Consider the following 55,544-nt stretch of genomic DNA (forward strand, 5'->3'; position numbering starts at 1 on the left):
TCTGCAACGGCGAACCGGGGTCGGTGACCACCACGATGCGCGACGCGGCGTCGATGCCCGCGTCCGCGAAAGCCTTCTCGAAGATGCGCCGGTGGCTGTCGGTCTCGACGGTGCCACCGGACTTGGACGACACCACGATCACCGTGCGCTCGAGATCGCCCGCCAGCGCGTCGGCGACCTGGGCGGGATCGGTGGTGTCCAGCACGATCAGCGGGACGTTCTGCGTCCGCGTGATCACCTCGGGGGCCAGCGACGAACCGCCCATGCCGGCGAGTACGACGCGGTCCACGCCCTCGGCGTGCAGTTCCTCGCGCAGAGCCTTGAGCTCGGGGAGCAGCGAGCGGGACGTCTCGTGCAACGTCGTCCACGAGAGGCGGATGCTCGCCTCGGACTCGGCTTCCGGCCCCCACAGGGTCGGGTCCTGCGCGGTCAGCTTGCTCGGCACCGAATCCGCGACCAGGTCAGCAGCGATGGTGCTGACCTGGTCGGCGTTCGGTGACCTCACGATGTCGACGGAGGTCACTTGGTAATCAGCCCTTCAGTTGAGCCAGTTGGTTCGTCACCGTCTCGAGCAACTCTTCCCAGGACTTCTCGAACTTCTCGACACCCTCGGTCTCGAGGACCTTGAACACGTCCTCGATGTCGATTCCCGCGGCGGCGAGCTGGTCGAACACCTCCTGGCCCTCAGCGGCGCGTCCGGTGACCGTGTCACCGGCGATCTTGCCGCCATCGGCGACGGCCTGCAGCGTCTTCTCCGGCATCGTGTTCACGACGTCGTGCACGACGAGCTGGTCGACGTAGAGGGTCGGGGAGTAGCTCGGGTCCTTCACGCCGGTCGACGCCCACAGCGGCCGCTGCGCGTTCGCGCCGTCCGCCTTGAGAGCCTCCCAGCGCTCACCCTGGAACGTCTTCTCGAACGCGCCGTAGGCGATCCACGCGTTGGCGAGAGCAGCCTTGCCGCGCAACGCCTTCGCCTCGTCCGTGCCGATCTTGTCGAGGCGCTTGTCGATCTCGGTGTCCACCCTGGACACGAAGAACGACGCCACCGAGTGGATCGAGCGCAGGTCGTGGCCGTTCGCCTTGGCCTGCTCGAGGCCCGCGATGTAGGCCTCCATGACCTTCTCGTAGCGCTCGACGGAGAAGATCAGCGTGACGTTGACGCTGATGCCCTCGGCGATCGTCCTGGTGATCGCGGGCAGGCCGGCCTCGGTGGCCGGGATCTTCACCAGCAGGTTCGGCCGGTCCACGGTCTTCCACAGGTCCTGCGCCTCGGCCACGGTCTTGTCCGTGTCGAAGGCCAGGCGCGGGTCGACCTCGATGGAGACGCGGCCGTCCACACCGTTCGTCGAGTTGTAGATGTCGCGGAACTTGTCGCAGGCGTTGCGCACGTCGGTCGTGGTGACCTCGCGGATGGTCGCCTCGGTGTCGGCACCCCGGTTGGCGAGCTCGCGGACCTGCTCGTCGTAGGACTCGCCCTTGGACAGCGCGCCCGCGAAGATCGTCGGGTTCGTCGTGACGCCGACGACGTTCCACTCGCGGATCAGCTCGTCCAGGTTGCCGCTGGTGAGCCGCTCACGCGACAGGTCGTCGAGCCAGATCGAGACCCCGGCGCCGGACAGTGCTTCCAGTTGCGGCTTGCTCACTTGTTACCCCTCACTCGGTCAAGGGAACGGCGGGCGGCGGCGACGACGTTCTCCGTCGTGAAGCCGAACTCCTTGAACAACGTCTGGTAGTCGGCCGAGGCGCCGAAGTGCTCGATCGACACGATCTCGCCGGCGTCGCCGACGTAGCGGTACCACGGCTGTGCGATACCGGCTTCCACGGCGACGCGTGCCTTAACCGAGGACGGGATGACCGACTCGCGGTAGTCGGCGTCCTGCTTCTCGAACCAGTCGATGGAAGGCATGGACACCACACGCACTGCAACGCCCTCGCCCTGCAGAACCTTCCCGGCCTCGGCCGCCATCTGCAGCTCAGAGCCGGTGCCGATGATCACGATCTCCGGGTTGTCGTCACCGAAGAGCACGTAACCACCGCGCTTCACGCCCTCGGCGGAGGTGCCCTCCAGCGTGGGGACGTTCTGGCGGGTCAGCGCGAGGCCGACCGGGCCGATCTGCTCGATCGTGGCCTTCCACGCGTACGCGGTCTCGTTCGCGTCACCGGGGCGGACGACCGCGAAGTCCGGGATCGCGCGCAGGGCCGCGAGGTGCTCGATCGGCTGGTGCGTCGGACCGTCCTCGCCCAGGCCGATGGAGTCGTGCGTCCACACGTAGGTGACCGCCGCCTGCATGATCGCCGCGAGCCGCACGGACGGGCGCATGTAGTCGGAGAACACCAGGAAGGTGCCACCGAACGGGCGGGTCGGGCCGTGCAGCGCGATGCCGTTGAGGATCGCGCCCATCGCGTGCTCGCGGACACCGAAGTGCAGCGTGCGGCCGTACGGGCTGGTCTTCCACATGCCCGTGGAGATCGACTCCGGACCGAACGAGGGCTCGCCCTTGATCGTCGTCAGGTTCGACTCGGCCAGGTCGGCCGAACCGCCCCACAACTCGGGCAGCTTCTTCGCGAGCGCGTTGATGACCTCACCGGAGGCCTTGCGGGTCGCGACACCCTTGGCGTCCACCGGGTAGGTGGGCAGCTCGTCCGCCCAGCCCTCCGGCAGCTCACGGGCGACCAGGCGGTCCAGCAGCGCCTTGCGCTCCGGGTTCGCCGCCGCCCACGCGTCGAACGCGGGCTGCCACTGCGCCTTGGCGTGCTCACCGCGCTTGACGACCTCGCGGGCGTGCGCCAGCACCTCGTCGGCGACCTCGAAGGTCTGCTCGGGGTCGAAACCGAGGATCCGCTTGACCTCGGCGACCTCGTCGGCGCCCAGTGCGGCACCGTGCGCGGCACCGGTGTTCTGCTTGTTCGGCGCGGGGTAGCCGATGATCGTGCGCAGCAGGATGAACGACGGCTTGTCGGTCACCGCCTTGGCGTTCTCGATCGCCTCGAGGATGCCCTTCACGTTCTCGCCGGACTCCACGACCTGGACGTGCCAGCCGTAGGCCTCGTAGCGCTTCGCGGTGTCCTCGGACAGCGCGATCGTGGTGTCGTCCTCGATCGAGATCTTGTTGTCGTCGTAGAAGACGACCAGGTTGCCGAGCTGCTGCGTGCCGGCCAGCGACGACGCCTCGGAGGTCACGCCCTCCTCGATGTCACCGTCGGAGGCGATCACGAAGATGTGGTGGTCGAACGGGCTCTGCCCCGGCGCGGCGTCCGGGTCGAACAGTCCGCGCTCGCGACGGGCGGCCATGGCCATGCCGACCGCGGAGGCGAGACCGGAGCCCAGCGGGCCCGTGGTGATCTCGACACCGTTGGTGTGGCGGTACTCCGGGTGGCCGGGCGTCTTCGAGCCCCAGGTGCGCAGCGCCTTGAGGTCGTCGAGCTCCAGGCCGTAGCCGGAGAGGAACAGCTGGATGTACAGCGTCAGGCTGGAGTGGCCCGCCGAGAGCACGAACCGGTCGCGGCCGATCCAGTCCGCGTCGGCGGGGTCGTGCCGCATGGCGCGCTGGAACAGCGTGTACGCGAGCGGCGCGAGGCTCATCGCCGTGCCGGGGTGCCCGTTGCCGACCTTCTGCACGGCGTCCGCCGCCAGCACGCGGGCGGTGTCGACGGCGCGCTTGTCCAGCTCCGTCCAGTCGTCGGGCAGATCGGCCTTCGTGAGCCGGGTGATGTCGTCGGTGACGGTCACGGACTTACAGCTCCACTCTTGTCGCTAGGGCGGGCAGGCTTGATCGATCCCGAACGGCCTGACCCGCGTCTCTCCCTCGTCCTGCGGCCAGCCTAGTCCTGAGATATCCGGATGTTGCTCTGAAAGGTCTCAGGCGGGTGTGTGCCGGGGCACACCAGCACCCGAACGGGCTGTGAATTCTTTGCGCGGTTACCATCAGTCGCTGGATTTCACACCTGTCTCGACACGAGGAGCGTCCCCGCGATGAGTGCCGTCCTCGAGGCGCCCCGGTCGCCTCGCCAGGTCGTGGGCGCCTACGTGGCGCTGACCAAGCCGCGGGTCATCGAGCTCCTGCTGATCACCACGATCCCCGCGATGCTGCTCGCCCAGCACGGCCTCCCGCCGCTGTGGCTGATCGCCTGCACGCTCACCGGCGGCACCCTCGCCGCGGGGTCGGCAAATGCCCTCAACTGCTTCGTCGACGCCGACATCGACTCGGTCATGAAGCGGACGACGGCCCGCCCGCTCGCGCAGAACACCATCCCGCCGCGCAACGCCCTGATCTTCGGCATCGTGCTCGGCGTCGTCTCGTTCGCGTTCCTCTGGATCTTCGTCAACCTGATGTCGGCCGCGTTCGCCGTGGCGACGATCCTCTTCTACATCTTCGTCTACACCCTGGTGCTCAAGCGCCGCACCTCCCAGAACATCATCTGGGGCGGCATGGCGGGGTGCATGCCGGTGATCATCGGCTGGAGCGCGGTGACGGGCACCGTCGAGTGGCCGGCACTGGTCATGTTCGGCGTCATCTTCTTCTGGACTCCGCCGCACACCTGGGCCCTCGCGATGAAGTTCAAGGAGGACTACGCCCGAGCAGGTGTGCCGATGCTGCCGGTGGTGGCCACAGCTCAGCAGGTGACGCGGCAGATCGTGATCTACAGCTGGATCACCGTCGTCTGCACGCTCGCTCTCGCTCCCGTCACCTCGTGGATCTACGTGGCCGTGGCGGCGCTGTCCGGCGTGTGGTTCGCCGTCTTCGCGCACAAGCTGCACAACGTCGTGCGCCGTGGCGGGTCCACGAACACCATGAAGTTCTTCCACATGTCGAACCTCTACCTGATGCTCGTGTTCTGCGGTCTCGCCGTGGACGCCGTGGTCGGGTTGCCGGTGCTGGGCTGGCCGTTCTAGCTGCACCTCCAGGCGTACGGCTGTGGCGCCCGTTGAGTTCACCGTCTCCGGCGGCGAAGGCACGCCGCTGGAGTTCGTCGCCGCGCTCGTCGCCGCGAAGTCGCTGCTGGTCGTGACAGATCCCGGCGGGTGGGCGCAGGTCAGCCGGGGTCTCGCCGTCGGGCGCACGGCGTCCACCGCGGTCACCACGCGGGTGCGGGTGCTGCGGCTCGCCGTGGTCGATCTCCGGCACTTCCCGTCCGCGGAGTCGCTGCCGCCGATCACGGACGTCCCCGGCGACGTGGTGGCGCTGCACGACACGCGCTCGTGGGACACGGCTCCGGTCGTGCGGGCGTTGCGCGGCCTGGGGCGGCCCGTCGTGCTGTTCACCGCGGTGCACACGTCGGTGCCCGGTGTGGACCCCGCTTCGGTGCTGATCGGGTGGAGCGCGCCGCACGTCGTGATCGCCGAGCCGCTCGGTACCGGTGAGGGCAGCGTCGAGGACGCCCTGTGGCAGTTCCGCGAACTGGAGCGCCGCCGTCAGGTCCGCTTCACCGCTCTGCCGCAGCCGCCCCCGCCCGATGACCGCCCGGTCACCGTGATGGTCGCTCTGCCCGGTGCCACCGAGGGCATCGCCGGGGCGTTGCGGCCCGGCGCGGACTACGAGGTGTGGGTGCACGTCGGGGAGCACGCGGCGCCGTTGCCCGGCGATCTGGAGCTGCGGGCCGTGCTCGGCATGAACGGGCGCGAGGTGTTGTCCGAGTGGTTCGTGCTGCCCGCGGAGGGGCCCGGTCCGTGGGTGAGCTTTCCGGTCACCACGCCTTACGCGTCGGTGCCGTGGACCGGTGAGCTGGTCATCTACTCCGGTGTGGTGCCGGTGCACGTGCAGCAGGTCGTGCTGCCGGTCGGGGCGGGCGAGTCCCGTGCGCGGCTGAGGTTCCGGCTGTCGCGGACGTTCGCGGATCTCGAGCCGCTGTCGTCGCGGGTGGCGTCCGTGCTGGTGCTCGGCGAGCGGGCGCTGGTGGCGTCCGGCGGCCTGCCGTCGTGGACCAGCCTGGACCTCGGCGACCTGCCTCGTTCGCTGCCCGCGCTGTCGGGGCTGGATCCCTGGTACGGCAAGGACTTCCCGTCGTTCTGCGCCGATCTCGCCGTGCTCGCCCGGCAGGGGTCGGCGATGTACTCGCGGCTGTTCGGCTCCAGCGCGCTGGCGGATCGGATCCGGCGGCTGGCACGGGCGGGCGGCCGTCCGGCCGGGCTGATGATCGCCGAGGTGGTCCCGGGTCCGGTGCCGTGGCCGTTGATCTACGACCTGCCGTTCACCGATGGCCCGTATCGGCTGTGCGCGTCCGTGGGGCAGTTCGGGCCGTTCGGGGCCGGGGGAGAGGTGCCCGCGCACTGCCCGGTGTCGGATCACAGCGGGAACGTGTTGTGCCCCTTCGGTTTCTGGGGCCTGTCGAGCGTGCTGGAGCAGCCGGCCGGGCCGCTGGTCGCGGGCATCTCGGCGCGGCCGCGGCCGTTCGAGGTGTCGATGGCGGTCGACGCCGGCATGGACCGGTCGCTGACCGAGCGGCACGTGACCGAGCTGATGTCGATGCTTGCGCCCGAGGCCGTGTCATCGGCCTATGTCAGCCCGTCGGAGCTGGGCCTGGCGTTGGCCGACGAGTCGATGGACGTCGTGCACCTGCACTTCCGCGAAGGGTTCCTCGACGCGGAGGAGATCGAACGCTGGGACCGCGAAGGCGTGTGGCCGCGCCCGCACTGGCCGTCGCGCAAGCCGCTGGTGGTGGGGACGTCGCCGATGGCAGGCCTGGTGCGAGCGTTCGCGGAGGGCGGCGCGTCCGGCGTGATCAGCCCGGAAGCCGCCGTGCCGCACGACATGGCCGGGTGGGTGACCGGCATGGTGCTGGCGCGGCTCGCGGCGGGGTTCAGCGCGGGCGCCGCGCTGCGGCTGACGCGCTGGGAGATGATCAGCCGCGGCAACGTGACGGGGCTCGCCTACACCCTGCACGGCGGTGCGGACCTGCGACTGCGTCTCGGGTAGAAGAATTTCGGCGGGACGTGTCGGATCGGGGCCGCCGCGTTCGTAGCAGGGGTGAGACACACACCCGACCAGCTGGAGATGATCCCGATGGCGCAGTACCTCTTCAACGTCCTGCACGACTCGTCCGAGCTCGCCACGGACGAGGAGATGACGGCGATCCGGGCCTTCAACAAGCAGATCCAGGCCGACGGCCACTGGGTCTTCGCGGGTGGTCTCGCGGGCCCCGACACGTCCACCGTCGTCGACGGCAGGCACTCCGAGCCGGTCTACACCGACGGCCCCTACCTGGAGTCGAAGGAGTTCATCATCGGCTTCTGGATCATCGAGGCCGCCGACCTCGACGTGGCGCTGAAGCTCGCCTCCCAGGCCTCCCTGCACTGCAACCGCAGGGTCGAGGTCCGGCCGGTCCTGTCCGCATGACCGGCGTCGCCGAGGTGATCGCCGGGGTCCACCGCGACGAGTGGGCGCGGGTGGTCGCGACTCTGGCGAGGCGCTGCGGCGACCTCGACATCGCCGAGGAGATGGCCGCGGAGGCGTTCGCGACCGCCGTCGAACGCTGGCCGGTCGACGGCGTCCCGCCGAACCCCGGCGCGTGGCTCACGACCACCGCCCACCGCAAGGCGATCGACCGGCTCCGGCGCGAGGCCAGGCGCGAGGACAAGCACAAGGAGGCCCTGATGCTGTCCGGCCCGCCGGAGCCGGCCGGTGCCGTCGAGGACGACCGGCTCCGCCTGCTCTTCACCTGCTGCCACCCCGCTCTCGCCGTGGAGACGCGGATCGCGCTCACGCTGCGGATGGTCGGCGGGCTGACCGTGCCCGAGATCGCCCGCGCGTTCCTGGTCTCCGAGGCCGCCATGGCACAGCGGATCACCCGCGCGAAGGCGAAGATCAAGGCCGCGGGGATCCCGTACCGCGTGCCGTCGCACGAGGACCTTCCCGTGCGGCTCGCCGGGGTGCTCACCGTGCTGTTCCTGATCTTCAACGAGGGTTACCTGGTCTCGGAGCCCGGCGAGGACGCGGTGCGCGACGACCTGACCACCGAGGCGATCCGGCTGACCAGGCTGGTCCGCGCGCTGCTGCCCTCCGATGGTGAGGTCGCCGGTCTGCTGGCGCTGATGCTGCTGACGCAGGCCCGCCGGCCCGCGCGGGTGTCGGCGAACGGGGAGCTCGTCGCTCTCGCCGAGCAGGACCGCGGTGCCTGGGACCGCTCGTTGGTCGACGAGGGCCACGCGCTGGTCCGCGGGTGTCTCGCCGCCGGGCGAGCGCCGGGGCGCTACCAGGTGCTCGCCGCGATCAACGCGGTCCACACCGACGCCCTCGACGTCCGCGACACCGACTGGTCCCAGGTGGTCGCGCTCTACGACCAGCTGGTCCGGCTCGACCCGTCGCCGATCGTGCGGCTCAACCGGGCGATCGCCCTCGCCGAGCTGGACGGTCCCGAGGTCGCGCTGGCCGAGCTCGCCGGTCTGCCGCTGGAGGACTACCACGCCTACCACGCCGCGCGGGCCGACCTCCTGCGCCGGCTGGGCCGCAGCTCCGAGGCCAGGGCGGCGTACGACAGGGCCGTTGAGCTGACCGGCAACGCCGCCGAGGTCGCGTACCTCGTGCGCCGCCGTGACCAGCTGGCACGGTGACGCGTGCTCAGGAAGCCACTTTGGTGAGCAGTTCCTCGACGCACGGGTCGTCGAGGGACTCCACGATGTGCTGCCACAGCAGGAGGTTCGTCTCGGCCCACTTCGAGTAGGTCGCGGCGGCCTCCGCGTCGTAGAAGTAGTAGCCGTCGTCGGCCTTGGACACCTGCTCGCCCACGATCTTGTACGCGAGCTCCCGCAGCGTGATGCCGTTCTCCTGCAGGTACTTGTGCGCGAGGACCACCGGCGTCACCGGCAGGGCCTTGAACAGCGTGTCCGCGTCCGAGAGCGCCTGGGCCTCCAGCGAGATGTCGCGGTGGCGGGTGCGCATCTCGGCTTCGAGGACGACGCGTTCGATCCACTCGATGTCGCCGACGCAGACACCCGCGACGAACAGCGTTTTCCTGCGCAGCGCCTCGCCGTCCGTCGGCAGCGAGTTGCGGCGGACCATGTAGTTGAGGTCGTGCACGAGTGCGGCGACCTCGACGACGTCCTTCGCGGCGCCGTTGCGCTCGGCGAAGTGCACGGCCTTGTCGCGGACGAAGCTCACGTGGTGCCAGCCGTGGAACTGCAGCTTCGCGGCAAGATCCTCGCACAGCCGCCTCACGCGCTGCTCCACGTCCGCGATGACAGACCTTGGAATCGTTGTGCGCGTACGCATCATCAGCCCTCCCACCGGGTGGGCTGATGGTAGGCGTGTTACGGGTGCCTCCGTAGGGCTTCAGAGCTGGTTCGTCAGATCCTCCAGTCGGTCCTCGACCGGTACGTGCCGGTGGCTGGTCCCGGTGTCCGGGTCGTAGCTGAGGCTCCACGGCGTGACGGCACGCGACTTGACCAGGAACGTCATGGTGCCGTCGGCCGCGCGTGGGATGCGGTGGAACTCGTGCGCGAGCAACGTGCCAGTGGTGCCTTCGGTGCACTGGGTGCGGTTCGTGAGCTCCGTGCCGACGACCGTGCGGCCGCCGACGCCGAGTCGCGCGTCAAAACGTTCGTGCAGGTACGCGCCGCTCAGGATGGTGGTGCAGAAGTGGTACCGGTGGTTGTGGACGGAGTCCGCGTACCCGGTCCGCCAGTCCGACAGCGGCTTGTACTCGTGCAGCCAGAACGTGAACGGTTCGTCCGTCTCGTCGCGGAGGCACCACGCGAAGTGCGTCGTCGTCTCGCGGGAATGCGCAATCACCCAGGTCGCCTGCTGCGGTGTGAGCCCGTCGATGTACGAACGGAGCTCCTTGCGCAGGTTCGGCCGGCTCGCCCACTCGCGGAACCACACGCCGACTTCGGTCCAGTGGTCCACCACGGGGAATTCGGCGCGTTGCACGCGAGCGGCGAGCTCCTCGAGCGCGGACAACCCGGTGAACTCGGCTAGCAAGATCGATCAGCTCCTCAACTGAGCGGATGTGGAGAATTCGCGGCGGAATGCGTGGAACTTCTCTTCGAGTTCGCGGTATCCGTCGTCTGTGAGTGTGTCGCCGGTGATCTTCTCGAACAACGCCAGGAAGTCCGTTCTCGTGGTGCCCGGCGTGATGACGAAGTGGTATCCGGCCTTGGAATTGCTGATGCGCAGGAACTCGGCGCGTTCCATCGCGTACAGGAACGAGCTCTCGGTGAACCTGAGTGTCCTGGGATATGGCCTCAGCACTCCGGCGGTGTTGCTGTACAGCGTCAGCCAGGCGGAGTCGTCGAACAACTCGAGCCGATCGAGCGGCGGATCCGAAACGATCGTGACGTCGATTCTGCTGCACCGGCTGCGCGCCGCGTACAGCCCGACGAGCCCGATGCCGATCTGTTCCTTGAGCTTCGCCTGAATCTCGTCGTAGTCGCCGTCGGCTCCTTCGTTGCGCAGCAGGTACCGCGCCCGCCCGCTGATGGCGTTGTCGTCGCGCGGGTCCGCCAGCACGGCCCTGAGCTCGCATTCCGTCTGGGAGAGCAACACCCGGCCCGCCGCGTACCGCCCGGCGAACCCGCGGAAGCAGTACAGCCGCGTCCGCTCCAGGTCCTGCATCATGAGCTGGTTGAACACCGGATCGGGTCGCGCCGTCGGCTCGAACACGTGACTGGGGAAGAACTCCCGGTCCAGCGCCCGATACTCCTGAGTGAGCTCCCTGAGCGCCTTGCGACTCTCCTCGACCACCGGCGCGAGCAAGGCCTTCTGCGCCGCTTTGGACGTGACCAACGTCTGCGTGAAGCTCACGACAGCCGATATGAGCGTGCCCGTCCCCACCGCGGTCAGCAGGTTTCTCGCCGCCCCGGAATCCATTTGACTGGAAATGGCCAGCGACGCACCCGACGTCACGACGAGTATGAGGAGGAGCAACCCGGTCCGAGTCCAAAACAACTCCTGGATCAGGTTGCTGCGGATGCCTCCGGCCTCCGCGGACACGTGTCCACCTCCCGGGATCACCTCGTCGGCCGCTACCCGAACGGACGAATGCGCTCAGTGTCCGATCAAGTGCGCGGAGTCACTGTACGCGTCGGTCAAAAGATAAGGAAGCTGCTATTCGTGCGACATTTACAACCGGAATAACCGCCCTTGAGCCCAGTCGCCGGCCCGTACTCGTGCACTTCGGTGACGCCCCGTCGCGACCCGCCTTGGGCGAGTCGGATGAGGGTGACCCACACGCCCGAACGCACCCACGCCGCGTGTTCTAGCCCGCTCGTCCGCCACCCTCATTGCTCCAGTGGGCGGAGCCTCGGCCCGACCGCCATGGCAGGCCCGCAGCCCCCCGCGACCGACCTGCTACACCCCGCTCACACGCCCCCGAATACTCTCACCGACCATGCGCAACGTCCTGCTCATCGCGTCCCTGGCGCTCGCAGCGGCCACCGGCCTCGCGGGCTGCGGCAGCTCCGCCCAGCCCTCGTCCGGCACTTCGTCCGCCGCGCCGTCCACCCCGTGCAAGGCCGACGACTTCAAGGTCACCGGCGACTTCGGCGCGGCGCCCAAGGTCGAGATCCCCGCCTGCAAGCCCACCGACGAGCTCATCATCAAGGACCTGGTGCAGGGCACCGGCGCCGAGGTGAAGGCGGGTACGACGGCCTCGGTCAACTACCAGCTCACGACCTTCTCCGACAAGAAGGTGCTGGACAGCTCGTTCGACCGCGGGCAGCCGTTCGACGTCGAGAACGTGGGCCAGGCGCCCGTCATCGACGGCTGGAACGAAGGCATCATCGGGCTCAAGGAGAAGGGGCGGCGGTTGCTGATCGTCCCGCCGGCCAAGGGCTACGGCAAGGGCGGTCAGGGCATCAAGCCCAACGAGACCCTCGTCTTCGTGATCGACGGCGTGAAGGTCACCCCGGCGGCATGACGTGCCGGCCCCCGGCCGGGCAACCCGGTCGGGGGCCGCGCCGGATCACGGCAGCAGCAGCAACTTTCCGGTGGTCCGGCGCGACTGCAGGTCGGTGTGCGCCTGCGCCGCCTCCTCCAGCTCGTACCGGCCACCGATCCGGATGTTGAGCGTTCCGTCCACGATCGCCCCGAACAGGTCGGCGGCCCGCCACTCGAACTCGGCGCGGTCCAGCAGGTACGCCCCGGTCGACGGCCGCGTCAGGTACACCGACCCCGCCGCGTTCAACCGCTGCGGATCCACCGGCGGCACCGGCCCGGACGACGCCCCGAACAACGCCAGCAACCCGCGCGGCTTCAACGAGGCCAGCGACTGGTCGAACGTGTCGCGCCCGACCCCGTCGTACACCACGTCGACCTTCTCGATCTGCGACGCGAAGTCCCCGTACCGCAGCACCTGGTCGGCACCGGCCTCCCTGGCCAGCGCCTCCTTCTCGTCGGTCGACACGGTCGCGACCACGAACGCACCACGAGCCTTCGCCCACTGCGTCAGCAGCAGCCCGACGCCACCGGCCGCCGCGTGCACGAGCACCCGGTCGCCGTCCTTCACGACATGCGTCGAGTGCGTCAGGTAGTGCGCGGTGATGCCCTGCAGCAGAGCGGCCGCGGCCAGCTCGACGTCCAGCCCGTCGGGAACCCGGACCGCGGCCGAAGCCGGCACCACGACCTCGGACGCGTAGCTGCCCAGTACGGACATCCACGCCACCCGGTCACCGACGGCGAAGTCAGCGGAGTTCGACGCGACGACCTCGCCCGCGCCCTCGAGCCCCAAAGCGGTGGGCAACGGCACCGAGTACTGGCCGCTGCGCTGGTAGGTGTCGATGTAGTTGACCCCGGCCGCGCCGACCCGCACCAGCAGCTCGCCGTCACCGGGCACCGGCGCCGGCACGTCCGAGTACTCGAGCACCTCCGGGCCACCCGCCGAACGCACCACCACTGCCTTGGGCATCTGTCCTCCTTGATCGACTCAACCCGCTCAACCCGGGTCACGGCCCCGATGTTCCCGTTCCCGCCAGGTGGGAACCACTACGGTCGTTCAGCATGGGGGCGTTCGGCTTGTTCTGCTCGGCGCGGGTCATCTCACTTCTCGGCGGCGCCATGGCGGTGGTCGCGCTGCCGTTCGCGGTCCTCGACCACGGCACGGTGCTCGACTCCGGCCTGGTGCTGGCCGCGCGGCTCGTTCCCCATCTGGGACTGGTGCTGATCGGTGGCTCCACAGCGGACAGGTTCAGCCGGTCGGCCGTCCTCACCGTCAGCCACGTCGGGTCCGGTGTGGCGCAGGCCGTGGCTGCCACAGCACTTCTGACCGGCAACTACCACCTCGGTCTCCTCGTGGCGCTCCAGGCGACGCAGGGCGCGTTCGGCGCCTTCACCTCACCTGCGGCGCGCGGCGTGCTCCCGGAACTGGTCGAACCCGGCCGCCTGCAGAAGGCGAACTCGCTGCTCAGCGCCGCCCGCTACGGCACGGGTCTGATCGGCCCCGCGGCGGCGGGCCTCGCCGCGGCCACCATCGGCGCGGGCTGGGCGCTGGCGTTCGACGCCGTCACCTTCCTGACCGCGGCCGTGCTGTACGCGAAGCTGAGGCTGCCCGGCAAACCGGCCAAGAGCAGCCTCACCCAGGACCTCAAGGAGGGCTGGGACACGTTCCGCACCACCACGTGGGTGTGGACGATGGTGCTCTCCTTCTGCCTCACCAACGCCATCTACACCGGCGTGTGGACGGTGCTCGGCCTGGCGATCGCGAAGCGGACCATCGGCGAGTTCGAGTGGGGCGTGGTGCTCAGCGCGTCGGGCGCGGGCCTCGCCCTCATCACCCTGATCCTGTACCGGACGCGCACCGTGCCGCTGTGGATCGCCACGCTCGTCACTCTCGTCGCGGCCGCCCCGCTGCTCGCGCTGGGACTTCAGGCGAACACACCGACGCTCGTCGTCATCGCGTTCGTCGAAGGCATGGGCATGGGCACGTGGGTGATCGCCTGGGAGACGTCGTTGCAGCGCAACGTTCCCAACCACATGCTGTCCCGCGTCGCCGCCTACGACGAGTTCGGCTCCTACCTGGCGATCCCCCTCGGCGCCGTCACCGCGCCGCTGGTCGCCGCGAAGATCGGCGACACCACTACCGCGACGATCGCGGCGTTCGCCTACGTCGTCGCGGCCCTGATCCCGCTGCCGTCACTCCTCGCCCAGCGCCACGCGGCGCGCGAGCCCGAGCGGCAGAGCGCCTGACCCCGCGATCCGGTCGTGGAAGTCGCGCAACGATCCCAGCCCCGCGGCCAGGTACTCGTCGCGGATCAGGTCGATCTCCAACGCGCCGGTCAGATAGGAGGGTGCCTGCGTCGGCCACGCGCAGTACCGCTTCACCTCGCCGACCGCCGTGCCCGGTGTCAGCGCCGTGCGCGACACCATGAACGACTCGGCTTCGTCGGGCGTCATGTCACCGCAGTGCAGCGCCGTGTCGACGATCATCCGCGCCGCGCGGAACAACCGCGCCTCGACGTGCCCCATCAAAGCGCCGCGGGTCGTGTAGTAGCCGACCGACCGCAGCAGCTTCTCCGCGTACAGCGCCCAGCCCTCGGAGAAGTACGACGTCCGGAACACCTTCCGCAGCGGGTGCGCGGAACCCTGCGCCGCCACCCAGGCCGAGTGCCAGTGGTGGCCGGGGTAGGCCTCGTGCACCGAGATCGTCGGCAGCTGCGAGCGCGCGTTGGTGCGCAGCCGGTGCGTGATCTGCTCGTCCGTGGCGTTGTCCGGCGTGAACGGCACGAAGAAGTAGCCCGTGCGCAGGGACGTCAGCGGCGGCGGGCCGAGGTAGCTCGCGACCGACATGATCGGCCGCTGGAACGGCAGCGACGGCACCACGCTGCACTCCTCGCCGTCGGGCAGCGTCACCAGCGAGTGCTCGACCAGCGCCGCACGTGCCCGCCGGGTCTCCGCCTCGTACTCGGCGCGCATCGCCTCCAGCGTCGGCGGGTGGTCGTCCTGCAGCGAGCTCATCACCGAGCGCCAGTCGGGGGAGCCGGCCAGCTCGATCAGCTCCGCCTCCAGCGAGGCGTAGGCGTCCTGGCCGCGCTGGTGCAGCTCCGGCGCGCCGTAGCCGAGCAACTCCTTGTCCTGCAACACGGCCGAGTAGAGCTTCTCGCCCATCCTCCAGTCACCGCTCGCCCGCACGGCGAGGTCCTGCAGGAACGCCGCGTACCGGTCGAACGCCTCCGCGGCGGGCACGGCGGCCTCCACCAGCTGGGCGCGCAGCGCCGGTGAGGACACCTCCAGCGGCAGCGCGTCCAGCAGGAACGAACGCCCGGTCCTCACCTGCTCCATCGCCCGTCGCACGACCAGCGGCGACGCCAGTGACGCGTCGAGGTTCGCCTCGGCTGCCGCGAAGACCGAGGGCACCTCGCGCAGCTTCGCGACCGCGCAGGCGACGAGCTCGGCCTCCGGCAGCAGCCGGTGCAGGAACGGCGAGAGCAGTCCGAAGAAGACCATCCCCGAGTACTCGTGCGGATCACGCCGCCACGACGGCCACGCCTCCACGGCCAGCGCGCCGCGCAGCACCGACAGCGCGAGATCGCGGTCCACCGACTTCGGCAACGGCTCCAGCCGTGCGAGCCACGCGCCCTTCTCCCTCGCCCGCTGCTCGAACGCGGAAGCGGAGAAGTCCCCGAACGTCGAGTAGTGGGGAAGCGAGCCGACCTGCGCGGCGTGGGCTGGATGATGATCGAAGTACCACGTGAGGAAGGACGTCAGCGTGTCGGTGGTCACCCGACCGAACCTACTAGCTGGTTTTACAGTGTGGGGGTGTCTGATCAAACCACTCAGAAGCGCATCGCGGAGTTCGTGAAGGCCCACGGCAAGCCGGGCGCGGCGGTCAGGGCCGTCGTGGAGCCGATCGGCCGGGCCGGCGCGCGCATCGTGCTGGTCGGAGCTGACGGCGCCATGGGCGACGTGATGGCCAAGGACGTCGAGTCCGCCACCAAGGCCGTCGACGCCGTCGACAACGTCGAGCAGGCCGAATGGGACCGCGAGACCACCGCCGCCACGAAGATCGGCTTCGAGCACCGCCGCAAGATGGCCAAGATGCAGTCGTGAGGGTCGTGTTCGCCTCCTGCGCCGCGCTGCCCAAGGGTGACGGCGACGAGGACAACCTGGTCGAGGTCCTGCGGCGGGACGGTGTGGACGTCGAGTGGCAGCCCTGGGGCGACGCCGTCGACGCCGACCTCGTGGTGCTGCGCACCACCTGGGACTACCCCGAGCGCCTCGGCGAGTTCCTGGCGTGGTGCGAAAGCGTGCCCGTGCTGGCGAACCCGCTTCCGGTGGTCCGCTGGAACACCGACAAGTCCTACCTGGTCGACCTCGAGGAGCGTGGTGTCGCCGTCGTGCCCACCACCGTCGTGGAGCCGGGGGAGGAGCCGCACTTCCCGGACGGCGAGTTCGTGGTGAAGCCCGCCGTCGGCGCGGGTTCGCGCGGTGCCGGGCGGTTCACCGACCATGCCGCAGCCCGCGCGCACTTCGAAGCCCTTGGCGTCAAAGCGCTGGTGCAGCCTTATCAGTCCAGTGTGGACGCACACGGCGAGACCGCGCTGGTGTTCTTCGCCGGTGAGTACTCCCACTCGTTCCACAAAGGACCGATGCTCGGGCGTGGCCTGGCCGAGTCGGAGTCCGGCCTGTACGTGGAGGAGCGGCTGCGCGGCATCGAACCGACCGCGCGGCAGACCGAGCTCGCGAACCAGGTCCTTGACGTTGCCGCCGAGCTGCTTTCGTTGCGGCGTCAGGACTTCCTCTACGCCCGTGTGGACGTGGTCGAGGGAGGGAACGGCGAACCGCTGCTGCTGGAGCTGGAACTCACCGAGCCCTCGCTCGGCTTCAAGCTCACCGGCGAGGAAGCCGCCGGCCGGTTCAGCGCGGCGGTCAGGCAGGCGATGTCCCGATAAAGAAGAGTTCCGGGGGGAATCATGAAAGCTGTCGTCAACGGCATCACCATCGGCTACGACGACGAAGGCTCCGGCGACGACGTGCTCGTCCTGGTGCACGGCCACCCGTTCGACCGCTCGATGTGGCGGCCGCAGGCCGAGCACTTCAGCGCGGCCGGCTGGCGCGTGATCGCCGCGGACCTGCGCGGCTACGGCGAGTCGACCGTCGTTCCCGGCGTCACGCCGCTGTCGGAGTTCGCCGGGGACGTCGCCGGGCTGCTCGATCACCTCGGCGTCGAGAGGTTCGTGCTCGGCGGCCTGTCGATGGGCGGCCAGATCGTCCTGGAGTTCCAGCGGCTGTACGGCGAGCGCACGAGAGGGCTGATCCTGGCCGACACGTTCGCCCAGGGAGAGACCCCGCAGGGTCGCCGCAACCGCAACGACATGGCCGACCGCCTGCTGCGCGAGGGCATGTCCGGCTACGCGGACGAGGTGCTGTGGAAGATGGTGGCGCGGCACAACGCCGGCCCCGTCTCCGAACACGTGTCCCGAATGATGCACAACGCTCCGGCGGAAGGTGCCGCGGCGGCGCTGCGAGGCCGCGCGGAACGGCCCGACTACACCGAGTTGCTCGCCACGATCACCGTGCCGACCCTCGTGGTGGTCGGCAGTGACGACGAGTTCACGCCGGTGCCGGACGCGGAGTACATGCACGAGCGCGTCCCGGGTTCGGCACTGGTCGTGGTCGACGGTGCCGCCCACATGCCGAACCTGGAACGCCCCGAGGTGTTCAACAAAGCGGTCGCGGAACTTCTAGCGCGGTCACAGCGCTAGCGCAGGTCTGAGCCGATGCCGGTGAGCCCGCGGACCTCCATCTCCGACTGCTTGGCGGGGTCCGCGGGTTCCTTGCTGAGGATCGTGCCCAGGAACCCGGCGAGGAACGACAGCGGGATCGACACGATGCCGGGGTTGGACAGCGGGAAGAACGCGAAGTCGGCGTCCGGGAACACCGACGACTTCGACCCGGAGATGGCGGGTGAGAACGCGATGAGCAGCACGCACGACGTAAGACCGCCGTAGATGCTCCACAAAGTGCCGCGCGTGTTGAAACGCTTCCAGAACAGGGAGTAAAGCAGCGTCGGCAGGTTCGCGGACGCGGCCAATGCGAAGGCGAGAGCGACCAGGAAGGCAACGTTCTGCCCGTTGGCCGCGATACCGCCGACAATCGCGAGCACACCGACGCACACCGCGGTGATGCGGGCGACCCGGACCTCGTCGCGCGGGTCCGCCTCACCGTGCTTGATGACGTTCGCGTAGACGTCGTGCGCGAAGGAGGCGGACGCCGTCAGCGTCAGACCGGCGACGACGGCGAGGATCGTGGCGAACGCCACCGCGCAGACGATGCCGAGCAGCACCGTGCCGCCGACCTGGAACGCGAGCAGCGGCGCGGCGGAGTTCTCGCCGCCGGGAGCGCCGGTGATCTTGTCGGTGCCGACCAGCGCCATGGCGCCGAAGCCGATGACCAGCGTGCACGAGTAGAAGATGGCCATCATCCACGTGGCCCACACGACCGACTTACGTGCCTCGCGCGCGTTCGGCACGGTGTAGAAGCGCATCAGCACGTGGGGGAGCGACGCGGTGCCCAGCACCAGGGCCAGTGCCAGCGACAGGAAGTCGATCTTGGACAGGTCGCTCGCGCCGTACTTCACACCCGGCGAGAGCACCGCCTCGCCCAGCGGCGACTTCTGCGTCGCGCGGTCGAGCATCGCGGACATGTCGAAGCCGAACTTGCCGATCAGGAAGATCGTCAGCAGCGTGACGGTGAGGATGAGCAGCACGGCCTTGATGATCTGCACCCAGGTGGTGCCCTTCATGCCGCCGACCAGCACGTACAGCACCATGACGATGCCGACGACGGCGATGATGATGGCCTGGCCCACGGAGCTGTGCACGTCCAGCAGCAGCGCCATCAGACCGCCGGCACCCGCCATCTGCGCGATCATGTAGAAGAGCGAGATGACCAGCGTCGCGTTGGCCGCGGCGGCGCGGACCGGGCGCTGGCGCATGCGGAACGCCATGACGTCGCCCATCGTGTAGCGGCCGGTGTTGCGCAGCCGTTCCGCGATGAGCATCAGGCCGATCAGCCAGGCCACGACCCAGCCGATCGAGTAGAGGAAGCCGTCGTAGCCGTTCACCGCGATGGCACCGGAGATGCCCAGGAACGACGCGGCGGAGAGGAAGTCACCCGAGAGTGCGATGCCGTTCTGCGTGCCGGTGAAGCTGCTGCCCGCGGCGTAGTAGTCCGAGGCGCTGACGTTCCGCGTCGACGCGCGATAGACGATGTACAGCGTCAGCAGGACGAAGATGCCGAAAACGGACAGGTTGATCGCGGTGTTCGTCCCGGTCACACGAGCTCCTCATCGGTCTCCGCGAGCGCGCGCACCTTTTCTACCTGCGGGTCGAGCCTCTTCTTGGAGTACCGGGCGTACGCCATCGTGATGATGATGGTCGTGACGAACTGGAGGAATCCCATCGTCAGGCCGACGTTCACCGTTCCGAAGAGCGGCGTGCTCATGAAGTCCGCGGCGTAAGCGGAAAGCAATACGAACGTTACGTACCAAGTGAGGAACAGCACCGTCGCGGGAAGAATGAATCGCCTCACCCGGCGCTTCAGCGCGAGAAAATCCTCACTCGTTTGGATGGCACCGAAATCAGGCTCACCGTCACCATCTATGAGCAATGAGTGATGACGGTCGTCAAAGGTCGCGAATCCGGGGGAGGCCGGGCGTGACACGGAGGGCAGCGCCTTCGTCATCAACCGCTCGCATTCGTTACGGGGAGTACCCGGCGCGCGCCATCGAGGCGGCTGCGGCCGGACCGGGGGTGGAGGGCGCAAGCGTAACCACGCGTGGCGGTGAGTCAATCCCCCGACTCCGCAGGACCACCCCATGAGGTGGGCTGTCACGTTGGGTGATCAGTCGTACACGCCCGAGGTCGTTGTCGCGTCACGCTCTCTGGCCTACTATCCGCTCACACCCGATACGGCTGATCTGGATATCGAGCTGCGGGTGTCTCGACTCGCGGGGATTCACCAGGCCAGGAGGTAGCCGATAGTGGGGCACTTCGAGCGCGCCTTGGGGATCATTTCGTGAATGTCGAGTGGAGAAAGATCAGCGACTGGCGCAACTGGCGCCTGCCCGTCAAGCTCGGCGTCGTGCTGCTGGTGCCGGTCGCCGTGGCGATCGGCGCGGGCGCGCTGCAGATCTCGGGTTACGTCGACCGGTCCAACAACTACGTGCAGATGCAGGGCCTGGTCCGGCTACGGGCAGATCTCGCGCCATTGATCTCCAGCGTCCAGCAGGAACGCACGCTCGCCGCCCAGAGCGCGACCAGCGGCTCCGGCGTCGGCGCCTACCAGAACCAGATCAGCGCCACCGACAACGCCGCCGCGACCGTGCGCCGCCGCGTCGAGCGCGCCGAAGGGCTGAGCGACGTCGCCCGCAACCGCTTCACGGAGATGGGCGGCCAGCTCGACACGTTGAAGAGCGTGCGCGAGAAGGTCGTCCAGGGCGGCGACGGCGGCGACCCGACCGGCGGCACCGCCGGCTACAGCGCCGTCGTGAAGTCGCTCCTGGACTTCGAGCAGGCGCTCATCAGCCAGTTCAGCGACCAGGCCATCTCCGGCACGGCGATGGCGCTGCACAACATGGTCATCGCCCAGGAGCAGGTCTCCCAGCAGCACGCGATCGTCCTGGCCGGAATCGGGCGGACCAAGCTCCTCGGCGCCGAGATCCGCACGCTGGAGCAGTCCGACATCCGGTTGCAGGACCGCCTCAACGACTTCCAGGCCATCGCCACCGCCCAGCAGCGTCGCGAGTACGAGCAGACCGTCACCGGTGCCGTCGTCGCGAACCGCACGGTGCTGGTCGAACGCGCGCTCACCCAGCCCGACGGCGTGCCGGCGCCCACGACGCGGCCCGGTCAGCCGAAGCCGCCGCCGTCGTTCGGCATCGCGGTGGACGAGTGGAACAACGCGTCCGGCACGACCACGCGCCTGATGGAAAAGGTCACCCGCACACTGCAGGACGAGCTCGCGAGCACGGCAGAGGCGCTGCAGGACGACACGTCCAACAAGGCGGGCGCCGCCGCGGTCATCCTGCTCGCGATGCTGATCATCGCCGGCGCGCTCGGCTTCGTCATCGGCCGCTACCTGCTGCGCTCGCTGTCCGAGCTGCGGCACTCCGCGCTCGACGTGGCGCACCACCACCTGCCGGAGGTCGTCGCCGCGATCCGCGCCGACCGCAAGCCGGACACCGAGATCGAACCGGTGCCCGTGCACACCACCGAGGAGTTCGGCCAGCTGGCGCGCGCGTTCGACGCCGTGCACGAGCAGGCGATCCGGTCCGCCGTCGAGCAGTCGTCGCTGCGGTCGGGCATGAAGAACATCTTCGTCAACCTGTCGCGCCGCTCGCAGGGTCTCGTCGAACGCCAGCTCAAGCTCATGGAGGAGCTGGAGCGCCACGAGGAGAACCCGGAGCAGCTCGCCAACCTCTTCAAGCTCGACCACCTCGCGACGCGCATGCGCCGCAACAACGAGAACCTGATGGTGCTGTCCGGCACCGACGTCGCGCGCCGGTTCCACCAGCCGGTCCCGCTGGCGGATGTGCTGCGCGCCGCCGCGTCGGAGATCGAGCACTACCAGCGAGTCGTGGTGAAGTCGACGCCGACGGTGGAGATCGTCGGCTACGCGGCCAGCGACCTCGTGCGCCTCGTCGCCGAGCTGCTGGACAACGCCACCGCGTTCTCCGCGCCCACCACCCAGGTCATGATCGGCTCGCGGATCGACCAGCAGGGCGCCGTGCTCGTCGAGGTCGCCGACCAGGGCATCGGCATGGGCACGGCCGAGCTGACCGAGGCGAACGAACGGCTTTCCTCCGGTGCAGAAGACGATGTGCCGGTGTCACGCCAGATGGGTCTGTTCGTGGTCGGTCGTCTCGCGGCGCGCCACGGCATCACCGTCCGCTTGCGCGCGTCTGGTGAGGGCAGGGAAGGCCTGCGCGCGTTCGTCCTCGTGCCCGCGGAGCTCGTCCGTTCGCACGAGGCGCCCGCCGCGCCCGCCCAGCCGCGGCACGCCGCGCTGCCGCAGCCGAAGCAGGTGCCGGCGAAGCAGCCGCACGTGGTCGTGAAGACCCCGAACCTGGCTCCGCCGCCGGCCGCGGTCGCTCCCGCCATCGAACAGCCGCGCGAGTCGGCCGAGTGGACGTCGTTCCGCGGCGCCGCGATCGACGAGGCGCTGCCCCAGCGGCAAGCCCGCCACACGCCGAACGGAACTTCGAACGGGTCGCCAAACGAGACGCGACCCACCCATGTTGAGACGACTTCTTCCTGGTTCGCCGGAAGCGGCGTCTCGGACGAACCGGTCAACGGTGATCGTTCGTCGCCAGCTTCCCGACCTGGGCCGTCACCCTCCGTAGCGGCTTCCTGGTTCGGCAAGAAGTCCGCGGGAACGGTCTGGGAACAGCCGGGCGACCCCGCGACGGACGCCGGTGAGACAGATGCCGGGTTGCCGAAACGGGCGCCGCGTAAGAATCTGCTCCCCGACCTCGCGGAACGTCCCGAGAACGGTGCCCGCCCGCCGGCGGCGCCGGCCAAGCGCGATCCGGAGCGGGCACGAGGCTTTCTCGCCAGCTACCAGACGGGTATCCGCCAGATGCCGCTGGGCAGCAACGGGAACGGAAAAGGCCAGGGGAACGGGGAAAAGGCATGAGCACGCCTCAGTCACGCCAGGTGGACCAGTTCGGCTGGCTGATCACGAACTTCACCGATCGCGTACCGGGGGTCGCCCACGCGATCGTGATCTCGGTGGACGGCCTGCTGCTCACCAAGTCGACCGGTCTGCCGCCGGACCGCGCGGAGCAGCTGGCCGCGATCGCCGCGGGCGTCGCATCACTGACGATGAGCGCCTCGCGTTGTTTCGAGGGCGGCGGAGTGTTGCGCACCGTGATCGAGATGGACTACGGGATCATGCTCCTCATGTCCATTCGAGACGGGTCTTGTTTGGTGGTTCTCGCCGCGCCCGACAGCGACGTCGGCCAAGTGGCCTACGAGATGACCGTGGTCGTCGACCAGGTGGGCCAGATCCTCACTCCCGAACTGCGAGCGCAGCTGCACAGCGTGAGGTGATGATGAGTTCGGCCGCTGACGCGCATCGTCGACGCAGGCGGGGGGAGTCCCCCGCCGAGCAGACGTTCGCCGACCTGATGAACGGGTTCTCCCTGGACTCGGGTCGCAAGCGAACGCGCTCTGAGTCCCCGGTGCCCGCGCGGGAAGCGACTCCCGTTGCAGAGCAACAAGAAACACCTGTCTTCGAGACCCCGGTCCCGGAGCTTTCCGACGCCTCGATCGTGCGTGCATATGCCTGGACCGGAGGGCGCACACGGTCGAACATCAACCTCGAGATCGAGACACTTGTCTCCGCCAATGATCAGAGTCGGCAGTCTGCAGGTATCTTGCAGGCTGAGCACCAACACGTCGTCGAGTTGTGCCGCTCACCGCGATCCGTCGCGGAGGTGGCCGCACTGATGCGCCTCCCGCTGGGAGTCGTCAAGGTGCTGCTCGGCGACATGGCGGAACGAGGTCTGGTGGACGTGCACCAGACCGCTTCCGCAGGCGGTGTCACGCCGGACCTCGGGTTGATGGAGAGAGTGCTGAGTGGACTACGTCGGCTCTAGATTTCCCGACTTCGGGCCCCCTGGGCCGCCTGGACGGGAGCTGACTTCGGCCAAGATCGTCGTCGCGGGTGGCTTCGGCGTCGGCAAGAGCACCTTCATCAGGTCGATCGTGGAAAACGATCTGCTGACCATGACCGCGCTCCCACCGGAGCGCGCGGGTCTGGTCACCGAGCTGGTGCGCATACAGTTCGGCCGCGTGTGGCTCGATCCGGGCCTCGCGCTGCACCTCTTCGTGGCCCCGCAGTGGCAGGACCCGCGGGCGGGCTGGAACGACGTGGTGCGCGGCGCCGTCGGTGCCGTGGTGCTGTTCGACGTGATGCGCCCAGCGGACTCCGTCGACGCCATGCGGTACTTCGAGGACCACAAGATCCCGTACGTGCTGGCGCTGAACAACGTGCACGCGTCGGTGCGGTCGGACGTGAAGGCGATCATCCGCGGGATGGGCATCGCTCCCGAGGTTCCTGTCGTGAACTGCGATCCGCGGGTGCGCCTGTCGGTGCGGGAAACGCTGATCACGCTGACCGAGCACGCCAAGCTGGACCGGTGGCGGCGCCGGCCCGGCCCTGACGAGACCACGCCGCTCGCGCCGGTCTGCTGAGCTTGGAGCAGCTCCAAGCGCTCTCGCGGAGGATTGGTTGAGCGGCGAACCAGGTCGTGTCAGGCGAGCGGTGCGGGCCTTCGTCACCGACGACAACCTCGACCTCTACCTGCTCGTGGTGGCCGGCTTCGTCTTCACGGTCCTGGGCATCACGGGGCTCGTCGGCCTGGAGAAGCTGGCGTCGGCCGTGCTGGCCCTGCTGGCGATCCTGGCGATCTCGCAGATCAAGTCGAGGAAGCTGACCCAGCAGATCACCCGGACCAGGACCGGCGCCGTCGCGTTGCGCGCCGAGTTCCCGGCTGACCTGATCGACCGCAGGGCGAGGGCCTACGACATCCTGCTGGTCGGGCTCACCATGACCAGGACCGTGCAGGGCATGCGCACCGACCTGCCCGCGATCCTGAAGACCGGCGGACGGGTGCGTGTGCTGGTGCTCGATCCCGGCGACGAGTCCCTGATGGTGGTCGCGGACCGGCACCGGCCGCACTCCCAGGGCGTCGAGCACCTGCGCACCAGGATCCGGGCGACCTTGGACGACCTCACCGCGCTGCGGGAGCGGCACGGCGGCCGGCTGGAGATCCGGGTGCTGTCCAGCATCCCGTCCGCGGGCTTCAACTGCCTGGACGCGCACGGGCCGAACGGTGTCGTGTGCGTGCAGCACTACGAGTTCCACCCGGAGGGCGAAGCGGCTCCGATCATGGTGTTCTCGAAGAACGACGCTCCCTGGTACCAGCGTTTCGGCGACGAGGCCGAGCGGCTGTGGGAGTCCGGCGCCGACTGGCCGTCCAGCGCGGTGGCGGAGCGGTCCTCCGTCAGCCCGTCGAACGGTTGAGCAGACCTGCCGTCAGCGCAGGCAGGTGAGCTGCCGGGTGTGCACGGGCACGTGGTTCCCGGCGAGCCCGTTGACGAGGCCGGCGAGTGAGACCGGCTGGTCCAGCAGGAGCTCGTCGCCGGACATCAGGAACGCCGGCACGAGAACCGCGGCAGCCTCTTCGGTGAGCTGGTCGGCGATGTCGCAGAGAAACGCCGCCTGGCCGCGGACGCGAGCGATCAGCCCGCTCCTGCCGTCGTGCTCGGCGATGATCCGGTCGAGGTTCCAGCTGTCGAGGCAGATCCGGTTGTCGAAGACGGGCCGTGCACCGGACACGACGCCCAGCGCCACGGCGGCGGTCGCGGCGTCGACGCTGAGGACGTGGGCCAGCACCTGGTCGGCGTTCCACCCGCCGTCGGCTGCTTCACCGAGGCCGGGTTCCTCTGCCTCTTCGAAGAACTTCGAGTAGGCGCTGCGGAGTGCGGTCGTGTCCATCGGGCCGTCCTTCGTCGGCAGGAATGTGCAACCGATGGTTGCACGTCGACCCATTACCTGCAACCTTCAGGTTGCGCAAATATTGACAAGATCGCTACGATGACTTCAGTGTTGACCGAAGGAAAGGCTCCGTCATGAGCGTGGGCAGGGAAACCCGGCTGTCCGCCTGGATCGAGCGGTTCGCGGCCCACTTCGCCGAGGAGGGCATTCCGCTGATCGGCGGCCGCATCCTGGGCTACCTGCTGGTGTGCCAGCCCGTCGAGCGCACCGCCGCCGAGCTCTCGCAGGAGCTGGAGGCCAGCAGCGGATCCATCAGCACGAACCTGAAGTACCTCGTCAACGTCGGCCTGGTGACCAAGCGGACCCGGCGCGGCAGGCAGGCTGCCGAGTACCGGATCAACGAGAAGGCCTGGTCGGAGTTCGTGCAGCGCAAGCTGAAGGCGATCGCCAGCGTCCAGACGCTGACCGACGACGGCATGCGGTTGCTCAGCGGTGATCCGGAGCGCGCGATGCGGCTGCGGACCGTCGACCATCTCTACGGTTGGCTGTCAGAGGAACTTCCGGCTTTGTGGGAGCGCAAGCCCGCTTCTCCCAAGTAGCTTGGGTGCATGTGGCACCCGTTTCGTGACGACATCGAGTACTACGAGGAGCGGGCCAGAGGGTTGCTCGCCTCCGCGTGGGACGGCGTGCCCGGCGCGCTGGAGGTCTTCGACGACGTGCCGCTGACGGACGAGGGCGCGCACACGGTCCTCGCCCAGGCGCACGGGTGTGCGGACTGGAAGGCCTTCAAGGCCCACATCCGCAAGCCGCGTCCGTTCGCCCGCGCCTACCAGGCCATCGAGCTGCAGCACCCGGAAGAGCTGAAGGCGATCATCACGCGCGACCCGTGGCTCGTGAAAGCCAGCGGTACCAACGGGAACGACCTGCTCGGGCTGTCCGCCGCGAAGTGCGACGAGCGTCTCGTCAGGGTGCTGCTCGACGACGGTGCCGACATCAACCACCAGAACGTCCACGGCTGGACGGCGTTGCACCAGGCGGCGTACGCGAACCTCCCGCAGTTGGCGCAGCTTCTGCTCGACCGGGGTGCCCGCACGGATCTCGAAGCCCGCGGCGAGGGCGGCACCCCGCTCACGCTCGCATTGTTCTGGGGCAACCGGGAAACCGCGGAACTGCTGGCACAGCACGGAGTTCACCCGCCGAACCTGCGCACCGCGGCCGGCCTCGGCAACCTCGACCTCGCCACCACCCCCGAGGCCAAGCGCGGCTATTACCGGCCGCACAGCGGTTTCCCGCGCTGGTGGCCGACCGACGACCCGCAGGAGGTCCTCGACGAGGCGCTGGCGTGGGCCGCCCGCAACGACCGCACCGAGGTGTTCGGCGACCTGCTCAAGCGCGGCGCCAGGATCGACGTGGACGTCTACCGCGGCACGGCGCTCGCGTGGGCGGCGTGGTGCGGGCTGGAGAACGCCACCCGCACGTTGCTCGACCTGGGCGCGAATCCCAACCAGCGCACGGGTTTCGGCGGCCCGATGCACGGCGAGGGCGTCACGGCGCTGCACCTCGCGGCCGAACGCGGCCACCTGCCGATCATCCGGATCCTGCTCGACGCGGGCGCCGACAGGTCCATCAAGGACGCGAACTTCGACTCGACCCCGGCGAACTGGGCGGGGCACAACGACCAGCGGGAAGCTCAGGCCTTGCTGAGCGCCTGATCGCCGGCTGGCAGCTCGACCTCGTGCGTGCGTTCGCGCGACGACGTCCACAGCGCTGCCGTGGCGACGACAACCGCGCCGGCACCCAGCACGTGGATCGAGACGAGCACCTCGGGCACGCCGGTCCAGTACTGGACCATGCCGAGCACGCCCTGGGCGAGCACGACGCCGACGAGGGTCCAGTACGTGCGGGTGCGCGTGAAGAACCCGACCGCGATCAGCAGGCCCAGGAACAGGAACAGCAGGTCCGCGTGGATCTGTGCGAGGGTCTCGACCTCGATGCCCAGTCGCGGCGTCGAGGCGTCGCCGGCGTGCGGCCCGGCGGCTGTCACCCAGGTGCCGGCGAGCAGCAGTGCACCCAGCACGGCGGCCATGACGACCTGGAGCTTCATCAACGGTGCGGGGACGAGCAACCGGGCGGCGCCGTCGCCCTCGGACAGCGAGCTGACGAGCAGCACGGCGAGCCACACCAGGGCCATCGAGATCATGAAGTGGATCGACACGGTGTACCAGGCCAGGCCGGTCAGCACCGTGATGCCGCCGACGACCGCCTGCACGGCCACACCGACGAGCTGGACGAGCGAGAGCACCACCACCCGCTTGCGCCGCGGCAGGTTGAACCACGCCGCCAGCACGCACAGACCCGCGATGACGCCGACGACACCGGTCAGCGTGCGGTTGCCGAACTCGACCCACTGGTGCAGGGCCGCGACCTCGGGATGCTCGACCGGCACGACGCTGCCCTCGACGCACTCCGGCCACGTCGGGCAGCCGAGCCCGGAGCCGGTCACGCGGACGATCGACCCGGTCACCGCGATTCCAGCCTGTGCGATGACGACGGCAATCGCGAGCGCGCGCTGCCAGGAAACGAGAAGGGCGGTCAGCTTCGACACGCCGTTGATAGTAGGTCTCGCTACGTGAGACGAGTCGTCCGGGTGGCCAGTGCCCCCGCGACAACGCCCCAGGCCACGAGCACTGCGACCGGGCCCACACCCGGTGCCGTGCCGTGCACCACAGAAGTTTCCAGCGCCTGCGCGAGAGCGGCCGACGGCAGCAGGTGCACGAAGCCGACAGGCACCGACAACGCCACGCCACCGACCATCAGCAGCACGAACCAGATGATGTTCGCCAGCGCCAGCACGATCTCCGCGCGCAGAGCCCCGCCGAGCAGCACGCCCAGCGCACCGAACGTCAGCGTGCCGAGGATGATCAGCAGCACCATCCACGGCAGGCCCGAGAGCGGGAACCTCCAGCCGAGGATCAACGCCGTGACCGCCAGCAACACGATCTGGAGCGCGACCACGACCAGCGCTCCGCAGACCCGTCCGGCCACCAGCAGCCAGCGGGGGAGTGCCGAGGCCGCCAGCCGCTTCAGCACGCCGTAACGCCGGTCGAACCCGAGCGCGATGGCCTGCCCGGTGAACGCGGAGGAGATGATCGCCAGCGCGAAGATCCGCGCGGTGGCGGACCCCACGCGCGGCTCCGGCATCGGGATCACCGACATCAGCGAGAGCGCGATCAGCAGCGCCAGCGGGATGATGACCGTCAGCAGGATCTGCTCGCCGTTGCGCAACGTCAGCATCGCCTCGGTGCGGGCGTGCACGAAGAGCATCTTCGGAAGCGACCCGCGGCCGGGCGCGGGCTTGAACGTGCCGGGAGCGAAGGTGGTCACGAACGCAGCTCCCTGCCGGTCAGGTCCAGGAAAACGTCTTCGAGGCTGCGCTTGGCCACGGTCAGCTCCTCGGCCAGCACACCCTGCTGTGCGCACCAGGACGTGACGGTCGACACGACCTGCGGGTCGATCAGTCCCTCCACGACGTACGCGCCCCGCGTCGCCTCGCGCACCTTCAGCCCTTCTGGCAGCGCGGCGGACAGCAACGACGTGTCGAGCCCCGGCCGGGCGCGGAACCGCAGCTGCTGGTCGTCCGCGCGGTGCGCGGTCAGCTCGGACGGCGAGCCCTGCGCCACGACGCGGCCCTCGTCGATGATCACGACCTGGTCGGCGAGCGCTTCCGCCTCGTCCATGAGGTGCGTCGTCAGCAGCACGGACACACCGTCGTCCTTCAACGCGCCCACGAGATCCCACACCAGCCGGCGTGCCTGCGGGTCCATGCCCGCGGTCGGCTCGTCCAGGAACACGAGCTCGGGACGGCCGATCAGCGCGCACGCCAGTGACAGCCGCTGCTGCTGGCCGCCGGACAACCGTTTGTAGGGGGTGCGCACCGCGCCGCCGAGACCGAGGACCTCGATCAGCCACTTCGGATCGAGCGGGTTCGCCGCGCACGCCGCGACGAGGTTCAGCATCTCCTCGGCACGGATGCCGGGATAACCGCCACCGCCCTGCGGCATCACGCCGATGCGCGGGCGGAGCTCCTCGGAGCCGGGCGCGAGTCCGAGCACGCGCACGGTGCCGTCGTCGGCCGCGCGGAAGCCCTCGCAGATCTCGACGGTCGTCGTCTTGCCCGCGCCGTTGGGTCCGAGCAGGGCCAGCACGGTGCCGGGCTGCTGGACGAGGTCGAGGCCGTCGACGGCGGTCTTCGAGCCGTACCTCTTGACCAGCCCCGACACTTCCACCGCAGGCTGGGGATTCGGGCTCACGAACGGTCAGCCTAGGCGGTCACGGCAATCCGCTCGAAGGCAGGTCTCGCCGCCGTTTCCTGAAGGACGGCTGAAAAAGGTGGGGCTGGCCCTACCCCGGGGACTCAGGGACACCTCAGGGTTCGCTCGGGGGAGTTCCCCATTGGTTGATCAACGAGATCGCAAGAGACTTTTGTCGTGCTCAAGACGGGGGCGGACAGACGGGGACTGGTGGTCGGGGGGCTGGTGTTCTCACTGGTTCCGATTTTCTACCTGCATGTGGTGTCGGCAGGGCAGTTGAACCCCATCACGGACGTCATCAGCGACTACGTGTTCGTGGCGAACGGCACCGGATGGCTCGCGGCAACTTCGCTTAGCCTCGCGGCCGTCTCGGCGTTGCTCGCCGTCAACCTGCGGGGTGTAGGCAGGTCAGCGCAGTGGCTGATCGGCATCTGGTCGGCGGGCCTGACCGTGTCGACGATCTTTCCCACCGACCCCACAGGAGCACCGACGTCGTTGTCCGGCTACATCCACCGGTACGCCGGAGCGGTCATGTTCGTGGCGTTGCCCGCCGCCGGTGTGCTCATCGCCCGTCAGTTTCCGGCTCTGTTCGGTATCGCAATAACGGCAAGCGTGTCGAGCGCGGCGTTTTTGGTCAGCCACGTTTCGTTCGCCGGTTTCGAGGCGCGCGGGCTGACCGAACGCGTTTTGTTCGCGTCGCTTTACGGACTCCTTTTCGCCATCGCGGCACTACAGGTGAGGCGCACGACATGACCATGATGGCCATCACGCTCGCCGTGTTCGGCGCCGTGTGCTTCGCGCTCGCCGCCCGCCTGCAGCACGACGCGGTCGCCGAGACCGGTGCGCGGGCGAGCGTGCTCAGGCAGCCGCGCTGGCTCGGCGGGCTCGCCCTGCTCATCGCCGGAGCCGGGGTGCACGCGGCCGCGCTCGGCATGGCGCCGCTCACCGTCGTCCAGCCGATCGGCGTGCTCGCGATCGGGATGACCGCTTTGCTGGACCGCCGCTTCCGCGAGCTGCCGGCGATCTTGCTCACCACCGTGGGCGTCGGTGCGTTCGTGTTCCTCGCATCCGGCAGTGCGACTGCGACCCAGATCGCACCGGATGCCGAACTCACGGCCGGCTTCGTGGTCCTCGGCGCGATCGCGGTGCCTGGGGTGGTCGCCGCGCTCACGACGAACGCGCGCACTCGTGCCGTGGCATTCGCATCGGCCGGTGGCGTCGCGTACGGCTACGTGTCCGTGCTCATGCGCGCCGTCTCGCAGTCGGTGCAGCAGGGCGGGTTCGGGCTCTCACACGTCGCGTCCGTGCTCGGCATCGCACTCTCGCTCGCCGTCGGCGGCTGGCTGGTCCAGCACGCCTACGCCGGCGGGCCCCCTCATCTCGCCGTCGCCTGCCTGACCGTGGTGGATCCGCTGGTCGCGGTCGGCATCGGCGCCTTCCTCCTCGGCGAGGCCTCGCACCTGTCCCTGTGGACCGGTGCCGCGCTGATCGCCTGCGCGCTCGCCGCAGCCAGCGGTGTGTTCGCCCTCGCTCGTCAACCTCGCGTCTCTACTCGATCGGAGCTTCCCGTGAACACCTCCAGCGCGCTGCGCGTCGTCATCGCCGCCGACACGTTCCCGCCGGACGTCAACGGAGCGGCGCGGTTCGCCCAGCGCCTCGCCACGGGCCTCGCGTCCCGCGGGCACGACGTCCACGTCATCGCCCCGGACTCGCCCAAGGCCACCGAGATCGACGGTGTGACGGTGCACCGGCTCCGGTCGCACCGGCTGCCGTTCTACCCGGACTTCCGGTTCTGCCTGCCGTGGCAGGCGTCCAAGGAGGCCGACGAGCTGATCACATCGCTCAAGCCGGACGTCGTGCACGTCCAGGCGCACTTCGTGGTGGGCCGGTTCGTCCTGAACTCCGCCGTCGCTCAGGGCATTCCCACGCTCGCCACGAACCACTTCATGCCGGAGAACCTGTTCAGCCACGCGCACGTGCCGGCGTTCCTGCAGGGCATGGCGCGCAAGCTCGCCTACCGCGACCTGGCGCGCGTGTTCGGCCGGGCCGACGTCGTCACCGCGCCGACGCCGCGTGCCGTGCAGCTGTTGCACGAGAGCGGTTTCCCCGAACGTGCGGTGCCCGTGTCGTGCGGCATCGACATCTCCCGCTACCAGCGCGAGGTCACGCACAACGACCGGCCGACCGCGTTGTTCGTCGGGCGCCTGGACGAGGAGAAGCGCGTCGACGAGTTCCTGCGCGCACTGGCCCGCGTGCCCAGCGCGTTCGGTGAGATCGTCGGTGACGGCACCTGCCGCTCCGAGTGGGAGCTGCTGGCCCGCGACCTGGACATCACCGACCGCGTGAAGTTCCACGGCTTCGTGTCCGAGGACGACCTGCTCGACGCCTACGCCCGTGCCGACCTCTTCGTCATGCCTGGCGTCGCCGAGCTGCAGAGCCTCGCCACGATGGAGGCGATGGCCGCGGGCAAGCCGGTGATCGCCGCGAACGCCATGGCGCTGCCGCACCTCGTGCACCCCGGCCGCAACGGCTGGCTGTTCGAGCCCGGTGACGTGAACCAGCTGGCCCAGCGCCTGCACACGCTGGTCCACGACGCCCCGATGCGCGCCAGGATGGGCGCCGCGAGCAGCGAGATCATCTCTCACCACGCGCTGGCGGCCACCCTGGAGCGCTTCGAAGGTCTCTACGCGCGGGCGATGGGCCGTACCGCGCCGATCATCGCGCTGGCTGCCTGAGCTTCTGCTCGATCCGTTGCGCGACAACCAGTCCGGTGCGGGACAGGGCGAGCGTCGAGGGGTGCTCGCCCTGTCCCTCGATGAGGAACCGGTAGAGCGAGGCGTGGCCCTCCAGCCGTTCGCGCAACGTCTCCGCGATGTCGCAGTCCTCCGGGTAGATCGCCGGAATCGCCTCGCTGACGAGCTGACGCCGGATCCGGCGGCGCTCCGCGCGGGGCACGTACCAGGACGTGATCAGCAGCAGCGTCAGGCCGAACGCCAGCGCCGTGCCGATCACCGCCTGCCAGCCCCACCCGCTCGGCCCGATGACGAGCAGGACGTCGGCGAGCGCGAGGTAGCCGATGCCGTAGACCACGGCCCAGCCCGCCGTCGCGGCAGCGGGCGGCTCTGCTCGTTCCGTGCCCCACTCGCCCTCGACCCGGCGCCAGCGCTGCAGCGACTTGCCGCCGGACAGCGCCATCCAGATCCCGAACGCTCCACACAGGACGGACGTCGGGATCACCAGCCACGGCTCGGTGTGCAGCTCGAACCGCCAGATAGCCCAGACCAGTCCTGCCGCCGCGAGCAGCACCGCCGCCTGCTTCCAGCGGCGCTTCACGAACTGCATCGGCCGGAAGTCGGCCAGCACCGCGAGCGGTGTGCGGATCGGTGCCGGTAGCGAACCCAGGACGAGCAACGCCGTGACGACCAGTGCCACGCCCGTCACCGTGACGGTGCCGGTGTTGATCTCCGCGCGGTCGCCGGGCAGCCGGTCGACGGCTGTGGCCACCAACGGGATCACCGGTGAGAGCAGCACCAGTCCGTGCAGCATCGTGCCGGAACGCAGTGCGGCGTAACCGAAGGCGGCCAGCAGCGAGGCCGCGCCGATCGCGGCGCCCGGTCCCGCCGCCCACGCCGGCAGCATGCCGAACAACGCCATCACGACCAGCGCGCCACCGACCGCGAGGCCGAGCAACCCCAGGAACTGGGCGAGCTTTCCGCCTCTGGTGAGCCCGGTGATCGTCCAGTAGGGCAGCAGCGCCGCGCCTCTGATCGTGCGGGTGACCGGCCGGACCGCGGCGAGCCCCGCTCGTTCGGAGTCGGCGACCGTCACCGCCACCGCGGCGGCGGTCGCGGCCGTGCGGATCATCTGGTCCGACGCGGCTTCCTGCGTCAGCGGTTCGCGGCCGATGCCGGCGCGGTCGAAGGCGTCGAGGGCCGCCATGCCCAGCGTGACCGTGTGCTCCTGCGGATACTCCAGCCGCCGGAGCAGGTCCGCGTGCTCTTCGAGGAAGAGCTCGCCCCGTGAGCGCTTGTCCGCGCCGTCACCGCGGTCGGCGATGATCGCGGCCCTGAGCCGGGGCAGCTCCTCGCAGATGATCCGCCAGTGCAGACCCCACGCCGCCAGTTCGGCGAGCTTCATCGACGACGGCGACAGCTCGTGGTCCGCCTCGTAGATGCCCTGCAGTTCCTTCTTCGCCTCCTCGGCGCACCGCGCGACCTGCACGGGCAGCTCCGGCCCGAACATCGCCTCGACGACCTCGCCGACGACGGCCGCCGCGCGCTCCTCCGGCGTGCGCTGGTCGCCTTCCGGCCGCCCGAGCATGTCCATCCTGCGCAGCCGCCGCGGGTCGAACAGCACCCGGCACAGCATCGTGGCGCCGTCGAGCCGGCCCCAGATCCAGTCGTTGACCCGCCACGACCGCTTGAGGAAACCGGAGAACCGCGACAGCGACGCCCCGCCCGCCTTGTCGTCGGCCGTGATCGACTGCCGCGCGAACGCGTTGCGTGTCTGCAGCGACACCTGCACCAGCTCGACCGGGGTGTCCAGACCGGTCGAGGCGTCGTCGGACAGGCAGGTGCCGGCGACCTCCAGCGCGAGCAGGCGGCTCAGCCACCGCTCGCCGTCGCTCAGCCCGGCCTCCTGCGCCGTCGGCTCGGTGGCGAGGAGCGCGTGCCAGCAACCGAGCCCGCCGAGCTTGAGCCGGTGCGCGTCGAGGCCGCCGATGACCTGCGTGGCCTCGCCGACGATCCGGCCGATCTCCGCGACCTGCGCCTTGACCTTCAGGCCGAGCTGCCCGTCGATCATCTTCTCGTGGTAGCTCGCGAGCCGGCCGGTCCAGTACGTCTCACCGAGCGACTCGGACGGCTGCCACGCGAACAGCTCGCCGCGCAGCCTGCGCAGTTCCGCGCGCACCTGGTGCAGTTCGCGCCGGGTCTTGGCGATCTCGTCGGCCTGACCGTCCGGCGCCACCCACACGATCCGCTTGAGCAGGTCGAGTGCCGACGCGCCAAGGCGTTCGGCCATCGTGATGCCCCACTCCCAGCCGAGGTCCGCACGGCACACGGTGCTCGGCAGCTTCATCCCCGGCACGTACGGCAGCACGCCGTGCTTCTTCTTCCACTTGCGCTGCGCCGTCTCCGCGGCCCGCCGCACCCGTTCGAACGACCAGTTGGCCGGATTTCCCTTGGGCAGAGCGAACTGCTGGGCGGTGAGCTGCCGTGCCGCAAGCCGGATCTCGACGTCCTCGTAGTGACCGAAGAGCTTGTCCGCCAACGAGTACACCTCGTCGACGACGTTCTCCCCGCCCGCGTGCAACCGCTCCAGCAACGCCATCCGGCCGCCCCTGCTGCTCGCGGCGCGCCGGTTGTGCTCCTCGATCTTCTCGACGTACGTGCGGTTGGCCTGGCTGGACATGGCGCTCAGCAACTTGGCGCCGGAACTGACCGTCGTCATCGCCTTGTCGGCGGTGTCCGCCTGCGGCTCGGAGCCCAGCGGTTCGGCGTGCGGGAAGACCAGCAGCATCACCCGCCGCACAGGCCCGTCCGCGGGCATCCGGTCGATGGCTTCGAGTGCTTCCCTCGTCGGTGTGTTGACCAGCACGCCGCCGTCGACCGCGAACCTGCTCCGGTCGCCACCGTTGGCCCAGCTCGCGACGTCGCCCATGTCCGGGCGGTCCGGCGAGGCCTGGCCACCGACGGGGATGAAGCTCGGCTCGAACGCGAACGGAAAGCTGGCGCTGCTCCTGGCGGCGAGCGCGAGCTGCAGGACGCGGTCGTTGAGCGTGTCCGCGGCGAAGTCGTCCCTGGTCTCCTCGGACACCCACGCGTAGGGGTCGCGGCGGAACGAGAACGACCCCTGGTGCACCGACTGGGTCAGCGGCTGTCCCAGGTCGTCGTAGGTGATGTTGGGGACGCCACCCAGCAGCGTGGTGGTGATCCTGAGGTCGATCGGACGCTCGTCGGGCTCGGTGGGCTCGAAGTCGCTGGTCAGCCGCGCCAGCGCTTCCTGAAGCCTCGGCAGGAAGAACTCGTCGCCCTTGAGCAGGCTCGCCGGCTCACCCCGGAACGGCGTCCTGAGCAGCTGTTCCATCCGCCCCTGCTCGGCCCACAGATCCCGCAGCCTGCTCAGATCCGCCTGCTTGTTGACCTGCGACAACGCCAGCGCGGCCCCGTTGATGCCGCCCGCCGAGGTGCCGGCGATGACGTCTGCTCTCGCGGTGCAGCCCACGAGGTCGAGCAGCGGCTGGTACGTGGTCCCCGGCCTGGTCAGACGGTCCAGCTCGAGCACGACGCCGCCCATCCAGACGGCCAGACTGACGCCCCCGTTGAGCACAACGGCGAACCGGACCTCTTCGCGCGACATGGGTTGCTCGGTCATGCCGCATCACCCCCTCCGGCTTCGATCTTCCCCTGCCGAGGTAGTCGTCCGCCGAAGGGATGTGGTTACTGGCCCGGTTGCCTCAAACGGGTTGCCGACCCGGTCCGTCAGGCCGGGTCGGACTTGAGGAACGGCCCGACCCGCTTCCGCGCGATCAGAACGCACACCGCGAACGTGATCACCGCCCCCGCGACCGCCTGCGGCACCGTGTAAGCCCGCCCGTCGAACGCGGACCCGGTCGGCGGCAGGATCACCGCGATGATCGCCGACGTCACCATGGCGAACGTCCTGAACTTGGGCCCGACCACGGCCGTGGCGAGCGGAAGCGCCGCCCACAGCACGTACCAGGGCTGCAGCACCGGTCCGAGCACCAGGATCGCGCCGAGCGACGCGCCCAGGCCGTTCATCGCCTTGATCCGGCCCTTGAAGCTGCGCCACAGCAGGACCACCGTGATCACGACCGACACGCCCTGCCCCAGCAGCCGGGTCAGCGCGATCATCGCCTCGGTGTGGTTGCCGAGGCCGAGCATGATTCCCGTGCCGGCGCCCATGAAGCCGAGCGCGGTCGGCGGTGACATCCAGGACTTCACGGTCGAGGCGACGTTCAGCGTCTCGATCCACCCGAAGCCGAACCCGGTGCCGAGACAGATCACCACCACGCCGGCCCCGGCTATCAGCGCCATGATCCCGGCCACCAGGGCCAGGTGCTTGATCTGCCCGCCGAGCTTGCGCGCCACCAGCACGCCGAGGAAACCGAGCGCGGCCATCGCGGGGATCTTCACCATCGCGCCGCACACGATGATCGCGGCGCCCAGCGTGATCCACGACCACTTCAGCGGTTCCAGCCCGCGCATCGCCAGCTCCAGGCCGACCAGCATCAGGCCGAGGGCCAGGCCGTCGTTGTGCACGCCGATGACGATGTGGAACAGCACCAGCGGGTTCAGCGCGCCCAGCCACAACGCGCCGACCGGCGGCACGCCGAAGCGGGCGGCCAGGCGCGGCAGCGCCCACACGATCATCGCCAGGCCGCACAGCACCAGCAGCCGGTGCACGAACACGCCGGACACGACGTGGTCGCCGGTGATCATCGCGGTGATCCGGCCGAACGCGAGGAACAGCGGGCCGTACGGCGCGGGCGTCTCGCGCCAGATGTTCGGGACACCGCGCGTGAGGATGTGGTCGACGCCGAGCGCGTTCGCCGGGCCCAGCTCGTACGGGTCGAGCCCGCGCGCCGCGATCTCGCTCTGCGCCAGGTACGAGTACACGTCGCGCGAGAACATCGGCACGCAGAAGACCAGCGGCACGGTCCACATCAGCAGCGTGCGGTCCATCTGGCTGCGCGAGACCAGGCGCGGGCGTCCCGGCCGCACGAACCGTCCCAGCGCCAGCCAGGCCGAGACGATCATGAAGATGCCGGTCCAGACGACCCCCATCGCGACACTGGGCATCCTCGAGAAAAGCCCGAGGACGGGCACGCCGTACAGCGGCGAGTAGATGGGCGCGGCACCGCCGCCGAGCGATCCGACGGTCAGCAGGAGCGCTCCGATGGTGCCCCAGCGACGGACGATGTCCAGCTCACGACGCTCTCGACCGTTCAAGAGGTCGCTCTCCGGAGTCACTGCTCCGCCGGAAGTGGGCATGCGGGCAGCGTATCCAGCCACGTTCAGCCGTGAGTCAGGTCACCCTGTGACCGCGATCTTTGCGACCTCAGGCTAAATACGCAACACTGGTGTTGTGAAAAACGCCGAGACCCACCTTGACGCCGTGCAACAGCACGACGGCAAGACTCGGCGTGCCGTCGCCAGGCTCCTGCTGGAGCAGGGCCCGGTCACCGCGGCGAGCATCGCCGAGGAACTGGGCATCAGCCCCACGGCCGTGCGCCGTCACATCGACGCACTGCTCGCGGACGGCGAGGCGACCACGAGGGACGCTCCGCGCCAGACCCAACGCGGTCGTGGCCGTCCCGCGAAGCTCTTCCTGCTGACTGACGCCGGACGCGCCCGGTTCGGCCACGCCTACGACGACCTCGCGGTCGCCGCGATCAGGTTCCTCGCCCAGACGGGTGGGGAAGAGGCTGTGCGCGCCTTCGCGCAGAGCCGTGTCGACGCGCTCGTGGACCGGCACCGGACGGCGATCGTGGCCCAGGCCACACCCGCCGAACGGGCCAAGGCCCTTGCGACCGCGCTGACCAGGGAGGGCTACGCTGCGTCGGCACGTCACGTAGGGGTGGGCGAGCAGTTGTGCCAGCACCACTGCCCGGTAGCCCACGTGGCGGCTGAGTTCCCCCAGCTGTGCGAGACCGAGACGGAAGCTTTCGCGAACCTCCTCGGTTCTCATGTTCAGCGCCTCGCGACGATCGCAAGCGGCCATGCCGTGTGCACGACGCACATCCCGAACGTTCAACCCAGGTCCCCCGGCTCCGCCGGAAAGCACAGCCCAGATGATGGAGGGGAGCCCGCATGACTGCCGCTGCCGAGCAGCGCACGCCCACCACGGTGCAGTCTCCGCTCACGCAGGAAGAGACCATCGCGTCTCTCGGCAACTACGAGTTCGGCTGGGCCGACTCCGACGTCGCCGGCGCGAGCGCCCGCCGAGGCCTCAGCGAGGACGTCGTTCGCGACATCTCGGCGAAGAAGGACGAGCCCGAGTGGATGCTCGAGTACCGGTTGAAGGCGCTCAAGCTCTTCGACCTCAAGCCGATGCCGAACTGGGGCGCCGACCTCTCTGGGATCGACTTCGACTCGATCAAGTACTTCGTGCGTTCCACCGAGAAGCAGGCCCAGAGCTGGGAAGACCTGCCAGAGGACATCAAGAACACCTACGACCGGCTGGGCATCCCCGAGGCTGAGAAGCAGCGCCTCGTCGCCGGTGTCGCGGCTCAGTACGAGTCCGAGGTCGTGTACCACCAGATCCGCGAGGACCTGGAGGCGCAGGGTGTCATCTTCCTCGACACCGACTCGGGTCTGCGTGAGCACCCGGAGCTCTTCAAGGAGTACTTCGGCTCGGTCATCCCGGCCGGCGACAACAAGTTCTCCGCGCTGAACTCCGCGACCTGGTCCGGCGGCTCGTTCATCTACGTGCCGAAGGGCGTGCACGTGGACATCCCGCTGCAGGCCTACTTCCGGATCAACACCGAGAACATGGGCCAGTTCGAGCGCACGCTGATCATCGTCGACGAGGGTGCCTACGTGCACTACGTCGAGGGCTGCACCGCGCCGATCTACTCGTCCGACTCGCTGCACTCCGCGGTCGTCGAGATCATCGTGAAGAAGGGCGGCCGCTGCCGCTACACGACGATCCAGAACTGGTCGAACAACGTCTACAACCTGGTCACCAAGCGCGCCAAGGCCGAAGAGGGCGCGACCATGGAGTGGGTCGACGGCAACATCGGCTCCAAGGTGACCATGAAGTACCCGGCCGTCTTCCTGATGGGCGAGCACGCCAAGGGCGAGGTCCTCTCGATCGCGTTCGCGGGCGAGGGCCAGCACCAGGACGCCGGCGCGAAGATGGTCCACCTGGCGCCGCACACCTCCTCGACCATCGTGTCGAAGTCGGTGGCGCGTGGCGGTGGCCGCACGTCGTACCGCGGCCTGGTCCAGGTCAACAAGCGGGCGCACCACTCGAAGTCGACGGTGAAGTGCGACGCGCTGCTGGTCGACACCATCAGCCGGTCGGACACCTACCCGTACGTCGACGTCCGCGAGGACGACGTGCAGATGGGTCACGAGGCCACGGTCTCGAAGGTCTCCGAGGACCAGCTGTTCTACCTGATGTCGCGCGGCCTCAACGAGGACGAGGCCATGGCGATGATCGTGCGCGGGTTCGTCGAGCCCATCGCGCGCGAGCTCCCCATGGAGTACGCCCTCGAACTGAACCGCCTGATCGAACTGCAGATGGAAGGGGCCGTCGGCTGACATGGCCGCCCTGTCGACTCAACCTCACTCCCACGGTGCTGTCGTTCCGGTCACCTCGCGCGCGGAGCACTTCACGTCCTACGACGTGAACGCGTTCGAGGTGCCGGGCGGTCGTGAGGAGATCTGGCGTTTCACGCCTCTCAAGCGTCTTGCCGGTCTGCACTCCGGCGCTGCGGCAACGGGTTCCACTGCCGTTGAGGTGAACGCCGCTGCCGGTGTCACCGTCGAGACCGTGGGTCGTGACGACTCGCGGCTCGGCACCGCCGGCGTTCCCGGTGACCGCGTCGCGGCGCAGGCGTACTCGTCGTTCGAGAACGCCACCGTCGTGACGCTGCCCGGTGACGCGAAGTCCGAGCCGACCACCGTCACGGTGACCGGCCCCGGCGCGGGCGCCGTCGCGTACGGCCACATCCAGGTCAAGGCCTCGCAGTTCGCCGAGGGCACCGTGATCCTGGACTTCCGCGGTTCCGGCGCGTACGCGGACAACATCGAGTTCCTCGTCGCGGACGGTGCGCACCTCACGGTGATCACCATCCACGACTGGGCCGACGACGCCGTGCACGTCTCGCAGCACCACATGAAGCTCGGTCGTGACGCGACCCTGCGGCACACGGTCGTGACCCTGGGCGGCGACGTCGTCCGCGTCACCCCGGTCGTGCAGTACGCGGGCCGCGGCGGCGACGCGGAGCTGTTCGGTCTGTACTTCGCGGACGCGGGACAGCACCAGGAGCACCGGCCGTTCATCGACCACGGGCAGCCGAACTGCCGCAGCAACGTCGTCTACAAGGGCGCGCTGCAGGGCGAGGGCGCGCACGCGGTGTGGATCGGCGACGTGCTGATCCGCGTGGCGGCCGAGGGCACCGAGACGTTCGAGCTGAACCGGAACCTGATCCTCACCGATGGTGCGCGTGCCGACTCGGTGCCGAACCTGGAGATCGAGACCGGCGAGATCGAGGGCGCGGGCCACGCCAGCGCCACCGGCCGGTTCGACGACGAGCAGCTGTTCTACCTGCAGGCGCGCGGCATCCCGGAGGAGCAGGCACGCCGTCTCGTCGTGCGCGGCTTCTTCCAGGAGCTGATCGCGAAGATCGCCGTGCCCGAGGTGCGCGAGCGCCTCGAGGCCGCCATCGAGGCAGAGCTCGAGGCGGTAGGGGCGTGATTCGCGTGTGTGCACTGTCCGATCTGGACGACCGCAAGCCGTTCGCCACCGAGGTCGACGACGTGTCGATCGTCTTGGTGCGCAACGGCGAGCGGGTGCACGCGCTGGCCGATGAGTGCTCGCACGCGGCGGTGTCGTTGAGCGAGGGCGAGGTCTCCCGCAAGGGGATCGAGTGCTGGTTGCACGGGTCGTGCTTCGACCTGGAGACCGGCAAGCCCTCCTCGCTGCCCGCGACCGAACCGGTCGACGTCTACGCCGTCGACATCCGTGACGGCGACGTGTTCGTCGACGTCACCGTCACCACGAACTGACTTAGTTAGACCACCAGGAGAAGCGCTAGTCATGGCCACGCTTGAGATCAAGGACCTGCACGTCTCGGTCGTCAGCGAGGACGCCCCCAAGGAGATCCTCAAGGGCGTCGACCTGACGATCAAGGCGGGCGAGACCCACGCCATCATGGGCCCCAACGGCTCCGGCAAGTCCACGCTGTCGTACGCGATCGCCGGTCACCCGAAGTACACGATCACCTCGGGCACCGTCACGCTCGACGGCGAGGACGTGCTGGAGATGTCCGTCGACGAGCGCGCCCGCGCGGGCCTGTTCCTCGCGATGCAGTACCCGGTCGAGGTGCCCGGCGTCTCGATGTCGAACTTCCTCCGCACCGCCGCCACCGCCGTGCGCGGCGAGGCCCCGGCCCTGCGCCACTGGGTCAAGGAGGTCAAGGCCGCGATGTCCGACCTCGACATCGACCCGGCGTTCGCCGAGCGCTCGGTGAACGAGGGCTTCTCCGGCGGTGAGAAGAAGCGCCACGAGATCCTGCAGCTGGGCCTGCTCCAGCCGAAGGTCGCGATCCTCGACGAGACCGACTCCGGCCTGGACGTCGACGCGCTGCGCGTCGTGTCCGAGGGCGTCAACCGCTACAAGGCCTCCGGTGAGGTCGGCGTCATGCTGATCACGCACTACACCCGGATCCTCAAGTACATCGAGCCGGACTTCGTACACGTCTTCGCCAACGGCCGCATCGTCGAGTCCGGTGGCCGCGAACTCGCCGACCAGCTCGAGGCCGAGGGTTACGTGAAGTACACCGGCAAGTCGGAAGCTGCTGCCCTTTCCTGACGTTACTAGGTGTTGAGAGGAGGCGCTGTGACCACCACCGCAGCACCACTGGATGTAACCGCTCTCCGAGCGGACTTCCCGATCCTGTCTCGCACCGTTCGTGACGGGAAGCGCCTGGTCTACCTGGACTCCGGCGCCACCTCGCAACGCCCGACGCAGGTTCTGGACGCCGAGAAGGCGTTCCTGCAGCAGCACAACGCGGCTGTGCACAGGGGCGCCCACCAGCTCGCGGAGGAAGCGACCGACGCGTACGAGGGTGCGCGTCAGCGCATCGCGGACTTCGTCGGCGCCGACTTCGGCGAACTGGTGTTCACCAAGAACGCCACCGAGGGCTTCAACCTCGTGGCGTACGCGATGGGCAACGCCGCCACGTCCGGCCCCGAGGCCGCGCGTTTCGTCGTCGGTCCCGGCGACGAGATCGTCGTGACCGAGATGGAGCACCACGCGAACCTGGTGCCGTGGCAGCAGCTCGCCCAGCGCACCGGCGCCACGCTGAAATGGTTCAGGCTGACCCCGGACGCTCGTCTCGACCTGTCCGATGTGGACAGCGTGATCACGCCGCGCACCCGCGTGGTGGCCTTCACGCACCAGTCGAACGTGACCGGCGTGATCAACCCGGTCGACGTCCTCGTCGCGGCTGCGCAGAAGGTCGGCGCGCTGACGGTGCTGGACGCGTGCCAGTCCGTCCCGCACGGCCCGGTCGACTTCCACCGGCTCGGCGTCGACTTCGCGTCGTTCTCCGGCCACAAGATGCTCGGCCCGTCCGGCATCGGTGTCCTTTATGGACGTCGTGGGCTGCTGGAGGCGTTGCCTCCCTTCATCACCGGCGGCTCGATGATCGAGCTGGTGCGCATGGAGGGCTCGACGTTCGCGCCGCCGCCGCAGCGGTTCGAGGCCGGTTCGCCGATGACGTCCCAGGCCGTCGGTCTGGGCGCGGCGGTGGACTACCTCTCGGTAGTGGGCATGGAACGCGTCCACGCCCACGAGCACGCGCTGACCGTGGCGGCGCTCGAAGGTCTCGGCGCGATCCCGGGTGTCCGCCTGATCGGCCCGCAGGACGCGGTCGACCGTGGCGGCGCCGTGCCGTTCGAGATCGAGGGCGTCCACCCGCACGACGCCGGCCAGGTGCTGGACAGCCTGGGCATCGCGGTCCGCGTCGGCCACCACTGCGCGTGGCCGCTGCACCGCTGCCTGAACGCCCAGTCCTCGGTGCGCGCGTCGTTCTACCTGTACAACACGCTGGACGAGGTCGACGCACTGGTCGACGGCGTCCGCGAGGCGCAGAAGTTCTTCGGGGTGGCCTGAGATGCAGCTCCAGCAGATGTACCAGGAGATCATCCTGGACCACTACAAGAATCCGCACGGCCGAGGCCTGCGCTCGCCCTACGACGCCGAGTCGTTCCAGGTCAACCCGACCTGCGGCGACGAGGTGACGTTGCGCGTGCACGTCGTCGACGACGTGGTCCAGGACGTCTCCTACGACGGCCAGGGCTGCTCGATCAGCCAGGCCTCGACGTCCGTGTTGACCGACCTCGTCGTGGGTAAGCCCGTGGGCGAGGCGTTCGAGAAGATGGACGCGTTCGTCGAGCTCATGCAGGGCCGCGGCCAGGTGGAGCCCGACGAGGACGTCCTGGAAGACGGCATCGCCTTCGCCGGTGTCGCAAAGTACCCGGCGCGCGTGAAGTGCGCGCTGCTGGGCTGGATGGCGTTCAAGGACGCAGTCGCACGAAGCCAGGGAGCAGCATGAGCACCGAAGAAGTCGTCCGGGGAGCCGAAGGCATGCCGGTCTTCGAGCCCAAGGCTGACGTCGCCGCACTGGACGACGTGGAAGAGGCGATGCGCGACGTCGTCGACCCGGAACTCGGCATCAACGTCGTGGACCTGGGCCTCGTCTACGACATCCGCGTCGACGAGGAGAACATCGCCACCATCGACATGACGCTCACGTCGGCGGCCTGCCCGCTGACCGACGTCATCGAGGACCAGACGAAGGCCGCCCTGACCGGCGGCGCCGGCGGCGGCCTGGTGAAGGACTTCCGCATCAACTGGGTGTGGATGCCGCCGTGGGGTCCGGAGAAGATCACCGACGACGGTCGCGAGCAGCTGAGGGCGCTCGGCTTCACCGTCTGAGGCTTGGTCTCGGAAACGGCGCGCATCCCGCGGGTGCGCGCCGTTCGTCGTTCAGGTCCGGATCTGCTCGAGGAACGTTCGCGCCAGCAGGTCGTTCGAGGTCCGCACCAGTGCCTCGCCGAGGCTGACCAGGCTGGAACTCTGCTCGTGTCCGTCGGTGTCGACCCACGCGACGTCAGCTCCGCCGTCCCGCTCGGTCGCGGCGCCGGCGAAGACGACCTGGAGCAGATCCGGGTGGGGAGACGGGTCGTCAGGGCGTCGCGGAGTGAGATGTTCGAGGTGCAGCCACCCCAGCGGGCGGAGCGTGTCGCGGTCGAGCAACCACCCGGTCTCCTCATGCACTTCGCGCGCCGCCGTGTCCGCGTAGGACTCGCCTGCGTGTCGCCGGCCACCGGGCAGGGGATGGACGCCATCGACGTTCTCGCAGAAGACGATCAGCTCGCCGACCTGCACGACGCACCGCACCGAGGTGACCAGCTCCTCGGGCAGCTCGGCCGGGGCGGTGTAGGCACTGACCCGCAGCGGTATCGCGCCTCCCTGCCAGGACACCTCGCCGGTGGCGGCGGGCTCGTGGCACGCCAGCAGCTCGGTCAGGCCCAGGTGGCGCGCACCGAAGCCCGGACGGTTCCTCGTCATGGTCACCATCGAACCAGACACTGCGGATCCAGCTCGGGAACCACCATCTGGAACAACGATTAAATGCGTTGCACGGCCGTCCGGCCGTCGCATAACTTGATCCCATCACGACAGACAGAGATCAACCGGAGGAAGACATGCTTGCCAAGGCCGAACTCGCGGGATGGCGAATTCTCGCCCTCGTCGCCGGCGGTCTGCTGGCGCTGGCGTGGGGCTCCACGCCATGACCTGATCCCCAGGTCATGACCTCGGAGCCGCCCACGGGAAACCTGGGCGGTTTTCTTTTTGCACAAAACAAATGCCGACGAGCTTCGGAAGCGGAACGGATTCCAAACCCGTTTCCCGAGGGTTCGACTCCTTCCGTCGGTGCTGCACAACTGAATACCCACGCGGTCGTGGTGAACTCGGCGGACACGTCGGTCTTCCAAACCGAAGCAGAGGGTTCGATGCCCTCCGGCCGCTCGCAGGAAGTGGATCTAGCCCAACTGGTAGAGGCACATGGTTGAGGGCCATGACAGTCGGGGTTCGACTCCCCGGATCCGCACGCCCTCGTAGCCCAACGGGAGAGGCAACGCGCTCAGAACGCGTCCAGTCCAGGTTCGAATCCTGGTGGGGGCACGGCACCAACCAACAACTGCATCGGGGGACGCGCCGGTGCGCAGACGATCCTTGCAAGATCGCCGTGGAGGGTTCGACACCCTCGTCTTCCACCCGTCCCGTAGCTCAGCTGGAGAGAGCGTCCGTCTGATACGCGGTAGGTCCCAGGTTCAAGTCCTGGCGGGACGACCAACGTCCGGTAGCTCAGGGGAAGAGCATCTGTCTTACAAACAGAGGGTCCCAGGTTCGAAACCTGGCCGGACGACCACGCTTCCCGCCAGGCGGGCAAGTACAAAGGGAGCTGTGACCAGCAGAGCGATCTCCGCGGCCGGCGCCCTGTTCTTCGACGAGACGGGCCGCGTCCTGCTCGTGGAACCGACCTACAAGCCGAACTGGGAGATCCCGGGCGGCGCGGTCGAGCAGGGCGAGACCCCGGTCGAAGCCTGCCGCCGCGAGGTCGAGGAGGAGCTTGGCCTGCAACGAGAACCCGGCCGGCTCCTGGTCGTCGACTGGGCCCCGCACAACGACGAGGACCGCATCCTGTTCGTCTTCGACGGCGGCACGATCACCGACGCGCACGAGATCCGCCTCCAGGCAGCCGAGCTCAGGTCGTACGAGTTCGTGACGCCGGAGCAGGCCGGACAACGTCTGGTCCCCAGACTCGCGCGCCGGATCACGCAAGCGCTGCGAGCCCGGGAACTGCAAGAGACCCGCTACCTCGAACACGGCGTTCAGGCGTAGACCCGCTCCACGAACTCCGCCAGCTGCTCCTCCGGCAGGTGCCTCGCCAGATCGGCCTCGGACACCATCCCGACCAGCTGGTCGTTCTCGATCACCGGCACGCGCCGGATCTGGTTCTCCTCCATCGTCTGCAGCACGTGCTCCAGCGAGTCCTCCACGTCGACCCAGTGGACGTGGCCGCCGAACTCACCGCAGCGGGTGGTGGCCAGATCGAGTCCTGCGGCGACTGCCCTGATCACGATGTCGCGGTCGGTGATGATGCCGCGCAGCCGGTCCTCGGAGTCGCAGATCGGCAGTGATCCGACGTCGAGATCCCGCATCATGCGGGCGGCCTCGACGAGGCTCGCGTCGGAGTCGACGCAGCGGACGCCGGGATGCATGATTTCGCGCGCTGTTGTCATGACCCACCTCCTTTCCTCAGGATCCGCCCGGCTAAACCACCCTGCAGTGTGGTCCTCTGAACGGCCTAAAGCCTTGCGGGCTCAACGGCCCAGAGTGCTACTCTCTGTGGTCCTACGGTTACGCAGTTGCTATCTCCGGGGGCCGCGATGGACCTGTTAGCGGAACTGACCGACGATCCCTGGAGTGGCGTTACACCGTCTGTGTACGAGACCGGCAGGCTCGTCGCGCTGGCACCGTGGCTGACCGGCCACGAAGCCAGAGTCCGTTTCCTCCTCGACAGTCAGCACCCCGACGGCACTTGGGGCGGGCCCGGTGAGTACGCGCTGGTTCCGACGCTCAGTGCCGTCGACGCTCTCCAGGGGCACCCGGCCGCACGCAGAGGTCTTCAAGCGCTGCGCAGGCTGCTCAGCTTGCCGCTCAAGCTGCCGGACACCGTCGCGGTCGAGCTCATCGTGCCCGCGCTCGCCGAGAGACTCGGCCTGCGCACGCCGCTCGACCCGCGCCCGCTGCACGCGCTGAGACGGCGTCCGCTGCCGGAAAAGCTCTGGCACACGCTGGAAATCTTCGGTCCCCGTCCCGAGGTCACCTCCGTCGGCGGCATCGTCGCCGCCAGTCCCGCCGCCACCGCCGTCCAGCTGCGAGGCCCCAGACCCGGTCCCGGCCTCGACTACCTCGAAGCCGTCCAGCGCAGGCACCGAGGTCCCGTTCCCGCTGGTGTTCCGGTCCCCCTGTTCGAACGTACCTGGATCATCGTCGCCCTGAAGTCCGCAGGGCTCGACGTCCCCGACCCGATGGTCGAGCAGATCAAAGCCGCGTTCGGCAGGGAAGGCGCGGCCGGCGGGCCAGGACTCCCCGCCGACGCCGACGACACCGCCACCGCACTGCACGCGCTCGCATTGTGCGACAGCCCTCGCTCTGTGGAAGCCCTCCTGCGCTACCGGGAAGCCCGCCACTTCGCCTGCTTCCCGCACGAGCGCACCCCGTCGACCAGCACGAACGCCCACGCGCTCCAGGCACTCGGCCACGACCGGCAACTGGAGGAGTGGCTGCGAGACATGCAGGAACCAGAAGGCTTCTGGCGGGACAAGTGGCACGCCTCGCCCTACTACGCGACCGCGTGCGTCACGAACGCCTTGCGAGGCGACGAAAAGGCTGTCGACTGGGTGCTGCGGACACAACGGCACGACGGCTCGTGGGGCAGGTGGGAAGGCACCTACGAGGAGACGGCCTACGCCATCAGAATCCTGTCGCACTCACACCGGGACGTCAGCAAGGCGGTGACCCGCGGCGCGAAGTTCATGCAGCACTGGGGAGACCGCGAGCACCCGCCGCTGTGGCACGACAAAGACCTTTACACCCCAACGAGAATCGTCCGGGCAGAGGGCATGGCGGCGCTCCACCTCGCGTGCGTGGTGTGCCGGTGAACCGCACCGAGCTGAGGTTCGCGTTGCAGCTCATCGGGTTCCTGGACGCGGTGGGGGACTTCGAGGACGGCCTGGTCAAGCTCAGGGACCGGCGCTGGCTCGTCTGGCACCCGGACGTGATGGCCGCGCTGTTCCGCCACGACCGCGCCTTGCGCCACCCACCCAGCCGCACGCTGAGCCCGTTGCTGGGCAACCGTTCCGTGCTGTGGCTCGACGGCGAGGAGCACACCGCGTACCGCCGCACCCTCGCACCCGTGTTGCGCGGCAGCCGGTACCACGACCTGATCGGCGAGATGGTCGAGCGCTCCCTGGCCGAGCTGCCGAGCGGTGACCCGGTGAGCCTCGCCGGCTGGACCCGGAAACTCACGCTCAGGATCATGGGCCGCATCATCTTCGGCGTGGACGACGACGAGCTGCTCACCGCGTTCACCCGCTGGCTCGACCGCCGCCTCGGCAGCAGGGTCCGCACCCTCGCCCACCGCTGCTTCACGCCCGGCACCACGAGGTTCGACCCGCACCTCGACCGGCTGCTCCTGCAGCGCGCCAGGTCCGCCGAACCACCGGCACTGGCGGCCTGCCTGCCACCGGACGACCTGCGCGACCAGATCGTCTCGCTCCTCTTCGCCGGTCACGAGACCACGGCGAGCGCCACCGCCTGGACGGTGTACTGGATCGACCGCACGCCGGGACTGGCCGAACAACTGCTCACCGACGAGACGTTGCTCGACGCCACGATCACCGAGTCGCTCAGGCTGTCCCCGCCGGCCACGCTCGCGGGGAACCGGATGAGCGACGACGGCATGGTGATCACCCCGAGCATCTACCTGGCCCACCGCCGTGCCGCGACGTACGAGAACCCGCACACCTTCGACCCGTCCAGGAAACCACCACCGCCCGGGGCGTTCTTCCCGTTCGGCGGGGGAGTGCGCCACTGTCCCGGCAAGGACCTGGCGCTCACCGAGATCCGGATGATCGTCACCGCCCTGCTGCGGCACCGGCGGATCAGGCTGAACGCACCCCGCTCCTGCACACCCCAGTTGCGGGGCGCCGCGATGGCGCCACCGCCGAGCCTCGCGATGGTGGCCACTTGCCGGCGCTGACCCACCTCCACCGACTGGAACACCCCTTCGGCGTGCACTACGCGTGCTGTGCCGCCTGGGGTGCCTGCTACGCAACGAGATTCGACCTCGCCGTCGTGATCGCGGTGCTGGCCAACTTCGTCGCGATCATCTCGGGCAACCCGCTCAACGCCTACGCTGATCTCCGCAACGACGTCCACAGCGCGGAGAAGCGCCATCTCGCGCAGGCCGTGCGGGAGATCGGCGCGGACAGGGTCCTCGCGCTGGCGATCTTCGAGATGATCTTCGCGCAGGCGCTGGCGATCGCCGTGTCGTGGCGGGTGGCGGTCGGTGTCGGGCTGATCCTGGTGCTCTACCTGGCGTACAACCTCGAACCGGTCAGGTTGAAGCGGCGCGGCTATGCCGGCCCGGTGGTGCTGGCGATCGCCGCGGGTCTGCTGCCGGCCGTGACGGCTTATTCGGCAGCCGGCGGCCGGGCAGACCCGGCGGTGTGGCTCGTCTTCTCCGGTGTCGCGGCACTCGCGACCGGCCGGGCGCTGTGGTGGGCGGTCCCCGATCGCGCCGGCGACGCCCACGTCGGGTCCAGAACACCCGCTGTCCTGTACGGCGCGAGACACGCGGTCAACGCGACCACCCAGCTGACCGTGGGCGGGTTGCTGCTGGTCGGCGGAGGTCTGTGGTTCAGGTTCGGCCTGATGTGGGCGGCGGTCGGCGTCACCGCGTGCTCGGCGTTCCTGCTCGCGCGCGACCTGCCGACTGCCAGGCAGCAGCTGCGTTACGGCATGTCGATGGCCGTGGTGTCGACGATCGTGCTGGCCGCGATCCCGCTGCTCGCCTAGTGCGGCACTAGATCTTGCGCGCCAGGCCGCCGCATCCCTGGAAGTTCTCGGGATTGCGGTCCGGGATCTCGTCGGGATCGGGCTCCCACAACGGAATCGGCACGACCCCCGGCGACAGGATCTCCATGCCGTCGAAGAACTGCACGACCTGCTCGGGGTACCGGAAGGTGAACGTGGGCAACGGCTGGTCGCCGTACATCGAGCCGAAAAGTCCCACGGCGGCCAGCATGAACGGGTCGCGGCACGTGTGCGAGAGCCCGAGGTAGCTGCCGGGTGCCAACGCGTCCATGTACTTGGCCAGCACCTTGTGCGGTTCCGCGCTGTCCGGGACGAAGTGCAGCACGTCCAGCACCAGCACGGCGACCGGCTCCGACAGGTCCAGCGTGGTGCGGACCTCCGGCGAGTCCAGCACCTTCTCCGGCTGACACAGATCCGCGCAGAGGTACGAGACCTGTGGGTTGTCCGCGATGATCTCGCGCCCCTGGCTCGCCACCGCCGGATCGATGTCCACGTAGACCACGCGCGCGTCGGGTGCGACGAGGTGCACGTTGGCCGAGGTGGGCAGCCCGGAGCCCAGGTCGATGAACTGCCGGATCCCCAGCCTGGTCAGCCGGCTGACGACCCTGCCCAGGAACTCGCGGTGGGTCCGGCACAGGTACGGCAGGTGCGGCGCCGCGGACACGAGGTGGGCCGCCAGCTCCTGGTCGGCCTCCGTGTTGTGGGTGCCTCCGAGCCAGTAGTCCCTGACTCGCGCGGTGTTGGGTTTCTCCGGACCGTTCACTCCCGGTGCCCAGATGGGGGTGGCCACGGGGACTAACTACCGGATCCAGGCTTGGAGTGGCACCAAGCCGACCCGAGATGTACCCGATCGAGTGAACATCACCTGGAGGTTCGTCAGACCGGTGAAGTCTGCGCGACAAGGAATCCCACGACGTCGTCCAGCCTTCCGCGCCGCGCGAACGCCCTCCGCTGGCGTGCCGCACCCGTGCCGTCGAGCAGCAACCGGTCGAGGCCGTCGCTGACCATCTCGTAGTCCCCGGCGAACTCCAGCGCGGGCCGCACCCACCGCAGCAACGACGCGGCGATCGCCGACGCGGGTGTCGGCGAGGCCGTCACGGGGTCGATGCCGAAGCCCTCCAGGCCATCGCGCGCGGCACGCCACATCGCGACCTTCAGCAGGTGCGGAGGGATCGGTACGGGCGCGGCACCGGAACTCAGTGCGGTGGAGGCGATCGCGCGCACGAGAGCGGCCATCAGGACGGCTTCCTCCACCGTCGGCGCGACGTCCGACACCCGCAGTTCGAGCGTGGGGTGGTGCGCGGACAACCGGACGTCCCAGTAGAGCATCCCGGCGTCCATCGCCGCACCGCTCGCGACGATCTCGTCCCGTGCCGCGCAGTAGTCGGCCGCGGAGTCGAAGTACGGCGGCGCACCCGAAGTGGGCCAACGGTTCCAGACCACGTAGCGCCAGCTCGCATAACCCGTGTCGTCGTCGAGCCAGTACGGCGAATTGGCGCCGAGTGCCAGCAATGTCGGCAGCCACGGCCTCAGGTGGTTGCTCACGAAGATCTTCGACTCGTCGTCCGGCAGCCCGATGTGCACGTGACAGCCGCAGATCGCGAGGTCGTTGGTGAGCGCGCCCATCTCCTGCGCCATCCGGTGATAGCGCGGGGAGTCCGTCAGCGGCGTGGGCATCGTCAGCCCCAGCACGGGAGTTCCGGTCGCGACCAGTCGCGCGTCGTGGCGCGCAGCCCGTTCGATCAACGCCCGGCGCGCGACCGCGAGCTCGTCGCGCAGCGCGGTCATGTCCGTGCAGATCCCGCTGGCCGATTCCACCTGGTACTGCGCGATTTCCGGCTGCAGGTCGACCTCGTAGCGGTCGGCGCCGGTGAGCACTTCGTTGGCGCGGTTGGCCAAATGGCCGGTGGAGGCTTCAACGAGAACGAATTCTTCTTCCACCCCAACGGTGAGGAGTCCGTCGATGCTCGTGCGTTGCGCGGGTACCGATTGAGTTCTGCTGCCGACCTGCACGCCGAACCTCCTGTGCGCTGAGTAGCGACCTCGATGCTATGAGTGATCAGGTCGTCGCACAGGAGGCGTTTGGTTGTACTTCTCAACTCACCGCGCGTTGCGCGGCACCCCTCAGCACATCGCGTCGTTCGCTGCCCGGCCGTCCCATGACCCAGCTCGACCCGGTGAGCGACTTCGCGTGTTCCTTGACTGGTGCCAGCAACCGCGACACCTCGCGATACGACCCCACTGACCCCGCGGCACAGATAAGGGTCGCAAGAGAGAGGGTGATGTGTCGTCCCTCCGCCGTGTACGGCTTGTCGAGCAAACGGGCGGACAACGGCACCGTTTCGTCGAGCCCGGCGAGGATCAGGAAGTCGTCGCCGCCGACGTGCCCGACCTGCACGCCGGGAAACGCGTTCGCGAGCTCGGCCAGGTCGTGCCCGATCTCGCGGATCAGGTCGTCACCGGCCGCGAACCCGACGGTGTCGTTGACCTGCTTGAAGCTGTCGACGTCCAGCCACGACACCGCGAAGATCTCGCCGGCCTCGATGCGCCGGTCGACCTCCTTAGCGAGCGCGTCGCTGCCGGGCAGGCGCGTGAGCGGGCTCAGCGCGGCCGCCTGCTCCACCTTCAGCTCGGCAACACCACGCACCACGTCCGCAACACGCACAACACCCATGCACCGCTCGTTGTGGTCCACGACGATGAGGTCGTCGTTGGTGCGCTCACGGTTCGCATGCGTCACCACGTCGAGCAGATCGAGCGCCGACGCCTCGGTGCCGATGATGTGCGGCTTGTCCGCGAGCCGCGCCGCCTCGCGCTTGGCGTGCAGGGCGTGCCCGTACGGCCCGGTGACCGCGAGCAGGAACCGGTTGCGGTCCACCGACCACTTCGGGCGCCCCTCGTCGTCGACGAGCACCACGCCCGTGACCGTCGGCTGGCTCGCCAGCACCTCGCGCACTTCCTCGCTCGTGGCGTGTTCGGGCAACGTCGTGGCGGGGTGCAGGAAGTCCGTCACCCTGGGGCCGGCGTGCCTGCGGATCTCCCCGGTCTCCGTGACAGCCTCTGGAGCGATGCGGGCGTTCACCGCTGGTCTTCGCTGCGGTGGCGCGAGCATGTTGCCCTGCGCGTGCCCCACGCCCAGCTTGCGGAGGTACGTCAGCTGCGCCTCGGTCTCCACACCCTCGGCCACGACCTGACCGCCCGTGTACTCGCCGAGGTGCACCAACGACCGCACGAGCGCACACCGCGCTGCGTCGTCGGGCAACGTGCGCACGATCTCGCGGTCGAGCTTGATGAAGTCCGGCGAGGCACTCGTGAGAAGGCCGAGCGGTACGTCGCCTTCGCCCACGCAGTCGAGTGCGATGCGGAAGCCGTTGTTCCGCAACGTCTGGAGGCCGCGGGCGAGCCGGGCGCGGTTGGCCCGCGAGTACGGCTCGCCGACCTCGATGACGATGCTGTCCGGCGTGCGCCGGGCATCCCTGAGCGCGCCGTAGAGGGGGCTCATGACCTCGGGCCTGTCCGCGACCGTGATCGCGAGCAGGTTGATGTGCAACGGCAGCAGCAGGTCGTGGTCGGCTGCCGAGCGCACGGCACGGCAGGCGAGTCCGACATCGGCGTTGGTCAGCAGTCCCGCCTGGAAGGCGGCCTGGAGGAGATCCTGCACGCTGCCGTCGTGCGGCCGGGCCAGAGCCTCCACCGCCACGACGCCCCCGGTGTTCAGGTTGAACAGCGGCTGGAAGGCGAACCTGACGTCATCCAGCAAAGCGGGCACGTCTCAGATCGTGCAGGGACGAACGCGCAGCTCCAAGAGGGTTCACCAGGTGTTCATCATCTTGGCGCGAAGGCGCCACGGTGCCGCGCGGAACAGTTTCGCCATCGCGGCGGACGTACCGCGTACGTCCTCGCGGCCGGACAGGTAGGCGCGCTGCAGCTCCGGCGGGAGCAGGAAGAACAGCTCGAAGAAGTCCCTGGTCTCGTCCGCGTCCAGGCGGAGCAGTACCTCGAGGCCGAACCGCCTCATGGCGTGCACGACGCGTGCTTTGCGGGACCAGATGACGTGCTTCGGGTCGTCGCCGGCTTTGACGGCCTCGGCGACCTTTAGGGCGAGCGCCAGTGAGGTGGCGACGCTGTAGCCCGTCGCGGGGTGGATGAAGCCGGCTGACGCGCCGAACGCGAGGCCCTTGTGCCGAGGTGCGTCGAGGGGGAAGCGGACGCGTTCCTCTCGTTGGCCGGGTTCCAGCCGTGCGTGGAGTCTGCGGCGGAGTTCGCTGAGTGGCATCCCCGGCCGACCGGCGAGGCAGGTCTCCTCGACGAGGACCTCGTTGTCGCCGAGCGGGACCGTGTAGAGGAACGTGTCGCCGTTGCGCCAGTCCATCAACGTCGTCTCGGTGCTGTCGGACTCGATGACCGTACCTACCGCCGTTTGCTCGGCGCGGCCCTTGCGCGCACCGGTGGCGTTGAACGTGTAGCGCGCTTCCGTCGGGCGTTGAAGCACCTTCACGTCATCGGGCAGCTCATGGAGGCGTGCGTTGTCGAGCACGACATAGGTGCGTGGAATCAGGTGCTCCTCGCGCGCGTAGGCGCGAACCACTGTGCTTGTCGCGGCAACCGGGGTGTCGGGTGGGAGCTCGTCGGCCCACGCGCCGTAGGTCGCAGTCCAGACGCGGTGCGGACGACGGTCGACGAGCGCGGTGTCGAGGCCTTGTTGCGCGCAGGCGCGGGCCAGGGCACGGCCGGCCGGGCCACCACCGATCACGAGCACGTCGAGCACAAGGTCCATGATTGACGTTGTGGCCAAGACCTACCGCACGACCCTCGTCCGCCGCGTAGGCAACGTCGCCATCAGTGGCGCCGTGAAGCTCGGCATCGCACCCTCCTACTACGTGCTGCTGTCCATCCGCGGGCGGCGCAGCGGTGTGGAGCGCACGATCCCCATCAGGCTGATGCGTCATGACGGGCAGGAGTGGTTCGTCGCGCCGTACGGCGTTCGCGACTGGGTGCACAACGCACGGGCCGCCGGCGAGGCGGTTGTGCGAAGGGGACGCAGGTCACGTCGAGTGCGTTTGACGGAGGTTTTCGCTGCCGTCGCGGCGCCGGTGCTGGCCGCTTACGCGCGGAAGGAGCCGGTGACGAGGCCTTTCTTCGACGCACGCGTCGGTGACCCGGTCTCGGCGTTCGAGGCGGAGGCCGACCGCCACCCGGTGTTCCGCGTCGAGAACCTGCAGGTCAACGGCGGTGCCGGGGCCTAGGTGACCCCCCGATTTTGAGATCGAATCACCCCGGTGTAATGTTCTCTCTGCCAGCGCGGAACGGGCCGGAAATCAAAACCGGAACGAGCGGGGCACAAGCCGGAAGACAAAGGGCCTCTGAGAGGCCG

Annotated in this window: 53 protein-coding genes and 5 tRNA genes (1 of these 58 only partly in view); 36 read left to right on the top strand and 22 right to left on the bottom strand. The window is 69.0% G+C overall.

The window, feature by feature from the left end; all coding sequences use genetic code 11:
• The 3 genes in view from C8D87_RS41165 to tkt are tightly spaced (at most 25 nt apart) and all read right to left on the bottom strand, a layout consistent with a single transcriptional unit that may run on beyond the window.
• A protein-coding gene (locus C8D87_RS41165) for a glucose-6-phosphate isomerase (RefSeq protein ID WP_233442528.1) crosses the window boundary here: on the bottom strand, positions 1–505 show its 5' portion. 1,082 nt of this gene lie to the left of the window's left edge; 505 of the gene's 1,587 nt are visible here — the first part of the coding sequence; the start codon lies at positions 503–505; its stop codon lies beyond the left edge, outside the window.
• A gap of 25 nt (positions 506–530) precedes the next feature.
• Entirely contained in the window at positions 531–1,643 is a 1,113-nt protein-coding gene (tal, locus tag C8D87_RS41170; RefSeq protein WP_112231651.1) for a transaldolase, read from the bottom strand.
• Complete coding sequence (tkt, locus tag C8D87_RS41175; protein ID WP_112231653.1) at positions 1,640–3,730, bottom strand: transketolase; 2,091 nt, start codon at positions 3,728–3,730, stop codon at positions 1,640–1,642. The genes tal and tkt overlap by 4 nt, the downstream gene beginning before the upstream one ends.
• Before the next feature lie 243 nt (positions 3,731–3,973).
• On the opposite strand from tkt, the gene C8D87_RS41180 reads away from it, so the two are divergent.
• From C8D87_RS41180 to C8D87_RS41195, 4 genes are all read left to right on the top strand, one after another.
• Positions 3,974–4,894: a heme o synthase gene (locus C8D87_RS41180; protein ID WP_109637883.1), complete on the top strand. Its 921-nt coding sequence runs from the start codon at positions 3,974–3,976 to the stop codon at positions 4,892–4,894.
• A 22-nt stretch (positions 4,895–4,916) separates the two neighbouring features.
• Positions 4,917–6,914 carry a hypothetical protein gene (locus C8D87_RS41185; protein WP_112231655.1) on the top strand — a complete coding sequence of 666 codons (1,998 nt, stop codon included), beginning with the start codon at positions 4,917–4,919 and terminating at the stop codon, positions 6,912–6,914.
• A gap of 87 nt (positions 6,915–7,001) precedes the next feature.
• A complete protein-coding gene (locus tag C8D87_RS41190) occupies positions 7,002–7,334 on the top strand; it encodes a YciI family protein (RefSeq protein ID WP_112231657.1) in 333 nt (110 codons plus the stop codon).
• Positions 7,331–8,548 (top strand): RNA polymerase sigma factor, encoded by a 1,218-nt coding sequence (locus tag C8D87_RS41195; protein WP_112231659.1) that lies wholly within the window; start codon positions 7,331–7,333, stop codon positions 8,546–8,548. Before C8D87_RS41190 ends, C8D87_RS41195 begins: the two co-directional genes overlap by 4 nt.
• A gap of 7 nt (positions 8,549–8,555) precedes the next feature.
• On the opposite strand, the gene C8D87_RS41200 is transcribed toward C8D87_RS41195, so the two are convergent.
• From C8D87_RS41200 to C8D87_RS41210, 3 genes are read right to left on the bottom strand one after another with little or no spacing between them, the layout of a single operon-like run.
• On the bottom strand, positions 8,556–9,206 hold the full coding sequence (locus C8D87_RS41200) for an HD domain-containing protein (protein ID WP_109637994.1): 651 nt from the start codon (positions 9,204–9,206) through the stop codon (positions 8,556–8,558).
• A 60-nt stretch (positions 9,207–9,266) separates the two neighbouring features.
• The gene (locus C8D87_RS41205; protein WP_112231661.1) at positions 9,267–9,914 is read right to left on the bottom strand and encodes a hypothetical protein; all 648 of its coding nucleotides are present in this window, start codon (positions 9,912–9,914) and stop codon (positions 9,267–9,269) included.
• A gap of 6 nt (positions 9,915–9,920) precedes the next feature.
• On the bottom strand, positions 9,921–10,802 hold the full coding sequence (locus C8D87_RS41210) for a hypothetical protein (RefSeq protein WP_411711535.1): 882 nt from the start codon (positions 10,800–10,802) through the stop codon (positions 9,921–9,923).
• 520 nt (positions 10,803–11,322) lie between these two features.
• On the opposite strand from C8D87_RS41210, the gene C8D87_RS41215 reads away from it, so the two are divergent.
• Positions 11,323–11,850: an FKBP-type peptidyl-prolyl cis-trans isomerase gene (locus C8D87_RS41215; RefSeq protein ID WP_109637888.1), complete on the top strand. Its 528-nt coding sequence runs from the start codon at positions 11,323–11,325 to the stop codon at positions 11,848–11,850.
• A gap of 45 nt (positions 11,851–11,895) precedes the next feature.
• On the opposite strand, the gene C8D87_RS41220 is transcribed toward C8D87_RS41215, so the two are convergent.
• Entirely contained in the window at positions 11,896–12,837 is a 942-nt protein-coding gene (locus C8D87_RS41220) for a quinone oxidoreductase family protein (protein WP_112231665.1), read from the bottom strand.
• Between the two features lie 92 nt (positions 12,838–12,929).
• Between C8D87_RS41220 and C8D87_RS41225 the strand changes: the two genes are divergently transcribed.
• Positions 12,930–14,114, top strand: a complete 1,185-nt coding sequence (locus tag C8D87_RS41225; protein WP_112231667.1) for an MFS transporter — start codon at positions 12,930–12,932, stop codon at positions 14,112–14,114.
• On the opposite strand, the gene C8D87_RS41230 is transcribed toward C8D87_RS41225, so the two are convergent.
• Complete coding sequence (locus tag C8D87_RS41230) at positions 14,061–15,647, bottom strand: DUF885 domain-containing protein (protein WP_215732632.1); 1,587 nt, start codon at positions 15,645–15,647, stop codon at positions 14,061–14,063. The genes C8D87_RS41225 and C8D87_RS41230 overlap by 54 nt on opposite strands.
• A gap of 36 nt (positions 15,648–15,683) precedes the next feature.
• Between C8D87_RS41230 and C8D87_RS41235 the strand changes: the two genes are divergently transcribed.
• The 3 genes from C8D87_RS41235 to C8D87_RS41245 are packed head-to-tail and all read left to right on the top strand — an operon-like array spanning position 15,684 to position 17,629.
• Entirely contained in the window at positions 15,684–15,974 is a 291-nt protein-coding gene (locus tag C8D87_RS41235) for a hypothetical protein (RefSeq protein WP_233442529.1), read from the top strand.
• Positions 15,971–16,816 carry an ATP-grasp domain-containing protein gene (locus C8D87_RS41240; protein ID WP_112231671.1) on the top strand — a complete coding sequence of 282 codons (846 nt, stop codon included), beginning with the start codon at positions 15,971–15,973 and terminating at the stop codon, positions 16,814–16,816. Before C8D87_RS41235 ends, C8D87_RS41240 begins: the two co-directional genes overlap by 4 nt.
• Positions 16,817–16,837: 21 nt before the next feature.
• Positions 16,838–17,629: an alpha/beta fold hydrolase gene (locus C8D87_RS41245; protein ID WP_112231673.1), complete on the top strand. Its 792-nt coding sequence runs from the start codon at positions 16,838–16,840 to the stop codon at positions 17,627–17,629.
• On the opposite strand, the gene C8D87_RS41250 is transcribed toward C8D87_RS41245, so the two are convergent.
• Together C8D87_RS41250 and C8D87_RS41255 are read right to left on the bottom strand one after the other, a co-directional pair.
• Positions 17,626–19,203 carry a solute symporter family protein gene (locus C8D87_RS41250; RefSeq protein ID WP_112231675.1) on the bottom strand — a complete coding sequence of 526 codons (1,578 nt, stop codon included), beginning with the start codon at positions 19,201–19,203 and terminating at the stop codon, positions 17,626–17,628. The genes C8D87_RS41245 and C8D87_RS41250 overlap by 4 nt on opposite strands.
• A complete protein-coding gene (locus C8D87_RS41255; protein ID WP_112231677.1) occupies positions 19,200–19,610 on the bottom strand; it encodes a DUF485 domain-containing protein in 411 nt (136 codons plus the stop codon). Before C8D87_RS41255 ends, C8D87_RS41250 begins: the two co-directional genes overlap by 4 nt.
• A 333-nt stretch (positions 19,611–19,943) precedes the next feature.
• Between C8D87_RS41255 and C8D87_RS41260 the strand changes: the two genes are divergently transcribed.
• The 5 genes from C8D87_RS41260 to C8D87_RS41280 all read left to right on the top strand — a co-directional run bounded on the left by C8D87_RS41260 (position 19,944) and on the right by C8D87_RS41280 (position 24,956).
• Positions 19,944–22,562 carry a sensor histidine kinase gene (locus C8D87_RS41260; protein ID WP_112231679.1) on the top strand — a complete coding sequence of 873 codons (2,619 nt, stop codon included), beginning with the start codon at positions 19,944–19,946 and terminating at the stop codon, positions 22,560–22,562.
• A complete protein-coding gene (locus C8D87_RS41265) occupies positions 22,559–22,978 on the top strand; it encodes a roadblock/LC7 domain-containing protein (protein WP_109637897.1) in 420 nt (139 codons plus the stop codon). The genes C8D87_RS41260 and C8D87_RS41265 overlap by 4 nt, the downstream gene beginning before the upstream one ends.
• 77 nt (positions 22,979–23,055) lie before the next feature.
• Positions 23,056–23,526: a DUF742 domain-containing protein gene (locus tag C8D87_RS41270; RefSeq protein ID WP_233439629.1), complete on the top strand. Its 471-nt coding sequence runs from the start codon at positions 23,056–23,058 to the stop codon at positions 23,524–23,526.
• Entirely contained in the window at positions 23,507–24,124 is a 618-nt protein-coding gene (locus tag C8D87_RS41275) for a GTP-binding protein (RefSeq protein ID WP_211337405.1), read from the top strand. Before C8D87_RS41270 ends, C8D87_RS41275 begins: the two co-directional genes overlap by 20 nt.
• A 37-nt stretch (positions 24,125–24,161) precedes the next feature.
• The gene (locus C8D87_RS41280; RefSeq protein ID WP_112231681.1) at positions 24,162–24,956 is read left to right on the top strand and encodes a DUF5919 domain-containing protein; all 795 of its coding nucleotides are present in this window, start codon (positions 24,162–24,164) and stop codon (positions 24,954–24,956) included.
• A 12-nt stretch (positions 24,957–24,968) separates the two neighbouring features.
• Here the strand turns inward: C8D87_RS41280 and C8D87_RS41285 are convergent, their stop codons facing one another.
• Complete coding sequence (locus C8D87_RS41285; protein WP_112231683.1) at positions 24,969–25,430, bottom strand: hypothetical protein; 462 nt, start codon at positions 25,428–25,430, stop codon at positions 24,969–24,971.
• 134 nt (positions 25,431–25,564) lie between these two features.
• On the opposite strand from C8D87_RS41285, the gene C8D87_RS41290 reads away from it, so the two are divergent.
• Together C8D87_RS41290 and C8D87_RS41295 are read left to right on the top strand one after the other, a co-directional pair.
• Positions 25,565–26,029, top strand: a complete 465-nt coding sequence (locus C8D87_RS41290) for a GbsR/MarR family transcriptional regulator (RefSeq protein WP_109637900.1) — start codon at positions 25,565–25,567, stop codon at positions 26,027–26,029.
• Between the two features lie 9 nt (positions 26,030–26,038).
• On the top strand, positions 26,039–27,142 hold the full coding sequence (locus tag C8D87_RS41295; RefSeq protein ID WP_112231685.1) for an ankyrin repeat domain-containing protein: 1,104 nt from the start codon (positions 26,039–26,041) through the stop codon (positions 27,140–27,142).
• On the opposite strand, the gene C8D87_RS41300 is transcribed toward C8D87_RS41295, so the two are convergent.
• The 3 genes from C8D87_RS41300 to C8D87_RS41310 are packed head-to-tail and all read right to left on the bottom strand — an operon-like array spanning position 27,121 to position 29,740.
• On the bottom strand, positions 27,121–28,035 hold the full coding sequence (locus C8D87_RS41300; protein ID WP_233442530.1) for a COX15/CtaA family protein: 915 nt from the start codon (positions 28,033–28,035) through the stop codon (positions 27,121–27,123). The genes C8D87_RS41295 and C8D87_RS41300 overlap by 22 nt on opposite strands.
• Before the next feature lie 20 nt (positions 28,036–28,055).
• On the bottom strand, positions 28,056–28,814 hold the full coding sequence (locus C8D87_RS41305; protein WP_407656954.1) for an ABC transporter permease: 759 nt from the start codon (positions 28,812–28,814) through the stop codon (positions 28,056–28,058).
• Positions 28,811–29,740 carry an ABC transporter ATP-binding protein gene (locus C8D87_RS41310; protein ID WP_233439632.1) on the bottom strand — a complete coding sequence of 310 codons (930 nt, stop codon included), beginning with the start codon at positions 29,738–29,740 and terminating at the stop codon, positions 28,811–28,813. Before C8D87_RS41310 ends, C8D87_RS41305 begins: the two co-directional genes overlap by 4 nt.
• Before the next feature lie 177 nt (positions 29,741–29,917).
• Between C8D87_RS41310 and C8D87_RS41315 the strand changes: the two genes are divergently transcribed.
• Both C8D87_RS41315 and C8D87_RS41320 read left to right on the top strand, forming a co-directional pair.
• On the top strand, positions 29,918–30,493 hold the full coding sequence (locus C8D87_RS41315; protein ID WP_112231687.1) for a DUF998 domain-containing protein: 576 nt from the start codon (positions 29,918–29,920) through the stop codon (positions 30,491–30,493).
• Entirely contained in the window at positions 30,490–32,475 is a 1,986-nt protein-coding gene (locus C8D87_RS41320) for a glycosyltransferase (RefSeq protein ID WP_112231689.1), read from the top strand. The genes C8D87_RS41315 and C8D87_RS41320 overlap by 4 nt, the downstream gene beginning before the upstream one ends.
• On the opposite strand, the gene C8D87_RS41325 is transcribed toward C8D87_RS41320, so the two are convergent.
• Positions 32,456–36,115 carry a patatin-like protein gene (locus C8D87_RS41325; protein WP_112231691.1) on the bottom strand — a complete coding sequence of 1,220 codons (3,660 nt, stop codon included), beginning with the start codon at positions 36,113–36,115 and terminating at the stop codon, positions 32,456–32,458. The genes C8D87_RS41320 and C8D87_RS41325 overlap by 20 nt on opposite strands.
• A gap of 107 nt (positions 36,116–36,222) precedes the next feature.
• Positions 36,223–37,755, bottom strand: a complete 1,533-nt coding sequence (gene mptB, locus C8D87_RS41330) for a polyprenol phosphomannose-dependent alpha 1,6 mannosyltransferase MptB (protein ID WP_112231693.1) — start codon at positions 37,753–37,755, stop codon at positions 36,223–36,225.
• Positions 37,756–37,879: 124 nt separating this feature from the next.
• Here mptB and C8D87_RS41335 point away from each other — a divergent pair, with 124 nt between their 5' ends.
• The 8 genes from C8D87_RS41335 to C8D87_RS41370 are packed head-to-tail and all read left to right on the top strand — an operon-like array spanning position 37,880 to position 44,434.
• On the top strand, positions 37,880–38,578 hold the full coding sequence (locus C8D87_RS41335; protein WP_233439634.1) for a helix-turn-helix transcriptional regulator: 699 nt from the start codon (positions 37,880–37,882) through the stop codon (positions 38,576–38,578).
• Positions 38,575–40,029: a Fe-S cluster assembly protein SufB gene (gene sufB, locus C8D87_RS41340; RefSeq protein WP_109637908.1), complete on the top strand. Its 1,455-nt coding sequence runs from the start codon at positions 38,575–38,577 to the stop codon at positions 40,027–40,029. The genes C8D87_RS41335 and sufB overlap by 4 nt, the downstream gene beginning before the upstream one ends.
• A gap of 1 nt (position 40,030) precedes the next feature.
• Entirely contained in the window at positions 40,031–41,188 is a 1,158-nt protein-coding gene (gene sufD, locus C8D87_RS41345) for a Fe-S cluster assembly protein SufD (protein ID WP_109637909.1), read from the top strand.
• Positions 41,185–41,499, top strand: coding sequence for a non-heme iron oxygenase ferredoxin subunit (locus tag C8D87_RS41350; protein ID WP_109637910.1), 315 nt, complete (start codon positions 41,185–41,187; stop codon positions 41,497–41,499). The genes sufD and C8D87_RS41350 overlap by 4 nt, the downstream gene beginning before the upstream one ends.
• 31 nt (positions 41,500–41,530) lie before the next feature.
• The gene (sufC, locus tag C8D87_RS41355; RefSeq protein ID WP_109637911.1) at positions 41,531–42,304 is read left to right on the top strand and encodes a Fe-S cluster assembly ATPase SufC; all 774 of its coding nucleotides are present in this window, start codon (positions 41,531–41,533) and stop codon (positions 42,302–42,304) included.
• Positions 42,305–42,331: 27 nt separating this feature from the next.
• Positions 42,332–43,609 carry a cysteine desulfurase gene (locus C8D87_RS41360; RefSeq protein ID WP_112231695.1) on the top strand — a complete coding sequence of 426 codons (1,278 nt, stop codon included), beginning with the start codon at positions 42,332–42,334 and terminating at the stop codon, positions 43,607–43,609.
• A 1-nt stretch (position 43,610) separates the two neighbouring features.
• Positions 43,611–44,051, top strand: coding sequence for a Fe-S cluster assembly sulfur transfer protein SufU (gene sufU, locus C8D87_RS41365; RefSeq protein WP_109637913.1), 441 nt, complete (start codon positions 43,611–43,613; stop codon positions 44,049–44,051).
• Positions 44,048–44,434: a metal-sulfur cluster assembly factor gene (locus C8D87_RS41370; protein WP_109637914.1), complete on the top strand. Its 387-nt coding sequence runs from the start codon at positions 44,048–44,050 to the stop codon at positions 44,432–44,434. The genes sufU and C8D87_RS41370 overlap by 4 nt, the downstream gene beginning before the upstream one ends.
• Before the next feature lie 51 nt (positions 44,435–44,485).
• Here the strand turns inward: C8D87_RS41370 and C8D87_RS41375 are convergent, their stop codons facing one another.
• Positions 44,486–45,070, bottom strand: a complete 585-nt coding sequence (locus tag C8D87_RS41375) for an NUDIX hydrolase (protein ID WP_112231755.1) — start codon at positions 45,068–45,070, stop codon at positions 44,486–44,488.
• A gap of 389 nt (positions 45,071–45,459) precedes the next feature.
• On the opposite strand from C8D87_RS41375, the gene C8D87_RS41380 reads away from it, so the two are divergent.
• The 6 genes from C8D87_RS41380 (at position 45,460) to C8D87_RS41405 (ending at position 46,408) form a co-directional block, all read left to right on the top strand.
• A tRNA-Gly gene (locus tag C8D87_RS41380) sits at positions 45,460–45,532 on the top strand.
• Between the two features lie 8 nt (positions 45,533–45,540).
• Positions 45,541–45,614 (top strand) — tRNA-Leu (locus C8D87_RS41385).
• A 1-nt stretch (position 45,615) separates the two neighbouring features.
• Positions 45,616–45,688: transfer RNA gene (locus C8D87_RS41390), tRNA-Leu, on the top strand.
• Between the two features lie 94 nt (positions 45,689–45,782).
• Positions 45,783–45,859: transfer RNA gene (locus C8D87_RS41395), tRNA-Ile, on the top strand.
• Position 45,860: 1 nt separating this feature from the next.
• Positions 45,861–45,935: transfer RNA gene (locus C8D87_RS41400), tRNA-Val, on the top strand.
• Positions 45,936–45,970: 35 nt separating this feature from the next.
• Positions 45,971–46,408, top strand: a complete 438-nt coding sequence (locus C8D87_RS41405) for an NUDIX domain-containing protein (protein WP_112231697.1) — start codon at positions 45,971–45,973, stop codon at positions 46,406–46,408.
• On the opposite strand, the gene C8D87_RS41410 is transcribed toward C8D87_RS41405, so the two are convergent.
• The gene (locus C8D87_RS41410) at positions 46,399–46,809 is read right to left on the bottom strand and encodes a CBS domain-containing protein (protein ID WP_112231699.1); all 411 of its coding nucleotides are present in this window, start codon (positions 46,807–46,809) and stop codon (positions 46,399–46,401) included. The two genes, C8D87_RS41405 and C8D87_RS41410, sit on opposite strands and share 10 nt — an antisense overlap.
• A gap of 201 nt (positions 46,810–47,010) precedes the next feature.
• Here C8D87_RS41410 and C8D87_RS41415 point away from each other — a divergent pair, with 201 nt between their 5' ends.
• From C8D87_RS41415 to C8D87_RS41425, 3 genes are read left to right on the top strand one after another with little or no spacing between them, the layout of a single operon-like run.
• Complete coding sequence (locus C8D87_RS41415) at positions 47,011–48,234, top strand: prenyltransferase/squalene oxidase repeat-containing protein (RefSeq protein WP_215732633.1); 1,224 nt, start codon at positions 47,011–47,013, stop codon at positions 48,232–48,234.
• Complete coding sequence (locus C8D87_RS41420) at positions 48,231–49,334, top strand: cytochrome P450 (RefSeq protein WP_112231756.1); 1,104 nt, start codon at positions 48,231–48,233, stop codon at positions 49,332–49,334. The genes C8D87_RS41415 and C8D87_RS41420 overlap by 4 nt, the downstream gene beginning before the upstream one ends.
• Positions 49,322–50,152 carry a UbiA prenyltransferase family protein gene (locus C8D87_RS41425; protein ID WP_170166766.1) on the top strand — a complete coding sequence of 277 codons (831 nt, stop codon included), beginning with the start codon at positions 49,322–49,324 and terminating at the stop codon, positions 50,150–50,152. Before C8D87_RS41420 ends, C8D87_RS41425 begins: the two co-directional genes overlap by 13 nt.
• 7 nt (positions 50,153–50,159) lie before the next feature.
• On the opposite strand, the gene C8D87_RS41430 is transcribed toward C8D87_RS41425, so the two are convergent.
• From C8D87_RS41430 to C8D87_RS41445, 4 genes are all read right to left on the bottom strand, one after another.
• A complete protein-coding gene (locus C8D87_RS41430) occupies positions 50,160–50,960 on the bottom strand; it encodes an SAM-dependent methyltransferase (protein WP_112231705.1) in 801 nt (266 codons plus the stop codon).
• Between the two features lie 86 nt (positions 50,961–51,046).
• Complete coding sequence (locus C8D87_RS41435) at positions 51,047–52,111, bottom strand: carboxylate-amine ligase (RefSeq protein WP_233442531.1); 1,065 nt, start codon at positions 52,109–52,111, stop codon at positions 51,047–51,049.
• Between the two features lie 154 nt (positions 52,112–52,265).
• Complete coding sequence (locus C8D87_RS41440) at positions 52,266–53,939, bottom strand: GGDEF domain-containing protein (RefSeq protein ID WP_112231709.1); 1,674 nt, start codon at positions 53,937–53,939, stop codon at positions 52,266–52,268.
• Positions 53,940–53,981: 42 nt separating this feature from the next.
• A complete protein-coding gene (locus tag C8D87_RS41445) occupies positions 53,982–54,947 on the bottom strand; it encodes a lycopene cyclase family protein (protein WP_112231711.1) in 966 nt (321 codons plus the stop codon).
• On the opposite strand from C8D87_RS41445, the gene C8D87_RS41450 reads away from it, so the two are divergent.
• Positions 54,946–55,416 (top strand): nitroreductase/quinone reductase family protein, encoded by a 471-nt coding sequence (locus C8D87_RS41450; RefSeq protein ID WP_233442532.1) that lies wholly within the window; start codon positions 54,946–54,948, stop codon positions 55,414–55,416. The genes C8D87_RS41445 and C8D87_RS41450 overlap by 2 nt on opposite strands.
• Positions 55,417–55,544: the final 128 nt, after the last annotated feature.

Source organism: Lentzea atacamensis, assembly GCF_003269295.1.
Classification (GTDB): Bacteria; Actinomycetota; Actinomycetes; order Mycobacteriales; family Pseudonocardiaceae; genus Lentzea; species Lentzea atacamensis.

Bases quoted from the DNA above. Each gene is read 5' to 3' on its own strand.
- C8D87_RS41220 (WP_112231665.1), bottom strand. From the start codon at position 12,837: ATGCCCAAGGCAGTGGTGGTGCGTTCGGCGGGTGGCCCGGAGGTGCTC.
- C8D87_RS41375 (WP_112231755.1), bottom strand. From the start codon at position 45,070: ATGACGAGGAACCGTCCGGGCTTCGGTGCGCGCCACCTGGGCCTGACC.
- C8D87_RS41285 (WP_112231683.1), bottom strand. From the start codon at position 25,430: ATGGACACGACCGCACTCCGCAGCGCCTACTCGAAGTTCTTCGAAGAG.
- C8D87_RS41190 (WP_112231657.1), top strand. From the start codon at position 7,002: ATGGCGCAGTACCTCTTCAACGTCCTGCACGACTCGTCCGAGCTCGCC.
- C8D87_RS41370 (WP_109637914.1), top strand. From the start codon at position 44,048: ATGAGCACCGAAGAAGTCGTCCGGGGAGCCGAAGGCATGCCGGTCTTC.
- sufU (WP_109637913.1), top strand. From the start codon at position 43,611: ATGCAGCTCCAGCAGATGTACCAGGAGATCATCCTGGACCACTACAAG.
- C8D87_RS41320 (WP_112231689.1), top strand. From the start codon at position 30,490: ATGACCATGATGGCCATCACGCTCGCCGTGTTCGGCGCCGTGTGCTTC.
- C8D87_RS41200 (WP_109637994.1), bottom strand. From the start codon at position 9,206: ATGCGTACGCGCACAACGATTCCAAGGTCTGTCATCGCGGACGTGGAG.
- C8D87_RS41290 (WP_109637900.1), top strand. From the start codon at position 25,565: ATGAGCGTGGGCAGGGAAACCCGGCTGTCCGCCTGGATCGAGCGGTTC.
- C8D87_RS41265 (WP_109637897.1), top strand. From the start codon at position 22,559: ATGAGCACGCCTCAGTCACGCCAGGTGGACCAGTTCGGCTGGCTGATC.
- sufB (WP_109637908.1), top strand. From the start codon at position 38,575: ATGACTGCCGCTGCCGAGCAGCGCACGCCCACCACGGTGCAGTCTCCG.
- C8D87_RS41215 (WP_109637888.1), top strand. From the start codon at position 11,323: ATGCGCAACGTCCTGCTCATCGCGTCCCTGGCGCTCGCAGCGGCCACC.
- sufD (WP_109637909.1), top strand. From the start codon at position 40,031: ATGGCCGCCCTGTCGACTCAACCTCACTCCCACGGTGCTGTCGTTCCG.
- C8D87_RS41210 (WP_411711535.1), bottom strand. From the start codon at position 10,802: ATGGATTCCGGGGCGGCGAGAAACCTGCTGACCGCGGTGGGGACGGGC.
- C8D87_RS41295 (WP_112231685.1), top strand. From the start codon at position 26,039: ATGTGGCACCCGTTTCGTGACGACATCGAGTACTACGAGGAGCGGGCC.
- sufC (WP_109637911.1), top strand. From the start codon at position 41,531: ATGGCCACGCTTGAGATCAAGGACCTGCACGTCTCGGTCGTCAGCGAG.
- C8D87_RS41255 (WP_112231677.1), bottom strand. From the start codon at position 19,610: ATGACGAAGGCGCTGCCCTCCGTGTCACGCCCGGCCTCCCCCGGATTC.
- C8D87_RS41445 (WP_112231711.1), bottom strand. From the start codon at position 54,947: ATGGACCTTGTGCTCGACGTGCTCGTGATCGGTGGTGGCCCGGCCGGC.
- C8D87_RS41325 (WP_112231691.1), bottom strand. From the start codon at position 36,115: ATGACCGAGCAACCCATGTCGCGCGAAGAGGTCCGGTTCGCCGTTGTG.
- C8D87_RS41450 (WP_233442532.1), top strand. From the start codon at position 54,946: ATGATTGACGTTGTGGCCAAGACCTACCGCACGACCCTCGTCCGCCGC.
- mptB (WP_112231693.1), bottom strand. From the start codon at position 37,755: ATGCCCACTTCCGGCGGAGCAGTGACTCCGGAGAGCGACCTCTTGAAC.
- C8D87_RS41225 (WP_112231667.1), top strand. From the start codon at position 12,930: ATGGGGGCGTTCGGCTTGTTCTGCTCGGCGCGGGTCATCTCACTTCTC.
- C8D87_RS41180 (WP_109637883.1), top strand. From the start codon at position 3,974: ATGAGTGCCGTCCTCGAGGCGCCCCGGTCGCCTCGCCAGGTCGTGGGC.
- C8D87_RS41410 (WP_112231699.1), bottom strand. From the start codon at position 46,809: ATGACAACAGCGCGCGAAATCATGCATCCCGGCGTCCGCTGCGTCGAC.
- C8D87_RS41245 (WP_112231673.1), top strand. From the start codon at position 16,838: ATGAAAGCTGTCGTCAACGGCATCACCATCGGCTACGACGACGAAGGC.
- C8D87_RS41195 (WP_112231659.1), top strand. From the start codon at position 7,331: ATGACCGGCGTCGCCGAGGTGATCGCCGGGGTCCACCGCGACGAGTGG.
- C8D87_RS41270 (WP_233439629.1), top strand. From the start codon at position 23,056: ATGAACGGGTTCTCCCTGGACTCGGGTCGCAAGCGAACGCGCTCTGAG.